This is a genomic window from Natrinema sp. H-ect1, from assembly GCF_041821105.1.
In the GTDB taxonomy this organism is placed as follows: domain Archaea; phylum Halobacteriota; class Halobacteria; order Halobacteriales; family Natrialbaceae; genus Natrinema; species Natrinema thermotolerans.
Map to the genome: position 1 here is coordinate 1 of NZ_JBGUBA010000007.1, position 55,245 is coordinate 55,245.

Sequence of the window (55,245 nt, forward strand, 5' to 3'; positions counted from 1 at the left end):
AAGGAGGAGTGTCCTCGTGAGTGAAAACGAACGAGGGCTCGGAAGACGCAAAGCGTCTTCCGGCGCTTTTCATCGAAGTTTTCCCGAGGGTGCGCCGAAGGCGCACCCGCAGAGGAAAAGTTCGGTTCTATTGAATATGGCCTTCGTCGCGAAGCTGGTCGGCTTCGCTTTTCTCGTAGCGCCAGGTGATGTCGGCTTTCTCGTCCTGCCAGTCCCAGGGTTCGACGAGGACGACGTCGTCCTCACGGATCCAGATGCGTTTTTGCATCTTCCCGGGAATCCGCGCGGTGCGTTCGGTGCCGTCGGCACAGCGTACCTTGACTCGATTCGCCCCGAGCATGTTCGTGACGGTCGCGAAGACCTCGTCGTCCTCGGGCATCCGGAGGTTCTTCCGACCGCCCTCGCCGTCGTCGCTCATGGCCCCAGATTGGCGGTCGAGGGGTTTAACCCTTTACTGATTGCGTGGACGGAATCGCTAGCCGTCGCGGTTACGGCCCGATCGCTCGGCCCCCGAAACCACGCCGCTTATTTCGCTTGGCTCTGCAACCCAGCGTATGCTCCGTAATCTCGGCGCGCTCGGTCTCGCCGGTATCGTCCTCTTGCTCGCGGGAATCGGCCTCATCGCGTACGCGAACTGGATCGTCGCCGTCGGGATGGCGCTGGTACTGGCCGGGCTCGGGCTCGTGGTCAAATCCCTGATCTCCGGCATGCTCCAGAATTTCGGCATGTTCTGACGGTCTCGAGCCCGTTCCGTCCCCTGCTGTGTTTTGGTCTCCCTCTCGTCGGTTCCGGTATGGGGCCGTCGCTTCACTACTCCGACCTCGTGTTGCTCGCCATCGCGGCGAGTCTCGGGACCGGTGCCCTCGTGGGGGACGCGACGCCGGTCCCGTCACCGATGGCGATCCTCGCCCTCGGCGTCGTCGCGGTTGCCTTCATCGGACACGCGCTGTTTATCAACGGCCCGGTCGACGATACCGAGGATCTCGGCGTAGAACTCGATCTCGAGGAGGTGCCGCAGGTGCTGTCGCCGACCGAGTCGGCCGACTGACTCACACTTCGTTGTCGCCGGCCCGGTGTTCGCTGATCACCTGATCGACCATCGAGGCCTTGCGCTGTTTCCGTCGTTCGCGGGCCCGGTCGTGCCAGTCGTCGATGACGGCTTCGACGTCGTCCTCGCGGGCGACGGCGAGTTCGTCGACTTCCTGCATCGCCACGTCGTCGGCGGGGCCGACCGGAACCTCGGCCTCGAAGAGGATCTCGTCGGCGATCTCCGAGAGGCCGCCCTCTTTGAGGATCACACGGGGGTCGAACTCCGCCATGAGCTGGGCCGTCGAGCGACCCGCGCCGCTGGCATCCCGGATGTAGACTACGTCGCCGCCGGCGATCCCGTATTGCTCGTCGGCCTCGCGGATCGCACCCTTGGTGAACTTCTCGACGACCTTGACCGGAACCAGCCCCTCCTTCTTCGCCGAGACGTCGCTGAAGTTCGAGTGATCGAGCTTCCAGAGCGCCTTCATTCGCTCGACTTTCTGCTCGAGCGTCTCGACCGTCTCCCGGGCCTCGTCGCGCTCGCGTTCCAGACGGGTGGCCTTTCGCTCCAGTCGGTTCACCTCGCGGTCCTTGCGAACCTGTGTGCGTTCCTCGCGCCGGGCCAGCGAGAGTTCGGACTCGAGTTCGTCGATGCGGTCGTCCCGGTCCTCGAGGCGGCCCTCGAGGGTTTCGACGTGTGATTGCAGCCGTTCGACCTGTCGCTCCAAGTCCTTGATCCGCCGTTCCTCCTCGGTGAGTTCGCGGGGTTCGTGTTCGGTGGTTTCGTCGTCCTCGCCGCCGTTGTCGTCGGTCAGATCCGTCAGGACGGCCTCGACGCTCTCCTCGCCGGCGACGACGCGGGCGGTGACTTTCCCGCGGTCGATCCCCGGCGGCAGCTTGTCGGCGATCCGCTCGAACTGATCCGCGTGGGCGTCGATCGCGTAGAGGGCGGCGGCCATCGCGTCGCGTTGGTGGTCGTTGTCGTAGGGCTGTTCGCGAGTGCGGTGTTGCTTCTCGTCGACCGGGAGGTCGCTGTCGGGCGTCCAGCCGGCGGCGTCGAAGCTCCGGCGGAACTTCTCGACGGTCTCGGGCATCGGCGTCACGTCCGCGGCGACGATGACCGGCCGGCCGCGCTCGACGATCCACTCGATCACGTCGGCGGTGTCGCTGGTCCGTGAACTCCAGACGTCTAACACCTCGCCCTCGAGGGAGACGATGGCGACGGCGGTCGTCGTCCCGGGGTCGATGCCGACGACGACGTGATCGCGCCGTTTCGCGAGCGGGCGGAACTCGATGCCGTCCCGGCGCTCCCGTTCGATCTCGACGCGGACGTCGCCCGAGCGGTTGCGCGAGACGGGGATGTCCTGTGGGCGCGCTTCGACGGTGAACACGGCGTTTGCGAAGCCGCCGTAGGCCTCCCGGACCTCGCGTTCGTAGGCGAGATTCGCGTCCTCGAGTTCGGACTCGACCTCGCGGGCCCGTTTCTTGACGGAGCCGTGGATGCGGCGGGTGTAGCGGTCCTCGCTCCAGCCGCCGCTGCCGGTCGAGCGACCCCGCGAAACCTTCACTTCGGTCGTGTCGGTAAATGCCGACACCTCGTGGCCGACGTTGTGGGCGGCCAGTCGGGCCGCGGCCTCGGCTTCCTGCATGGGGTCTTTCCCGTAGGGGACGCCGTGGCGTTTCGCGACCCGCGAGAGGGGTTCGGGTTGCTCGGCACCCGTCACCTGAACGAGCATGGTGTCGGCGGGCAGCGATCCCAGGAAGTGGATGAGCTGGTCCTTGTCGGCGGCCAGCTCGTACATGTTGTCGGTCGCGACGATCGCCGGCTCCTCGTCGTCGATCAGTCGCCGGAGTTTCCGGTGGGTGACGACGTCACGTGTGACGCCGTCGCCGTCGTAGACGGCCAGTGCGTACGATGGCGCGTCGCCGCGTACGTCACCGCTCTGGATGTCGACACCGAAGACGACTGCATCGAGCGCACTCGTTCGGGTACTCACAGGGGGTCGTAGGGACGAGACGGCTATAAATCCGACGCGGGGTCGCACCTGCTTCGACTGCGGGCCGGCATCGAGCGTGGCACACACTCGACCGGTTCGCCGTCGATCACGTCTCGTCGCCGTCGGGGTACGGAATCTCGAGAGCGTCCCCGTCGTCGGGGACGAACACGGCGTCGGGGTCGCCCGCGAAGACCTCCCGGGCTTGCTCCTCGTGATCGGCGGTGTAGCCGGCGTAGCGCGAGGACAGATGCAGCAGTGCGAGCCGGTCCGCACCCGCCCGGTTCGCGATCTCGGCGGCCTGTCTTGCGGTGGCGTGGGCGGTCTCGGCCGCGCGGTCGGCGCGGTCGTCGGCGAAGGTGGCGTCGTGGATCAGGAGGTCGGGGTCGTCGGCGACCTCGATCGTCGCCTCGGTCGGGCGGGTGTCGCCGGTGTAGACGATCGACCGGCCGGGGCGGGAGTCACCGACGACCTGTTCGGGGTCGACGACGGTGCCGTCCTCGAGTTCGACCGACTCGCCCTCGTGGAGCCGCGAGAACTTCGGGCCGACGGGGACACCGAGTTCCTCGGCGCGCTCGCGATCGAACCGGCCCTTGCGGTCGTCCTCGAGGAGCGCGTAGCCGACCGAGCGGGTGTCGTGATCGGTTCCGAACGCGCGGACCTCGTACTCGTCGGTGCGGTAGGCGACGTCGCCGTCCCCGACTTCGTTGATCCGCACGGGAAACGAGGGGCGGTTTCCGAGCGCGTTGATCAGGCCCTTGATCTGCCCGCGCGTCCCGTGGGGGGTGTGGATCGCCAGCGGCTCCTCGCGGTCGTTGAACGCCATCGTCTGGAGCAGCCCCGGGATCCCGAGGACGTGATCGCCGTGACAGTGCGTGACGAATAGCTGCGAGACGGAAAATCCCGTACCGAAGCGCATCATCTGGCGCTGTGTCCCCTCGCCGGCGTCGAACAGCAGCTCCTCGCCCTCGCGGGCGACGAAGACGCTGCTCGGATTCCGGTCGGTCGTCGGGATCGCCCCGGCCGTCCCCAGAAACGTCACGCGCAGTGGCATCGCCCAAGACTCGGCGGGCCGCGACTAAACCGGCTTCGGATCGCTCGAGGGCGGCGTTCGACACCGCCGTGCGATAGTAGGCGGTGACAAACGCCGTAGCGGGGGCGCGTGCCGGTCGAGTTTCGGGTCGGCGTCCGAACGGACAGCCTCCGTGAACTGTGGTAAGCGGAGACTATTCGGGGAAACCGATTCGAACCGATTCGCCGTCCTGCGAACGGACGACGCGTTTTACCACCGTCGGCCCGAATGGGGGAACGACGACCCCCAGATGAGCCCGCAACTGACGTTCGGCACGGTAAAGCGGATCGGCGCAATCCTGCTCGCGATCGCGATCGTCCTCGCCGCCGGGATCGTGGTCGGGCAGGCCCCCGCCATCTTCGGCGTCGAGGAGGACCCCGAGGCCTCGGTCACGTTCGAGGACCAGCAGGGCAACGGTACCGCGGTCACGATCCGCGAGGTCTCACTCTCCGAGGGCGGCTACGTCGTCGTCACCGACGGCGGCGACGAGCCGCTCGCGGTGTCGAACCGGCTCGAGGCCGGCACTCACGAGGACGTCACCGTCGAACGCGCCGACGACGCGACCCGCGAACTCGTCGGCCAGCTGACGGCGACGGTCCACCGGGATACCTCGGACCAGGAGGGCTACGCCTACGGCGAGACCGACGGCGAGGAGGACCAGCCCTACCTCGAGGCCGGGTTCCCGGTCAGCGACACCGCGACGGTGACGACGAGCGAGGAAGACGCACTGAGCGATTCCTTCGCCGTCGAATCGATCGACGCGCCGGCGTCGGCGACGACCAACGAGACGATCCGGGTGAACGCGACGATCCGCAACCCGACCGAGTTCCAGACCCAACAGCCCGTCGAGGTCCGCATCGACGGCGCGGTCTTCGAACGGCAGATCCTGGAACTCGAGGGTGGCGAGTCCCGAACCGTCACCTTCGAGACCGATACGAGCGGCGCGCCGCCGGGCGAGCGGACGATCGGGATCTACACCGACGCCGACGGTGCGGTCTCGACGATCGACCTCGAGTTCCACACTGAGCCGAGCGTCTCGGTCACCGATGCGAGCAACGGGAGCGTGACGGTGGCCGCCGCCACGCCTGAGGAGGGGTTCGTGGCCGTCGAAGACAACGGGTCGGTGGTCGGTACGAGTGACCAGCTCGAGCCGGGCGAACACGAGAACGTGACGATCGCTCTCTCGGACGACGCGTCGATCGATGAAGACGACGATCTGACGGCCGCCCTCTACGCGGGGAGCCCGGCCGACGCCGACGCGGCGTCGCCGATCGAGTTCGAGGGCGAGCCGGTCGAAACGACGTTCACGATCGCGGACGTGGGAGATGGCGCGGACGACGGCGGCGGAAACGAGTCCGACGGCGGGTAGCGACCCGCCCCGGCCGACGACTAACCGACCGATTCTTACCCGCCTGTCCCCTATCGGCTGGCGATGGACGCGCCGCTGTGGACCGAAACCCACGCCCCGGAGCTGGCCGAGTTGCCACAGGACGACGCTCGCGAGTACTTGGAGCGAGCCGTCGAGGAGCCGATCAACCTCCTCCTGCAGGGCCCGCCCGGGAGCGGGAAGACCGCCGCGGCGCGCGCACTGGCCCGCGAGGCCCACGCGGACCCGGACAACGACTTCGTCGAGATCAACGTCGCCGACTTCTTCGGCCGGACCAAGACCGAGATCAAGAACGATCCGCGATTCGAACACTTCCTCGTCGGGCGCTCGTCGCTGTCCAAACGGGACATGATCAACCACGTCCTCAAGGAGTCCGCGAGCTACGCGCCCGTTTCGGGCGGGTACACCACCATTTTGCTGGACAACGCCGAGGACGTCCGCGAGGACTTCCAGCAGGCCCTGCGCCGGATCATGGAGCAACACCATCGGACGACGCAGTTTATCATCGGGACGCGCCAGCCCACCAAGCTCATCCCGCCGATCCGCTCGCGGTGTTTCCCCGTCTCCTTCCCCGCGCCGACCAGCGAGGCGATCGTCACCGTCCTCGAGCGAATCGTCGAGCGCGAGGGTGTCGACTACGACGACGACGGCCTCGAGTTCGTCGCCGGCTACGCCGACGGCAACCTCCGGCAGGCAATTCTCGCGGCGCAGACGACCGTCGAGGACGCGGGCGAACTCACGATGAGCGCGGCCTACGAGACCATCGGCGAGGTCGGCCTCGAGGACGAGATCGAGTCGATGCTCGACGACGCCGAGGCCGGCGACTTTACCGACGCCCGGTCGACGCTGGATGACCTGCTCGTCGACGAGGGGTTGGACGGCAACGAGGTCCTCGAGAGTATCCTCAGGATCGCTCGCAAGCGATATCAGGGCGAGCAGCTCGCCGAGATCCACCGGCTGGCGGCCGACGTCGACTTCGAGATGCACGAAGGGACCAGCGACCGGCTCCACGTCTCGGGGCTGCTGGCGGAACTGGGTCGGGACGCCTGACTGCCGGCGAGGCGATCCGCCTCGGATCCCCCTGTCCCGAGCCCCGATCAGTCGGTTTCGGTTTCGAGTTCTGCCAGCGAGTCCGGTCTGACCACGTACGCGAGGCCGATCACGAGACAGATTCCACCGGTGACGATCGTCTCGAACGCGCCGCCGATTCCGGTACCGTAGCCGGTCAGCCCGAGTCCGACGATGCCGGCACCCGCGACCGAGACGAGGACGCCGAACGCGCGACTCGAGAGGGAGACGTACCGCGAGAGAACCAACGCGAGCGCGAAGGGGATCGCCGCGGCGAAGGTGATCGCCAACTCGCGGTCCAGCCATTGCCCGTCGGCGGCCGTCAGCAGGGAAAGCACCGTGGCGGTAATCGCCAGACAGCCGAGTAACGCCAGCCCGGCCCGGGCGTTGCGATCGCGCCAGCGGGTCCGCGAGACGTAGCCGTAGCCGAGCCACAGGCAGAGTAGCCCGACACCGCCGAGTCCCCGGACCGCGTCCCGTACCGACCCCGCGTCCACGAGGGTCCGATACGTGAGTCCGACGACGATCACAGCAACGAGCCCGAGACCGAGGAGGCGGGCCCACCGCGGCGGCTCCCGGGCTGGGGTCTCTCGACTCATGGGATTTCCTACGAGTTCGGTGCGAAAAAACGTCTCCTCTCTCACACGTGGGGGTCGTTTTCTTCAGGTCGTCGTGCGAACGTCTCCGTATGCCAACGCTTCTCGAGACCCACATCAAGAATCGCTTTCGCGTCCAGCCCAATCACGCGAACAACAACGACACGCTCCACGGCGGCAACCTGATGAAGTGGCTCGACGAAGTGAGCGCGATGTCGGCGATGCGCTTTGCCGGCGAGACCTGCGTCACCGCCCGCGTGAACGAACTCGACTTCGAGCGCCCGATCCGGATCGGCGATACGGCCCTTGTCGAGGCCTACGTCTACGACGCCGGCCGGACGAGCGTCCACGTCGCACTGCGCGCGTGGCGCGAGGAACCCCGCAGCGGCGAGACCGAGAAGACCACCGAGTCGACGTTTACGTTCGTCGCGATCGACGAGAACGGCGAGACGGTCCCGGTCCCGGACCTCTCTGTCGAGACCGAGAAAGGGGAACGGCTTCGGGATCGCGTCCACGAGATTGAGAACTGAACGGGATCGCTGCGGTGGCGCGCGCCGGGGCGCGGTTCGTCACCGACGAACCGCGACGTAACGCTGCGCGTGGTCGTCGCGAGCGGAACGAGCGACTGCTCGGAAGACGCGAAGCGTCTTCCGTTGGATGAGTGAGCGACCGTCGGGAGCGAACGAATCGGTTGGGGAGGGCGTGGTGACTCCGTGTTGCCACGGTAGCAGCAAACCCGTTTCCCCGTCGTTCTGTATCCGTTAGACGGATTTAGCTACCATAACCGACAGACGTTATGAAGAGTCTCGCTCGAGGACCAGCACGTACCGCGTCAGCGACCGATGCACCCGGCGTTCGAAGGCCGAATCGACCTCCCAGCCCGCGGCCCGTGCCTCGCCGGCCCACGAGCGATCGGCGATCATGACCGCTCGCGGCGCGACCCGGTGGGCTTCCGCGAGCGCGCCCGCGACGAGGTCCTCGAGCCGGTGGGTATCGATCTTCGACTGGCGGCCGTAGGGCGCGTCGAAGACGACGCCGTCGACCGCGTCGTCGGCGAGCGGGAGCCGGGTTCCGTCGCTACGGGCGACGTGCCAGTCCCCGCGTGCGACGCCGGTCGGCGACGGGCGCTCGGGCTCGAGGAAGTGAGTCAGGTTCTCGCGCGCACCCCGGACCATCTTCGCCTGCGCGTCGGTACCGATCACGTCCGCGCCGACGAGGCCGGCCTCGACGAGGCCGCCACCGGTCCCACACATCGGGTCGAGGATCGTCGCTCCCGCTCGAGCGCCCGCGACGTTTGCGACCGCCCGCGCGAGCAGGGGGTCCATGCTGCCGGGCTGGAAGAACGGTTTGTCCGTCGGTGCGCGCGTGCCGAAATCGCGGACGCTCTCGGCCGCGAGCCAGCCAAGCGCACAGACCGAGGCCGGGTCGCCGTCGGTTCCGGCCCCGACACTCGTCTCGTCGCCGGCCGACTCGAGGACGTCACCGCTGCCCGCGAGCGCCCCCTCCGAAAAGACGACCCGCAGGCAGTGATCGGGGTCCTCGAGGTCGACCGAAAACCCCCGGTCGACCAACACCGCGCCCAGCTCGCGTTCGGCCCGTTCGGTACTCACGCCCGTCGAGCCGTGGACGTCCGTCGCGCGCACGGCGACCGACCCCTCGCGGTCGATCGCGGCGGCCTCGAGGATCGCGCGGGCGCTCGCGAGGTCGGCGTCGCCCCGCCCGACCAGTTCGCTCGCGCGGTGGGTGTAGGCGAGGCCGCGGACCCGCTCGGGGACGACCGCGTCGGCGACGGCCAGCCCGGGCGCGATCCTTTCGACGCCGACCGCGGCGCTTTCGGCCTCTCGGGCCGCGAAGGCGTCGTCTTCGCCGCCCAATTCGAGCAGATACACGCCCGATGGTCGCGGCGGCGCGGCCATGAGCCTACCGCTTTCCGCGAACCGGATACTGTGATCGAATACCACGGCCTGAAACCGCAAGCAGCCCGGAATCGGCGTCTCGGCCGCTTCGGCACGGAGGGTATATACCGGATATATCAGGTGGCGGTACCAACCTTTATAAACCTTAAATACGTCTTTTTAAGCGACTAATGACGGATCCGAAGGACACCATCAACATCGAAAACGTGGTGGCGTCGACCGGCATCGGACAGGAACTCGACCTCCAGAGCGTCGCGATGGACCTCGAGGGGGCCGACTACGATCCCGAGCAGTTCCCCGGTCTCGTCTACCGCACCCAGAATCCCAAGTCCGCCGCGCTGATCTTCCGGTCGGGGAAGATCGTCTGTACCGGCGCGAAAAGCACCGACGACGTTCACGAGAGTCTTCGAATCGTCTTCGACAAGCTCCGTGAACTCCAGATCCAGGTCAACGAGGACCCCGAGATCGTCGTCCAGAACATCGTCACCAGCGCCGACCTCGGTCGGAACCTCAACCTGAACGCGATCGCGATCGGGCTGGGGCTGGAGAACATCGAGTACGAGCCCGAGCAGTTCCCCGGGCTCGTCTATCGACTCGACGACCCCGAGGTCGTCGCCCTCTTGTTCGGCTCCGGGAAGCTCGTCATCACTGGCGGCAAGAAGCCCGAGGACGCCGAACACGCCGTCGACAAGATCGTCTCCCGGCTCGAGGACCTCGGCCTGCTCGAGTAACGGCGTCCGTTTTCGTGCCGCGTCACCCGCGGCCGACGCTACCACCTCTTCAGTCGCGGACACGCCGGTCGATGCCGGCGCATCCGACGGCACTGTTTCCTTCCTCTCGTGTGGACTGTTGTCCGTCGTTTTCGGCACAACCGCGATCGTCCTGCGGTCGCGCCGTGAAATCGGTACAACGGTTCCAGCAACAGCGGATCCAGCAGTGACTCGCCGCGAGCAGCGATGGCGGTATCGTCCACCGGTAATCCCGATTTACTCGCCTTCAGTGTCGTCCGTTCCGTTCGGCCCGCATCGCTCGCTTCGATAGTCGCCTGTTCAATCGTCTCTTTCACCGAATTATCGACTGTTCAATTCCCGCCCAGCGTGTCCCACTCGCCTGAATCGAGTCGGACTCGTCGAAACGACCGCTCGCGTTTATCCGGGTCTCCGTCCCTGACTCTCACGTGCCCATGACGATCCACCCAGACCGCTCGACGGTCGTTTCGGACCGGTCGCGGCTCGGCAACGACGGCGGGATCGGTCGCCGACCGCCCTCGCGGGAGACGATCCGTCAGGCCGTCGACAGCGACCGGCGGCGCGAGGTCATCCGCTGTGTCCTCGTCGCCGACGGCCCCGTCCCATTGCGGACGTTGGTCGGCCGACTCGCAGACGCCGAACACGATCCGACCGTCGGGACGACGATCCACCGACTGCGCCAGCGGATCCACACCTCGCTGTGTCGAACCCACCTGCCGCTGCTAGAGGATCACGATATCGTCACCTGGGACCGCACCCGGAGCCTCGTCGGCCCGGCCGCCAACTGCGGAGCGTTCGAATCCGTCCTCGAGATCGACTCGCTCGAGCGGCCGATTTCCGCTCGCTTGGAGTAAGGAGTACCGCCCGCGGCTACTCGACGAGTCGCTCGATCTCCGTGACCAAAATATCGCTTGCGCCGGCCTCCTTGACCGCCGTGATCGTTTCGAAGACGTCGCTCTCGTCGACGACCGCGTGGACGGCCACCTTCTCGCCGTCCTCGTCGTCGGCGATGTCCATGACCGTCGGCCCGCCCAGTCCCGGAATGACGTCACGGACCGCCTCGAGTCGGTCCTGCGGGACGTTCATCATCAGGTAGCGTTTGCCTTCGGCCTGCTTGACGGAGCCCAGGGCGGTCCGGACCTCGTCGACTTTCGGGTCGTCGAGGACGTCCTCGCGACCGAACAGCCGGACCGAACTGGCAAGGACCTCCTCGACGACCGCCAGCCGGTTCATCTTCAGCGTGGTCCCGGTACTCGTGATGTCGACGATGGCGTCGGCCATCTCGACGTGGGGCGTGAGTTCGGTCGCGCCCGACACCTCGACGATGTCGGGGTCGATGCCGGTTTCGGCGAAGAAGTCCGCCGTGATGTTCGGGAACTCGGTCGCGACCGTCTTGCCCGCCAGATCATCGACACCATCGATACCGCCGTCCTCGGGTGCCGCGAGGACGAGCCGGCAGCGCCCGAACTCGAGATCCAGTAGCTCCGAGACGTTGTCAACGCGTGCTTCCTGCACTTGGTCGAAGCCCGTAATGCCCAGATCGGCCGCGCCGTCGGCGACGTACTCCGGGATGTCCGCAGCGCGGGCGAACAGCACCGTCACGTCGGGGTCGACGGTGTCCGCGTAGAGCTTTCGGTCCGCTCCGTTCTCGAGGTGCAGCCCCGCCCGCTCTAAGAGATCGATCGTCGGCTCGTGCAGGCGGCCCTTGTTGGGAACGGCGATTCGCATATGCACGTCCTTGGACGGCGGCGGGGAACTGTCTTTTCATCCGAGCGGTCGCTCGAGGGACCGCGATTCGTGCGTCAGGTAAACGGGCCCATTGAGGGGACGCCGGTACCCTGGCTGCGCGGTATCGGGTCCGATGACGTGGGGGCCGCGCTGGGACGACTTCCCGGCACGGGCTCGGTCGAAACGCTCGAGGAGTAGATCGGCACGGTCCGTCACGATCCCTGCAGCCGTCGATACCCCTCGTAGAGTGCGGGCAGCCCCAGGGGAAGCGACAGCGTTCCGAACCCGACGATGGCGATCGGTGCGAGCCCATGACGTCGAATCGCAAGCGCCGCCGCTCCGAGCCCGAGCAGCGCCACGGCGTAGGCGGCGTTGCTCCAGAGCGGGTCGTAGGACGAACAGTACAGCCAACAGACCAGCGTGTACGACGGCGCGTTCCACGTCGCGGGCTCGAGTTTCGGCCAAAAGAACCGACAGTAGGTCGTCAGGCTGAGCATCGAAAGCGCCGGGAGGCCGACGAGCCACAGCTCGGCCCCGCGTCGGACCCGCGATCCCCACCGCCGGTAGCCGGCCAGAAACAGCGACGGGAAACAACCGACCCACAGCCAGATCCCGACCGTGTAGCTGATCGGCCAGTGTTCGATGCGGGGCTGTTCGATCGGGAGCCGGAGCGACGGCGGCAGCGTCAGCCACGGAAACGACGGGTCGGGGACCGGGTTCGTCACGAGCGCCGCAAGACAGAGCCCCGTCCCGACGACGAGCCCGACGAGTCCGACCGTCGTATACTGCTCGAGCCACCGGGAGACCGCGTGCCGATCGGGGCCGACGACCGCCGTGCTAGTGTCGGGCATCGGTCTCCGCTTACTCGTCCCGCTCGAGCGCGTCTCGGCGCTGTTCGTACTCCTCGTCGCTCAGTTCGCCGCGAGCGTACGCCAGCCGCAGTTCCTCGAGCGCGCGGTCGGTGTCGTCTCCGCCGGCGATCGCCCGGTAGACGAGGTAGCCGCCGCCGACGACGGCGGCGACGAACAGGAGCTGCATCAGGACGGCGACGAGCGGCAGCCAGCCGGGTGTCGTTCCGCCGTCCCACATCCCGTGGCCCCACATGCCGCCCATCATGGGTCCGAATCCCATCATTCCAACCCCCATGAACGCCATTGGCAGTACCACGAGGGCACCGATGGCGATGAGGACGATCGTGGCGAGTCGCGTGTCGCGTGTGTCGGTTGCCATGAGATCTCACCGGCGACGGAACGGTCCGTCTCCGGCTAGGGATACGGGGTTGTGACTCAATGCGGTTCTCCTTTGGAATGCAATGTCTGAAAATGCCCTCACTTCGACTTTCACAGTTCTACCGTCGGCCACTGACGCGATCGAACCGTGATCCCTCGCTGTCACAGTGAGGCGGTTCCCGTCCCATCGGGAGTTCGACGCGAGACGGCCACGAGGAGACGGTGCTTGTAACCCGGAGATCACCGTGTAGTCTTCCTGCACCGGTTTCTGGTGCTTCTGGGCGGTCGGTCCGTACCACTACGGCGTGTGGTTCGCCGACCGCTTTCGACCCCGTCGTTCCGGACGGGCGATGACATCGGTTTCCCAAGGGAAATCGCAATAGTCGATTCCCACGACCACCTACACATGGACGTATCACTCGTCGAGGGAGTCCTCGAGTCGCTCCGGATCGGCGTCGGATTCCTCTGGACGGCAGCGTGGGCGATCATCATGGGACTGACGATCACCAGCCTCGTGCAGGTCTACGTCTCGAAAGAGCGGATGGCGGGCGTTCTCGGGGAGAGCGACCTCTCGAGTCTCGCGACGGCGACGGTGTTCGGCGCGGCCAGCAGCGGCTGTAGTTTCGGTGCCGTCGCCATCGGGAAGGGGCTGTTCGCGAAGGGCGCGCACGCGGTGAACGTCCTCGCGTTCATGTTCGCCTCGACGAATCTCATCGTCGAACTCGGCCTGATGATCCTGCTCCTGCTCGGCTGGGAGTTCCTCGTCGCGGAACTGCTCGGCGGTCTCGTCCTCATCGCGGTCATGGCAGTCATCGTCCGGCTGACGCTCCCGGAGCCGCTGTTCGACGAGGTCCGTGCGGAACTCGAGCGCGAGGACCGCGAGAGCGGCGGAATGACGGACCCGACCTGCGGCATGGAGGGGTCGGACGAACACGCCATCGTGACCGACGGCGGTGAGACGCTCCGATTCTGCTCCGAGGGCTGTCTCGAGACCTATCGGCAACAGACCGCCAGCAACGGCGCGTGGACCGACGAACTCCGGTCGTGGGGCGGCTGGTACAAGATCGCGAACCAGTACCGGAAGGAGTGGTCGATGCTCTGGACGGACGTCGTCGCGGGGTTTCTCGTCTCGGGCTTCGTCATCGTGTTCGTCCCCCAGTCGGTCTGGAACGCGCTGTTTCTCGGGGGCGACGGCCTGCTCGTGACCGCCGAGAACGCAGTGATGGGCGTCGTGATCGCCGTCATCAGCTTCGTCGGGAGCATGGGCAACGTCCCGTTCGCGGTCGCCCTCTGGGGTGGCGGGATCAGCTTCGCCGGCGTCATCGCGTTCGTCTACGCCGACCTCATCACGGTGCCGGTGTTGAACGTCTACCGGAAGTACTACGGCTGGTCCGTCATGCTGTACATCCTCGGCGTCTTCTTCGTGACGATGGCGTTTACCGGCTTTCTCATGGAACTGCTGTTCGACGCGCTCGGCATCGTCCCGAACCTGGCCGGCGGCGAGACGGCGACCGAGCAGCGGTACTTCGAACTGAACTATACCTTCTATCTCAACCTCGTCGCCTTCGCCGTCTCCGGGTTCCTCCTGTTCGTGTACCGTCGCGGGCTCGGTGCCCCCGGGCAGTACCGCGACCCGGTCTGTGGGATGCGAACCGACGACGACGGCCCGAGCGCGACACACGACGGCGAGACCTACTACTTCTGTTCGACCACCTGCAAGCGGGCGTTCGAGGACGCGCCGGCCGACTTCGCGGCGCACCCGCCGCGGGTGTCGGACGACGGGTCGTCGCACGACCACCACTGACGCCGTCAGTCGTTGAAAAAACGGGTTAGGCCGACGCGTCGTAGCCGGCCTCGTCGACCGCACTGACGAGCGCTTGCGGGTCCGCATCCCCCTCGACGGTGGCCTGTTCGGTCTCCCGGTCGACGGCTACCGATTCGACGCCGTCGACGCCCTCGAGGGCGTCCTCGACGGTCTGTTCGCAGTGTTCACACGACATTCCTTCGACGGTGATCGTCTGACTCATACGAGAACGTAGGGACGCCGCTTCTTTGTGTGTTACTGCTTTCGATGCTAACGCTCGGATGGATCTGACTTCGACTTCGAAAACTATCGCCGCCACTCTCTTTGGCAGTCGGATCGAACGACGGGTATGCGCGACCTCGACGAGACCGACATGGAAATCCTGCGACTGCTGGGCGAGAACGCCCGGCGGCCGTTCAGCGAGATCGCCGACGAAGTCGACCTCTCCGGGCCCGCCGTCTCCGACCGCGTCGACCGCCTCGAGGAGGCCGGGATCATCAACCGGTTTACGATCGACGTAGACCAGTCACAGCTCCGGGCGGGGGTGCCGGTGTTCGTGCAGGTCACGGCCCCGCCGGGCACAGTCGAGGACTGCCGAACGGCGGCCGCCGAGGCCGACGCCGTCGAACACGTGTTCGTCACCGCCGACGGCGGGGTCTGGTTCTACGCCCGCGCACAGGTCCAGCGGGTCCGCGAGTGGCTCGAGGGACTGCTCCCCGACGCTGCGGGCATCGCCTACGACGTGACGCTGATGGACGACGCCGAGTGGACGCCGTCGCTCGATGGGACGCAGTTCGCCTTGACCTGCGCGGAGTGTGGCAACACCGTCGACAGCGAAGGGGAATCGAGCCGGATCGACGGCGACGTCTATCACTTCTGCTGTTCGTCCTGTCAGGGTCGGTTCGAGGACCGCTACGACCGGCTCGAGGAGGGTGCCTGACTTTCGACTCGAAAGTAAATACCTCGCTGTCCTTTGGATTCTGGTCAGTAAAGGGGGTAAGACGGGATCCCCTACTAGCTGGTAATGAGTACTGAGACCACACACTTGGACATCCGGGGCATGAGCTGTGCGAACTGCTCACAGACTATCAGTGACGCCCTGGAATCCCGTGACGGCGTGGCGCAAGCGACCGTCAACTTCGCGACCGACGACGGCACTGTCGAATACGATCCCGAGACGATCACGCTGGCCGAGATCTACGAGACGATCGACGAGGCCGGCTACGAGGCCGACCGTGCGAGCCGCTCGATCGGGATCACCGACATGAGCTGTGCGAACTGCGCTGAGACCAACGAGACGGCTCTCGAGTCCGTGCCCGGCGTCATCGACGCGGAGGTCAACTACGCGACCGACGAGGCGACCGTCACGTACAACCCGGCCGATGTCTCGCTTGAGGCCCTCTACGAGGCCGTCGAGGACGCCGGCTACACGCCCGTTCGAGACGGGGACGGGGGCGACGAAGCGTCCGATCAGGACCGCCGTGACGCGGCCCGTCAGGCGGAAATCCGCAAACAGCTCCGGCTGACGATCCTCGGCGCGGTGCTGTCGGCCCCGTTCCTGTTCTTCCTCGCCGACAAGTTCCTGCTCGGCGGGACGTACGTTCCCGAGACGGTCTTCGGGGTCTCCTTCGGCTGGGTCGAGTTCCTGCTCGCGACGCCGGTCTACGTCCTGCTGGGGCGGGAGTTCCTCGTCAATTCCTACACGGCGCTGGTACGCAACCGGACCGCCAACATGGACGTGTTGATCGCGCTGGGCTCGTCGACGGCGTATATTTACAGTCTCGTGGTCCTGCTCGACCTGCTCGCGGGCAATCTCTACTTCGACACCGCCGCGATGATCCTCGTGTTCATCACGCTGGGCAACTACCTCGAGGCCCGTTCGAAGGGCCAGGCCGGCGAGGCCCTGCGGAAGCTCCTCGAGATGGAAGCCGAGACGGCCACGCTGGTCGACGACGGGGGGACCGAGGAGGAAGTGCCGCTCGAGGACGTCGCGGTCGGCGACCGGATGAAGGTCCGGCCCGGCGAGAAGGTGCCGACCGACGGCGTCGTCGTGGACGGGCAGTCGGCGGTCGACGAGTCGATGGTCACCGGCGAGTCCGTCCCGGTGGAAAAGGGCGAGGGCGACGAGGTAATCGGCTCGACGATCAACGAGAACGGCGTGTTAGTCGTCGAGGCGACCAAGGTCGGCTCGGACACGGCCCTCCAGGGGATCGTCCAGACGGTCAAGGAGGCCCAATCCCGGCAGCCGGAGATTCAGAACCTCGCGGACCGGATCTCGGCGTACTTCGTCCCCGCGGTCATCCTGAACGCGATGTTTTGGGGCCTGGTCTGGTTCCTCTTTCCCGAGGCGCTGGCCGGCGTCGTCGGGTCGCTGCCGCTGTGGGGGCTGGTCGGTGGCGGTCCGGCGACCCTCTCGGCGTTCGAGTTCGCGATCGTCGTCTTCGCTTCTTCCGTGTTGATCGCCTGTCCCTGCGCGCTCGGGCTGGCGACCCCCGCCGCGACGATGGTCGGCTCCACGTTGGGTGCCCAAAACGGCGTCCTGTTCAAGGGTGGTGACATCCTGGAGCGCGCCCGCGACGTCGACACCGTCGTCTTCGACAAGACCGGGACGCTGACCACCGGCGAGATGACGCTGACCGACGTGGTCGCACTCGAGGGTGAGGCGACTGCAGCGGACGGCGGCGAGACGGCGGCCGACGGCGGGGCGGTAGTGACCCGCGACTCGCTCGACGAGGACGCCGTCCTCCGTCTGGCCGCCAGCGCCGAGCGCAACAGCGAACACCCGCTCGCGCAGGCCATCGTCGAGGGCGCTGAAGAGCGGGGCCTCGAGCTAGCCGACCCCGAGGAGTTCGAGAACGTCCCCGGACAGGGCGTCCGGACGACCGTCGAGGGCCGCGAGGTGCTGGTCGGCAACCGGCGGCTGCTCGAGGGCGCGGGCGTCGATCCCGCGCCGGCTGCCGACGAGATGGAGCGGTTAGAGCGCGAGGGCAAGACGGCGATGCTGGTCGCGGTCGACGGCGCGGTCGCGGGCGTGGTCGCGGACGCCGACACCGTCAAGGACAGTTCCGCGGACGCGGTCGCGGCCCTGCGCGAGCGCGGCCTCGACGTCATGCTGATCACCGGCGACAACGAGCGGACGGCCCGCGCCGTCGCCGAGCGCGTGGGGATCGACCCCGACAACGTCCGCGCGGGGGTCCTCCCCGAGGACAAGGCCGACGCCCTCGAGGACATCCAGTCGACGGGTCGCAAGGCGATGATGGTCGGCGACGGGGTCAACGACGCGCCCGCGCTGGCGGTCGCCCACGTCGGCTGTGCCATCGGCTCCGGGACTGACGTGGCCATCGAGGCCGCCGATGTGACCCTGATGCGCGACGACCCGCTCGACGTGGTGAAGGCGATCCGGATCTCCGAGGCCACGCTGGCGAAGATCAAGCAAAACCTCGTCTGGGCGCTGGGGTACAACACCGCGATGATCCCGCTTGCCTCGCTCGGACTGCTCCAGCCCGTCCTCGCGGCCGGCGCGATGGCGCTGTCGTCGGTGTCGGTCCTCTCGAACAGCCTGCTGTTCCGCCGGTACACGCCGGATCGGGACTACGAACTGCTCGGCCGACTCCGGCGCTGATCGGCGCTCGAGCGGCCGTCGATCCGGTTTAGAAGGAGTCAGCCGCGTCGCACCCCGAGCGTGCCGTACTCGAGGAGTCAGTACGGTGCGGTCGACCGATCAGTCGTCGGCGTTCGCTTCGGGCGCACCGTTTCCGTTCCCGCCGTTTCCACCGCCGTTGCCGCGTTTCTCCTCGTCTTCTTTCTTGTCGTCCTTGTCGATATCACGGATCTCGACGTCGTCGCCGGTGCCGCTCTGGCTGATCACCGGCTTGAGGATGTACTTCCCGCTCCCGCCCGCTTTGTGGGGCGCGATGTCGTAGACGAAGTCGACCGATTCGTTGTTGCCGATGGTGAACTTCTTGTTCAGCTGAAGTTTGTTGCTGGGGAGTTTCACTCGCGTCGTACTCCCGTCGGTCAGGACGCCGTTGGTGTCGCTGACGTAGATGAAGACCTTCTCGTAGTCGCCGGCGGGGAGTTCGAACTCGTCGATCATGGACGCGTTCGCGCCCTTCAGCTCGGTGAGATCGACCGTCCGTTCGTCGACGTCGTACTCGACCCAGTCGTCGCCGCCGTCTTTTTCGTCACCATCGCCCTCCTCCTCTTTTTGGTCACCGTCTTTCTCGCTGTCGCCTTCCTCCTCTTTTTCGTCGCCGTCTTTCTCGTCGTCCTCTCCGTCCCCGTCGCCTTCCCCGTCGTCTTCCGTCTGCTCCTCCCAGTCGGCGTCAGTCTCGTTGGCCGCGCCGTCGTCGTCGCTTTCGCTTTCTTCACCGCCAGTTTCGTCGTCCGTCTCGTTCCCGTCGTCCGTTTCGTCACCGCTCTCGTTTCCGTCGTCCGCGTCGGACGACCCGCCGGCCTTCTTGAAGCCGACCTTCGTGATCGTCACGTTGAGGTGTTCGAAGTCGTCGATCACGTTCGGTTCGTCGCTGACGTAGAAGGCGGCCGTCCCCATGCCGCCGTCGCTCGAGTCGTCCGCGCTCGAGGGATCGTCGCCCGCCGAGTCGGTCGCCGGTTGTCCGCCCATGCCGCCGGCACAGCCGGCGACGGCCACGAGGGCCGCGACGACTACCAGTTGGATCGTGCGTCTGTCCATAGCCACTGACAGTCAGTGTGCCTGTAAAAAGGGGCGCGACGATTGGCTCCGTTCAGGACCGTTTATCCCGGCTGAACTGGCCGAAACCGTCGGGTCCTACGGTGTCCCCGTCCCCCCGAATCGCTCGGCGAACAGCGCCTCGAGCAGGGCGGGCGTGACGAATGCCTCGACGAACGCGGCGACGACCAGCAGGAGCCAGCCGGCGAGGACGAGGAGGCCGGTCCGGTAGAGGTACCGCTTCGTGAGGATCGCGTCGCGGCTGCCCCGAAGCCGTTGTCCGACCCGGTATAGCAACCGGAAGCCGACGCCGGCGGCGATAAACAGGGCGGGCAGTTCGAAGATCCCGTGGGGGAGCAGGCCGACGAGGATGAAGCCCGGCCCCACGTCGGCGGCGATGGCGGCACCGACGTTGCCGACGATGATCCCGTTAAACACCATCGCCCACGCGGTCAGGAGCCCCAGCGATAGCGCGCCGACGATCGAGAGCAGGAACGCCCGGCTGTTGTTCACGAGCAGGAACCGCGCCAGTTCGAGCCCGGAGAAGTCGGCGATCTCCTCTGGGAAGAGACCCTCGCCGAGCAGGTCGGCGATGATCTCGAGGAGGTTGTGGCCGGCCGCCAGCAGGAGGACGCCGACGACGACGCCGATAGCGAACAGGCCGGCCGCGAAGCCGACGAACCGACTGTGTTCGTCCCAGGCGTCGGCCAGTGCCGCTCTCGGCGGGTAGCCGGCGACGAACGCGCTGACTCCGTTCCGTCGGGGTGGGTCGTCCATACCGGATGTTCCGTCACCGAACTGTTAAACCCGCCGACTGGTCCGGTCGGGCTCGAGCCGTCGATCCTCGCCGAAACCGAACTCGGTACGCCAGATCGACAGTATAAGGCCACCCGGCGAGAACCCTCGAGCAATGACGACGCTTGCGATCACCGGCGGGCGGGTCCTCCGACCCGATCTGACGGTGACGACCGCGGACGTACTGATCGATGGGGATGCCGGCGAGGTTCTCGAGGTCGGTCCCGACCTCGGCGGCGCGGCCGACGAGACCCTCGACGCCGACGGATCGCTAGTCACCCCGGGGTTCGTCAATGGCCACTGCCACGTCGCGATGACGCTGCTGCGGGGGTATGCCGACGACAAACCGCTGGATGCCTGGCTCCAAGAGGACATCTGGCCGGCCGAGGCCGAACTGAACGCCGAGACCGTCCGCGCGGGGACCGAACTCGGCGTTCTCGAGATGATCAAATCCGGCGTCACCGCCTTCGCGGACATGTACTTCTTCGTACCGACGATCGCCGAGACGGTCGCCGACGCCGGCCTGCGGGCCCGACTCGGCCACGGCGTGATCTCGGTGGGCAAGGACGACGAGGCGGCCCGCGAGGACGCCCGCGAGGGGCTCGCGGTCGCCGAGGAGATCGACGGACTGGCCGACGGCCGGATCTCGTCGGCCTTTATGCCCCACTCGCTGACGACCGTCGACGGCGAGTACCTGTCGGAGTTCGTGCCACAGGCCCGCGACCTCGACGTTCCGATCCACTACCACGCCAACGAGACCGCCGAGGAGGTCGCGCCGATCGTCGACGAACACGGCGAGCGCCCCCTCGAGTACGCCGCGGAACGGGGGATGCTCGAGTCCGAGGACTTCATCGCCCACGGCGTCCACGTCGACGAGCGTGAGATCGAACTGCTGGCCGAGGCCGGGACCGGCGTGATCCACTGTCCGGCCTCGAACATGAAACTCGCCAGCGGGATGGCACCCGTCCAGCGGCTGCGCGAGGCCGGCGTCACCGTCGGGCTCGGCACCGACGGCGCGGCCTCGAACAACGACCTCTCGATGCTCGACGAGGCACGTGACGCTGCCATGCTAGGCAAGCTCGCGGCCGACGACGCGAGCGCGGTGCCCGCCGAGGCGGTCGTCGAGATGATGACTCGAGGGAGCGCCGACGCGATCGGCCTCGAGTCGGGCCGGCTCGAGGCGGGCGCGCCGGCCGACCTCGCGGTGATCGACCTCGAGACGCCACATCTGACGCCGCGTCACGACCTCGTGAGCCACCTCGCGTACGCGGCCGCAGCGGCCGACGTGCGCCACACCGTCTGTGACGGCCGGGTACTCATGCGCGACCACGAGGTCCTGACCCTCGACGAGGCGGCGGTCCGGGACCGAGCGCTCGAGTCCGCCGAGTCGTTGGTGGCTCGCGCCAGCGAGTGAACCAGTGAGACACCCCACCGACTCACTCGAGATAAACGCTCAAAACGCTCCATAAACGCTTAAACCTCGTTTGGATCCGTTTTAACACGAAGCAAACGCCGAGAACTGCCGGCGGGGTTTATCTAATAAACCGGGAAAGTCAGGAGCGGATGAAGAACAAACTGCTCACGATGACGCTGGTCGCCGTTATGGTCACGTCCGTGTTCGCCTCGGCGGGCGCGGCCGCGGCCACCGTCGACGGTGACCTCGACGTGTCCGTCGACGACGGCGAGGACGTCGTCGTCGGCGTCACGGCAAACGACACTGCGGTCGCGAACGCGACCGTCGACGTATCGACAACTGACGAGAACGCGACCTACGAGGGGACCGGGACGTACACGACGGACAACGACGGGACGGTCGAACTTCCCGACCCCGTCGAAAACGTCACCGTCTCGGTGACCGCGACGGCCGACAATCGGACGGCCTCGACCACGGCGACGCTGACCGCAGCGAGCAACGAGACGCTGGACGGCAACGAGACGCTGGACGGCAACGAGACCGTGGATGGGAACGAGACCGACAACGAGTCGGCCAACGAGACGAGCTTCGGTTCGCTCGTCTCCGATTTCGTTGAGACCCAGCAAAACGAGTCCAACGAGTCGACCGGTATCGCCGTCGCGAACTTCGTCGTCGCCAACAACCCCGGCAACGCGCCGAGCCACGCCGGTCCGCCGAGCCACGCCGGCCCGCCGGACGCGGATGACGACGACGAGGACGACGAGGATGAAGACGATGACGACAAACGCGGTCCGCCGGAACACGCCGGCCCGCCGGCTGACGGCGACGACGAGGACGAAGGCGACGACGAGCAGGTCAACGACGATGACGACGAACAAGGTACGCCGGAACACGCCGGTCCACCGGCTGACGGCGGCGACGATTCGGACGAGACGGACGACGATTCGGACGAGACGGACGACGAGACCGCTGACAGCGAACAGTAGCGCCCTCGAAACCGATACCTGACGTCGGACGACGATCGAGCGGGTCGGCGTCGCCGGCGTCGGGCCCCGGTCGCGGCCGTCTCCGGATCGCCGCGATCGTGCGGGCACGTAGTGCGGCCGATCCACCCACCACTTTCGTTACGCCTTTTTCACAGTCGCCGAGTCGGTACGCGGCCGCCTCGAGTCCCGGAAACCGTTCGGAGCCGAACCGGGTTCGGTAGCGTTTTGGCCACGGTCCCACTCTGTCGAGCCATGACCGACACCGAGTATCCCCCGATCAGCGAGCAACTCGACGACCTCGAGTCCGCTCGCGAGGAGGGCCGTCGGAAGATGGACTGGGCCGCCCAACACATGCCGATCTGCGAGTCCGTCCGCGAGGAGTTCGTCGCCGACCAGCCCTTCGCGGGCGAGCGTATCGGGATGGCGATGCACGTCGAGGCCAAGACGGCGATCCTCGTCGAGACGCTCGCGGAGGGCGGCGCGGAGGTCGCCGTCACGGGCTGTAATCCGCTCTCGACCCACGACGACGTCTCGGCGGCGCTCGACACCCACGAGAACATCACCAGCTACGCCAAACGCGGCGTCGACGACGACGAGTATTACGCCGCGATCGAGGCCGTCATCGCCCACGAGCCGACGATCACGGTCGACGACGGGATGGACCTCGTGGCCGCGATCCACGAGGACTACCCCGAACTGATCGACGGCATCGTCGGCGGCGCGGAGGAGACCACCACCGGCGTCCACCGCCTGCGCGCGATGGACGACGACGGGGCCCTGGAGTACCCCGTCTTCGCCGTCAACGACACGCCGATGAAGCGGCTCTTCGACAACGTCCACGGCACCGGCGAGTCCTCGCTGGCCTCGATCGCCATGACCACGAACCTCTCGTGGGCCGGCAAGAACGTCGTCGTCGCCGGCTACGGCTACTGCGGGAAAGGCGTCGCCCAGAAGGCCGCCGGCCAGAACGCCAACGTCATCGTCACCGAGGTCGAGCCCCGGCGCGCGCTCGAGGCCCACATGGAGGGCTACGAGGTCATGCCGATGGCCGAAGCGGCCGAAGTCGGCGACGTCTTCCTAACGACGACGGGTAACCGCGACGTCATCGTCGAGGACCACTTCGAGAAGATGCAGGACGGCGTCTTGCTCGCGAACGCGGGCCACTTCGACATCGAAATCGACCTCGAGGCCTTGGACGATCTCGCGGTCGAGCGCTACGAGGCCCGCGACGGCGTCGAGGCCTACGAGATGGACGACGGCCGCAAACTGAACGTCATCGCCGAGGGACGACTCGTGAACCTCGCCGCGCCCGTCTCGCTGGGCCATCCCGTCGAGGTCATGGACCAGTCGTTCGGGATTCAGGCCGTCTGTGTCCGAGAAATGCTCGAAAACGGTGACGCATACGACGCTGGGGTCCACGATGTCCCCGACGAACTCGACAAGGAGATCGCCGAGATCAAACTCGAGGCCGAGGGCGTCGACTTCGACTCGCTGACCGACACCCAACACGAGTATATGGACAGCTGGGACCACGGGACATAGCGGTCAGCGCTCCGGTCCGTCGTCGCCACTCTCGACCACGAACACCAGACTCCCGTCCGCGAGCCCGCCCAGTCGCAACTGGACGGGGAACGTCTCTCCGTCCCGCCGCATCGCCGTACAGCCGCCGGTCCACCGCCAGTCGTCGGCGACCGTCGGGATCGCCGTCGACTCGAGTCGGTCGACGGTCGCGTCGGGAAACAGCGCCCGCCAGTCGGTCCCCGAGAGCGTCTCGAGGTCGTAGCCGAACCGCACCGCGAGCGAGCGGCTCGCGAACTGGATCTCGCCGTCGGGAGTGACGATCGCGATCGATTCTCCGACCAACTCGACGCTCGCCAGCGAGCGCCGCGACAGCGCGGCCAGCCGCCGCCGCTCGACGAGGTCCCACGCCCGCGCCGGCAGCCGCTCGAGGGTGTCCCGCTCGAGGACGTCGGTCAGCCGCCGCTCGTGACGGGGGGCCGTGACGGTATCGGAGCCATCGGTGACGACGATCATCGGTTCGTCGAACGCGACCGTTCCGTCTCCCCCGTGGCAGTCGGCATCCTCGGTCGTCCGTTCGTCGCCACCGAGCGCCGCCGCCGGAACGACGAGACAGTCGGCGTCGCTGCCGGCTTCCTGCGCGGCCGAAAGCGACGGCACCGTCTCGAGGGCGTAGTCATCGCGCTCGCCGCAGGCAGTGGCGACCGCCTCACGGAGGTCGTCGCCGACGACACAGAGTTGCAGCTCGGTCGGTCGTACTCGAATTCCGTCATCGGCTGCGTCGGTGAGCGGACTCAGCATCGTCGATCACCGGCGTCGGGTCGTGATCGGCGGTCGGTTTCGGTGTGGTCGAACCGTCCCGACCTATCTACTCCCATGGACCGTCCCGTTGACCGTGACGGTGCCGTCGCCTCGGACTTCGACGGGCATGCCGTGATACTCGAACTCGACGCGGACGGCTGCCCCCGAACCCGACTGGAAGAGCTGGTCGAGCGCCTCGGGATCGACCACGTCGTACAGCGGCTCGAGGTCGCTGGCGTCGGTGTTCGTCGCGTCCGCAAGCGCGTCGATTACTTGCAGACTGACGGAGTCAGTGTGGTAGTCGAGAGTAGCGCCGGTCATTGTAGACTCACCAATGCGTCCCGGTGGTATCGGGCTGGCCGTTATACACGTAATCTCCTCGCGACCCCGACACTATGTGTATAGCGTCGTCCCGACGATGGGACGGTCGGGGCAGACCGACTGGGTGGATATCGTCGCGCCGTCCCCGGAACCGCCGCTCGAGCCGCCGACCGATCGGAGTCCGTGACGGTACTATTTGGACGACACACAGGGCGTGAAAGTAACCGCTCGTATCATTGTGTGTGGTTTCGTAGGGAACGTATGATCGCTGCCGTGGCTCCTCTCGAGGCGCTCGCGGGACGGCGGGGACGGCTCACGGTCGTTGGGACGATTGCCGTTCTCGTCGCGCTCGTCCTCGGGACGATGCCCGCCGTCTCGCTCCCGGCCGAGCAGATTCCCGGACTCGTCGTCTTCGGGCTCGCCGCCCGTCGGGACGCCGACCGCCCGACCGATATCGAACGACTCACGGACGAACTCCGGGGGTTCGTCTCGCGGCTCGAGGACGCCGATCCGACCGCCGACGACGGCTCCCTCCCGGCCGAGCCGGATCTGGCCGAGTGCGGGCGCGACCGAGACGACGAGATCGGCCGGCTCTCCGCGGCCGTCGACGACCTGGCGACGGCGGTCCGGGACCGCGAACGGCAACGGGCCGAGAGCGAGCGCTACCGGCGGGAAATCGCCCGGATCACGTCCGAATCGGGGCTGGGGACCGAGACGAAGATCCGCCGGCTGCTCGAGTTGGGCTGTGAGCGGCTCGGTCTCGAGACGGGACTCGTCTCGCACGTCGACGAACCGGCCGACCGGTACGAGATCGAGGCGGCCGTCGGAGCCGAGGCCGACCTCGAGGGAGCGGTACTGGACCTTTCGGAGACCCATTGCCGGAACACCGTTACGTCGGACGACGTGGTCGGGATCTCGGAGACGCCGGCGGCCGACGTCGACGTGGGTGCGGCCGTCGAATCCGTCGTCGGCTGTTACATCGGCGGGAAGATACGCGTCGACGGGGACCTCTACGGCACGGTCTGTTTCGTGAGCGACGATCCGCGAGACCGGCCGTTCTCGCCGGCGGAACGGTCGTTCGTCGATCTGCTCGCCCGGTGGGTCAGCGGGGCGTTCGAACGCCGCGAGTACGTCGCGGCCATCGAAGAACGGGAGCGTCGCCTCGAGCGGACACAGGCGTTTACCGACGACATGTTAGACGCCGTCGACGACGTTGTCTACCTGCTCGAGGAAGACGGCGACCTCAGGCGGTGGAACGAGACGCTGGTCGACGTGACGGGCTATTCGGACGCGGAGATCGCGGAGATGAACGCGCTCGACTTCTTCGACGCCGAGAACGAGGGGGCGATTCGGGAGTCGATGCAGGAGGCGTTCGAGACCGGCGAGACCCTCGTCGAGGCCGAACTCCGGACGAAATCGGGGGAGCGGATCCCCTACGAGTTCATCGCGTCGGTACTCGAGGATCCGAACGGGAACCCGGTCGAGGTCGGGATCGGCCGCGACATCAGCGACCGCAAGGAACGCGAGCGCCGCCTCGAACGGACGACGTCCCTGCTCGAGCAGTCCCAGCGGCTGGCCGACGTCGGCGCGTGGGAACTGGACGTCTCCACGGAGCCGTACGACCTCCAGTGGACCGCCGAGATCCGCCGCATTCTCGGCGTTTCACCGGACGAACCGATCGACCTCGAGAGTGCGTTCGAGTTCTACCACCCCGAGGACCGTCCCCGCATTCGCGAGGCGGTCGAGCGTGCGATCACCGACGGGGAGCCCTACGACATAGAGCTTCGCATGTGGACGGCCGACGGCGATCGGCGGTGGGTGCGGACGATCGGCGAACCGGTCCGCGAGGACGGCGAGATCGTCACGCTCCGTGGCTCGTTCCAGGACGTTACGGAGCGGAAAGAGCGCGAACGCGATCTCGAGCGCGCCGAGACGGTCCTCCAGGCGCTGGACGAACTCGTCTACACGATCGACGCGGACGGGGAGTTTACCTACCTGAACGACGCCCTCGAGGGGATCACCGGCTACGAGCCCGACGACCTGATCGGCGACCACGTCTCGACGATGATGGACGACGACGACCTCGAGACGGCCCGGGACCGGATCCGTGACCTCCGCAGTGCCGGCGAGCCCACTCGAACCTTCGAGATGGACCTCGAGACCGCCGATGGCGACGTGATCGACGTCGAAAATCACATGGCGCTGTTGCCCAGCGACGACGGCGAGTTCGCCGGGACCGCGGGGGTCCTTCGCGATATCACCGATCGCAAGGAACGGGAACGCGACCTAGAGCGGTTCGAGGCGATCGTGCAGGCGCTGGACGAACTGGTCTACACGCTCGACGAAGAGGGACGATTCACCTATTTGAACGACGCTGCCAAGCCGATCCTCGGCTACGAGCCCGAGGAACTGATCGGCAAACCCGCGGCGACAGTGATCCCGGCGGCGGACGTCGAGCGGGCACAGGACCGGATCCGCGAACTCCTTCGGTCGGACGTTCCCTCCCAGACGGTCGAGATCGTCCTCGAGACCGCCGACGACGAGGTGATCGACGTCGAAAACCACATCGCGTTGTTGCCAAGCGACGACGGCGAGTTCGTGGGGTCCGCGGGGGTCGTCCGCGACATCACGGCGCGTAAGGAGCGCGAACGCGACTTGGAGCGGACGACCGAACTCCTCAAACAGGCCGAGCGCCTCGCCGGCATCGGCGGCTGGGAACTCGACCTCAGCGGCGAGACGCGGGACGTGACATTTACCGACGGCTTGCATCGTCTCTACGACCTCCCGCTGGACGCAACGGTCGACTCGGAGCTGGCGACCTCGTTCCCCCATCCCGAGGACCGGGAACGCGTCCTCGAGATCGTCGATCGCACGATCGAAGCGGGCGAGGGATACGACATCGAACACCGAATGCGGACCATGACGGGGGACGAACGGTGGGTCCGTTCGACCGGCGAGCCGATCCGTGCGGACGGTGCCGATGACGCCGGCATCGTCGGCGTCCGCGGGACGATTCAGGACATCACCGACCGCAAGGAGCGCGAACTGACCCTCGAGTCGCTACACGACGCGGCCAGGGACCTGCTCGGCACCGACACCGAAGCGGAGGTATCGGCGCTGGTCGTCGAGACCGCCGCGGACATCCTCGAGGCGTCGGGCGCGGCCGTGTACCGGCTCGATCCGGCGGTCAATCGACTCGTCCCCGCCGCCTCGACCGAGGCGTTCGACCGCCTCTGTAACGGGGCTCCGTCGGTCGCCATCGGCGACGGCGAGTCCGCCCTCTGGAGTACCTACGTGACCGGGACGGGGACCGTCATCGACGATCCGTCGTCGGTCGATCGGTCGCAGGTCTTCGGTCCGGCCGTCGAGAGCGGGGTCATCGTCCCGATCGGCGACTACGGCGTCTTCACGGTCGCGACCGACGCGGAGCCGATCGACGCCGAGGCGAGGCGGCTGATCGAGACGCTCGTCGCGACGACCGAGGCCGCGTTCGACCGCCTCGAGAGCGAGGCTAGCCTCCGCGAGCGGGAGGCACAACTCGAGGCCCGAAACGAGCGGCTCAACAGACAGATCGAGACGACGGAACTGATCAGGCGGATCGATCAGGTCCTCATCGGGGCCGAGAGCCGCGGGGAGATCGAGCGGACCGTTCCCGAGCGACTACTGGAGGCCGACTCGGTCGCGTTCGCCTGGATCGGCGACCGCGACCCGAGCGGGACCCGTCTCGAGCCCCGTGCCTGGGCCGGCGACGGGGAGGCGTATCTCGACGACGTCTCGCTCGCGGACGACGCCGCCGAGCCGGCCGTCCGAACCGCCATCGACGGGACGCCGACGGTCGTCTCCAACGTCGTCGAGGGGCTGCAGGGCGATCCCTGGCGGCGTCGGGCGGTCGACCGGGGGTTCCAGTCGGTCATCAGCGTCCCGCTGTCCCACGCGGAGTACTCCTACGGCGTCCTGACGATCTACGCCGACGAACCCGACGCCTTCGGCGACCTCGAGCGGACGGTCCTGACGGAACTGGGTGAAGGGATCGCCAACTCGATCACCGCGATGAAAACCCGGGAGGCGCTCCACGCCGAACGGTTGCTCGAACTCACGCTCCGGATCGACGGCGACGAGGACCCCCTCTCGCGGCTCGCGGCGAAGACAGGGGCCGACGTCGAGTACGCGGGCATGGGGTCACACTCGAGCGACGAGACGCTGCTGTTCGTCGAGACCGACGGCGTTGCGCCCGACGACGTTCGATCGGCGCTCGCGGAGCTGGTGTCGGTCACCGACTCCCGGCTGATCAGCGAAGCCGACGGGACGTGTCGGTTCGAGGCGACCGTCTCCGGCGACCCACTGGCCGCCCGGCTGGTCCGTCACGGCGGCAGTCCGCGCTCGATACGGGCCGACGGCGAGGGGCTCGAGGTCGTCGTCGACGTCCCGACCGGGACCGACGTCCGCGAGTTCGTCGAGACGCTCGGGGAGGGACACGGTGGCGTCGAGTTGCGGGCGCGTCGCCACGTCGAGCGGTCGATGGGGACGCGCAGCGAACTCGTGACGTCGCTGTTCGACGCCCTGACCGACCGCCAGCTCGAGGTTCTCCGGACCGCCTACTTCGCCGGCTTCTTCGAGTGGCCCCGCGAGAGTACCGGCGAGGAGATCGCCGAGATGCTCGCGGTAACGCAGCCGACGGTCAACCGTCACCTGCGGCTCGCGCAGGGCCGACTGCTGGCACAGCTGTTCGAGGATCAGATCCCGCTCGACTCGAACTGAGTTCGAGCCGGCTCGAGCGACCGTCTCCATGGCCGGGAGTGAAACGCCCAAGGGTCCGGTGGCCGTACGACCGGTCATGGCAACATCAACGCGCCGTCGGACCGACGGGCCGCTTCGCTCGACGCTCGTCGCTGCCGCGCTCGCGATCGTCGGCCTGGCATCGCAGCAAGTGACGACGATCCCCGCGTTCCTGCTGGATCCACAGTTGCTCGAGGGGCCGACCGAGGCGTCGATCGCCAGCCGAACGCTGTTGTTGATCCTGAGTTTCCTCGGGTTCGTCCTCGTCGGCGCGCTCTATCTCGCCGTCACCGACCGCGGCTGGTCGTACGTCGACCTTCGGACGCCGACGCTGCGAGATCTGGGATACGCCCTCGCGGGCGTCGTCGGCGGCTTCGCGTTCTTCGTCCTCGTCAGCTTACTCGTCCAACTGTTCTCGTTGCCGACCGCGGACAACTCCGTCACGACGTACATCGGCGACGACCAGACGATGGTCCTCGTCATGATCGGTATTGTCTTCTTTTTCAACGCACCGGCCGAGGAGTTCCTGTATCGAAATATCGTCCAAAAACGCCTCTACGACGCCTTCTCTCGGCCTCGAGCGGTCGCCATTGCCAGTCTGATATTCGGACTGATCCACTTCCCCGTCTACGCCGTCCTCTCGGAGTCGCTGCTGGCGACGATGGTGCCGGTCGTCGTCGTCGTCGGCGGTGCCGCGATCTTCGGCTTCCTCTACGCGAAGACGGACAACCTGCTGGTCCCGATCGCGGCCCATGCCGCGTTCAACGCCGTCCAGTTCGGCCTGCTGTATCTCGCCCTCGAGTACGACCTCGAGACCGCGGAGCCGACGACCTCGCTCCTCGTCGCGGCCGCTGGGACCCTCCCGCTGTAACCGGCTGTCACCCATCGAGCCGCCGGTCGCGTTCGCCGCGCCGTCCGGTCCTTTATTATCGCCCGCCGGTGAGAGTGTGGTATGTCTCAGGCGAAGGGCGACCGCCGCGAGCGGGAACTCGTCAACGCGCTCGACGAGGCCGGCTTCGCGGTGATGCGAGCGCCCGCCAGCGGCTCCGCGACCGAGCGGGAACTCCCCGACGTGCTGGCCGGCGACGGCGAGCGCTTCTACGCGATCGAGGCCAAATCGAGTTCGGGCGACCCGATCTATCTCACCGGCGAGGAGGTCGAGGCGCTGACCTTCTTCGCGCGGAACTTCGGCGCGAAACCCCGGATCGGCGTCCGCTTCGACCGCGAGGACTGGTACTTCTTCCACCCCGGCGATCTCTACGTCACCGACGGGGGCAACTACCGCGTCAAGAAGGAAACGGCGCTGGCGGAGGGCACGGACTTCCCCGAATTCACTGGGCAGTCCGAGAAGGTCACCCTCGAGGAGGCCGCCGGCGAGAGCGACGACGGCCCCGACGAGGACCTGCGGCGCGTCCTCAACGCCGTCAAGCAGGGTGTGATGGACGTCGACGAGGCCGCCGACGCCCTCGAGTGAGCGCCGTTCGTCGCCTCGACGACCCGACGTCGCTCGAGGGAGAGTACCGCTGAACGGGTGCTGGACCCGTTACTCGTTCAGCACCACGAGCAGCCCCGTCCCGGTACAAACGAACAGCAGCGGCAGCCAGTTCCCGGTCGCGCCGGTGTAGTACGCGGCGGCGATCGACAGCGCGAGTCCCGCGAGCAGCGCGGTCGCTTCGACGCGCTCGTCGACGTCGAGTGTCGCGTTCGTCATCGAACTGTCATTCGAGAGACGGTCACTAAAATATGACTGAACGAACGTTGCCTCGCGATCGGACTGGGCTCGAGCCCGGCCGTCCCGTCACCGGTCCGGACCCGCCTCGAGGCGGGTCCGCGGGAAGACGTACACTTTCAGCGACGAGGGGACGACACCGTTCGCGGCGACGGTTGCGTGGGGGTAGACCGCGCCGACGACCGGGACGTCGGGTTCGTAGTCCTCGTTGGACCCGTACTCGGCGACGGTACAGTCGGCAGCCCCGATCTCGACGGCGTCGGAACGGAGTTCGGAGACGTCGACGACAGTGAGCCGGTCGCCGGTCTCGCGATCGACGACGGTGTCGCCCGGCGAGATCGCGTGGTCGTCGCAGTAACACGGCGCGGGGTCGTCGTCCGCGACGAAACACGTCTCGCCGCAGTCGTGACACGCGACGGCGATCTCGCCCGGCGGCGGGGTCCGTCCCTCCGTGATCTCGATCGCGACCCGGCGAACGTGCTTACAGCGGGCCTCGCGGAAGACGTGATCCGGGCAGGTACACCTGCCGGCCTCGAGATCGACGAGATAGGTGTGGTCGCTCGCGGACTCGACCTCGTAGAGGCCGTCGCCCAGCGCCAGCACCGACATCGGTTCGGTGCGGGCGCGGCGCGATCGCTCGGTGAGGTGATCCGCGGACGGTACTGGCAGCGGCGCTTTCGGTGACGCTGTTGTTTTCATGGATGCGTCAAGGGGTGAACTCGGTTGTCGGCTGGCGATTCGAGCGCGCTAGGGGGCCGATGGGGATAACGAACTCGCCTGAACTCGCAAGGTCGGCGTTTAAAGGAGCAAGCGAGACGGCTCCCGTCCGACCACCGCCGAGGTCCCCTTCGAAGCGCTTTTCACCGGGCCGACGAAACCGATCCGACAATGCTCGATCGCGAACAGCTCATCGAAATCGTTTCGGCGGTCGGTGCGGTCCTCCTATTGCTTGCGACGATGATCGCCATCGGCTCTTCCTACACTGCCGACAACGGGAGTCTCTCCTCCGAAGGGGCACAGCTGCTCGTTGTGGCTATTACTGGCTTTATCCTCCTGGTGACGGCGGTCGGTATCGGGCTGGCCTACACCCTGAAAGACGAGGAGGACCTCGACGCGACGGCCGACGAGACGGAAACGAACGGAACGTTCTGAGGCGGTATTCGGTCACCGTTTTCGGTTCGTCCCGGCCGATACTGCTCGAGGACCGACCGTACAGTACCCCCTTCTCTGGGCGAACGAACGCCGTCAGTCGCCGCTCGCGGCGCTGCCGTCGCTCCCGTCGCCGTTCTCCCGCCAGTCCTCTAACTCCTCGTCGTCGGCGTCGTCGATCCGCTGCTCGTAGTAGGCCATCGGGTGGGGGATCCGCTCGCAGAGGTCGTCCTTGTTCACGCAGTCGCCGTAGGACTGCATCGTGGCACACGAGGGCGGCGAGTATTCCGTCGGCGAGGTGTCCCCGCGGATGTGGTCGGTCTGGTAGCGGGTCATCTCCTCGCCGAACGACGAGTTGACCCGATAGAGGTCGACGATCTCGTCGGTGTCCATCCCGATGCTCGTCAGGAAGGCCGTGATCGCAAACCGGGAGTGATGTGGCAGATGCTCGCCCTTCTGGATCTGATCGAGCAGCGCCTTCATACACGGCGGGAAGAGGTCGGGAACGACGGTGTCGATGTCCTGTGTCAGGTCCATCTCCGCGAGCACCTCGCGGATCTCGTCGGCCTCGTCCTCGAGGGCGGTCGCGATGGACTCGGGCACCTCGAAGGGGAGCCCGTCGTCGATCCGGCCCCGGATCGCCTCGCGGACCAGCGTCAGGAGTTCGTCCTCGCCGACGGGCACCTCGCCGGCCGCGAGGGGCTGGTTGACGAGCCGCCAGCCGTCGTCCCAGAGGTCCTCGGCCAGCGGCAGGTAGGTCCCGACGTCGATCCGGTACTCCCCGTCGGCCCCTTCGCGGACCGCGTCCCGCAGGTCGAACTCGGCGAGGAGGTCCGAGAGGTCCAGTCCCGTCGACTCGACGCTTTTCAGTTCGGTCGTGTCGGTCATGTCCTCGGTGAACCGGTCGTAGGCCGTCGCGGCCTCGGCGCGGGCGTACTTGCGTACGAGGACGCGTTCGTCGACCATCGAGACCAGTACCCGCGCGACCGGATACGAGAGCAACTCGATCCGAGTATCGCGGTGTGGCTCCCCCGTCTCTCCCGACTCGATCGCGGTAATAACCCGTTGACGCGCCCGGTCGACGACCGCTTCGTCCCCCTCGACGACGGTCGCCAGATCGACCGCTTCCGTGGCGACGGTCTCGCGAGCGGCCTCGAGGAACGGATACCGGGCGTGGAGTCGCTGCATCGGTAATTACGTTTTACTCCGGCGGGATAAACACCCTGATTGCGATAATCGTCTTTTATATGTGGCAGTCGGGCTCGCCGATCCGAGACGGGCGACCGGCCGCCGAGATCTCGCCCCCACTCGGCCCTTGCAGCGACGGTATACCCGTATTACCCGACGCCATCGGGCGATCGCCGATCGGTCCCGGCCGGCGGTCGTCGTCCCGCCCAGCCTCGAGGATCGATTTCAAGGGCGTTCGACACGTCGGTTCGGCCATGCCACAGGCGACGAGAGACGGCGTGTCGATCTATTACGAGTACGAGCGAAGCGACGGCGACGGTCGGTCGCCCGTCGTCTTCGTGCAGGGGCTCGGGTTCGGACGGTGGATGTGGCGCTGGCAGCGGGAAGCCGTCGCCGACGAGTACGACGTGATCGCCCCTGACAACCGGGGGACGGGTCGCTCCGACGTCGGCCTCCCGCCGCTCGTCGCGCGGCTGCCCGGCACGCTTCGGGGGCTCGTGTTGCTCAAACTCGCCGGCTACTCGATCGGCGGGCTGGCAGCCGACCTCGAGGCGGTCCTCGACGACGCGGGGGTCTACGACGCCCACATCGTCGGGGCGAGCATGGGCGGGATGATCGCCCAGCGCTACGCCCTCGAGTACTCCCGGGCGACGTCGCTGACGCTGTTTTGTACGAGCCACGGCGGCCCCGACGCCGCGCCGGTCCCCGACGAGACGCAGGAACACATGTTCGATACGCCGGACGGCGCAACCGAACGCCAGGTGTTGCGCCACCGCATGCGGCCGGCGTTCAACGACCGGTTCACCAACCGCAACCCCCACCTCATCGACCGGATCCTCGAGTGGCGACTCGAACAGGACGCCGACGACCCCGCACGCGAGGCACAGGCCGCCGCAGTCCAGAACTTCGACGTCAGCGACCGCCTCGAGCGACTCCGCGTACCGACACTGGTCTGTCACGGGACGAACGACGAGGTGGTCCCCGTTACGAACGCGCGGCTGCTCGAGGAGAAGATCCGGGACAGTCGACTCGAACTCGTCGAGGGCGGTTCTCACCTGTTTTTCATCGAGGAAGCCGACACCGTCACCGACTTGCTGCGGTCGTTTCTGGACGAGCAGGACTGACGGACGACCCCGCGTCCCGCTCCGAGACGGTTCGAAACCGCCTCAGTCGGCCGTCACGGTCGCGTCCCGGAGCCGAACCTCGCCGTCGGTGCGAACGGCGACATCGAACCCCTCGTAGGTGAACCAGACCTGATGGCTGCCCGCGGTGCCGACCCGGTCGGCGTGGCCGACCAGCGAATCGAGCGCGTCCGGATCGACGACCGCGTGTAGCGGCTCGAGCGCGGCCGGTTTCGAGCCACGGACCGCAGCGACGGCGGTGACGACGGCTTCGCTGGCCGGCTCACCGTCGGGGTCGAACGTCGTCACGAACTCGAACTCGTCCGCGGCCGGCTCGCCGGTCGTATCGTCGGTGGAGGGCATACCCGACCGTCGTCGGGCGGTCGGGTAGCCGCTCCCCTTCGCATATCGCACGTTTAAGTGGAATTAGGCGCTAAGTCCCCTTCTTCAAGGAGCAACGCAGGGAGCGAAGCGACCAAGTAGCGCAGTAGGAGGGGATACAGCGTCCCCAGAAATATTCGATTTATGGTGTGCGAACGAGACGCTTTGCGTCTCGTCAACGCCACACGGTTATCAAACACGTTCACCGTTTGGCCCACAGCTACCTTTATGTCTATCCCTGGTATATACACAGATGATGGATAGGTTTGAAATCGAAGGCGAAGAAGTCCTCGACGGAACAGCAAAACCGTCGGGAAATAGCGCCCACGTCATCGTTCCCAAACGCTGGCGTGGAGCCGACGTGAAAGTCGTCCGTGTCTCCGAACCCGACTCAGTCGAATAGCCCATGCACTACAACTACAAGTATCGACTCGACCCACCAGAAGCCCTCACCGAGACGCTTCTGCATCACATCGATACTTGTAGACAACTGTACAACCACGTCCTCTACCTGCTCAACGAGGCAGACGTCATTCCCGCCCGCTACGAGGTGCAGGGACGGCTTCCCGACTTCAAAACGTGGTGGGACGACCTGAACAACATTCACTCGAAAGTCCTCCAAATGGTCGTCAAGCGCGTCTACGACAACCTCTCCACGCTCAAAGCGCAAAAGGAGAACGGACGTGCCGTGGGGATGCTCAAATGGAAACCGCCTCGGGAGTACCGGTCGCTCACCTACAACCAGTCCGGCTTCGAACTCAAGAATACGAGTGGCCGGCCTGTCTTGTGGTTGAGCAAAATCGGTGAGATTCCGATTCACCTCCACCGAGACATTCCCGAGAATGCGACAATCAAACAGGTCACAGTCAAACGAGAACCCACGGGCGAGTGGTACGCCACGTTCGGCATCGACGTGGACGAAGCTACGCCTGAAAAACCAGAGACGCCCGAGAAGGTCGGTGGTATCGACGTGGGGATTCTCAAGTACGCCCACGACACCGATGGGTACGCCATCGAAAGTCCCGACTTCAGCGACGAGCGCGAACGACTCGAACGCGCACAACGCGACCTCTCACGGAAGGAACACGGGTCTTCGAATTGGGAGAAACAACGGCAGGTCGTAGCCAAACGACACGCCGACCTCAAGCGAAAGCGACGAGACTTCCTTCACAAACTCTCGAACTACTACGCGAGAGAATACGACCTTGTGGCCGTGGAGGGCTTGGACGTGAAGAGGCTGGTCGAACTACCGGGCAACTCTCGTAACCGGGCGGGAGCGGCGTGGGGAACGTTCTTCCGGATGCTCGAATACAAGTGCGAGCGCGAGGGGACACACTTCGTCGCGGTTGACCCGAAAGATACGACGAAGGAATGCGCGGCCTGTGGCGTCAAGGTAGACAAGCCGCTGTGGGTGCGCGAACACTCGTGTCCGTCGTGTGGGTTTGAGGCGGACAGGGACGCGAACGCGGCGTGGAATATTCTTTCTCGCGGTCTTGAAGACGTAGGAGTGGGACACTCCGAACTAACGCCTGTGAAGACTGCGCTCCCTACGGACACCGATTCGGTGTCTGCAAAGCGCGTCGTGGAAGCAGGAAGCCCCGCCCTCAAGGAGCGAACGGCGAAAGCCGTGAGCGAGTAGGGTGGGGTAGTTCACGTGATCGCGAGAACGGTCCGGTCAGTCGCTCTGGATGCGCGGCGCGAGCATGTAGGTGACCTGGCCCTGCCCCTCGGCGAAGCCGAAGTAGATCTTGACGGGGAACTCCTCGCCCAGCGCCAGCGTGACCTCGGTGTCACCGGGGATCGCCTTGTTCATGTCCTTGAGATAGTCCAGCGAGAACAGCGAGTGGGCGGGCCCGAGCTGGAGGTCGATCAGATCTTCCTGGGTCAGCTCGAGGTGGACGTCGTCGGTGTCGCCCGCGGCGTCGACGTAGAAGTACTCCTCGCCCTCGTCGACGCCCAGGGCGATGTGGTCGGAGACCATGTCGGCGGCGGTCACCGAGCGGTTGACGTCTTTCCCCTCGAGGACGACCTCGGCGGGGAGGTCGAGATCCGGGATGTCGGGCTCCTGTCGGATGGAGTCGGGGTCGATGAGCGCGAGCGTGTACTCGAGCCCGTCGATCTGGATGTGGAGCTTGCGGGTCTCCTCGTCGAGTTCGAGCTGGATGAGCTGGCCGGCGTCGGCCATGCCCGCGATGTCTTCGAGCCGCGAGAGATCGACACCGATCAGCCCGCCGTCGGCCTCGTAGGACTCGAACGCAGACGCATCGAGCGAGAGGTCGACCATCCCGACGTTGGCCGGATCGACGGCCCGGATCTCCAGCCCGTCTTCCTCGAGGTGGATTTTGCACTCGTCGACCAGCACGCTGATCGAATCGAGCGCGCTGGTGAGCGTTTCGGCGCTCACGATGGCCTTGAACATATAGATCGGGGTACGGACGGTCGGCATAAAAAGGCACCCTTTACGCGCGGGCGGGAGGGTGGAGCGTCCTCGAGCCGAAGCGGGGCCGACGCGACTGCCGATCTCGAGGCCGGACTCGAGCCTTCCTCGGACCTCGACCATCGACGCGGCTCGGCCGGCCCGAGCGAGCAGCGCGCGCGGCCCGCTCTCGCCACACCTATCCGTCCCGGCCGCTTAGCCCGTTCAAGAACGATATATGGCTCGCGACCACTACTACAACAAGGCCAAACAGGAGGGGTATCGCTCCCGAGCGGCCTACAAGCTCAAACAACTGGACCGACTCGAGGACGTCATCGACCGCGGCGACACCGTCGTCGACCTCGGGGCCGCGCCCGGCGGCTGGCTCGAGGTCGCCGCCGAGGAGGTCGGCCCGGAGGGGAAGGTCATCGGCGTCGACTTCCAGCGGATCGACGACTTCGCGGACCATGACAACGTCGAGACGCTCCGCGGGGACATGACCGAAGAGAAGACCCGCAAGCGGGTCGTCGACGCCGCCGACGGCACCGTCGATGCGGTTATCTCGGACATGGCACCCAACATGTCCGGCGAGTACTCGCTGGATCAGGCCCGGTCGCTGCATCTCGCGCGCCAGGCCTTCGAGACCGCGTGCGAACTGCTCGAGGCCGGCGGCGACTTCGTCGTGAAGGTCTTCGAAGGCCCCGACGTCGACGACTTCCGGGCCGACGTCGAGGAGGAGTTCCAGTACGTCCGCGCGACCTCGCCCGACGCGAGCCGCGACGAGTCCTCCGAGGTCTACTTCATCGGGAAGGGGCGGCTCACCGCACCCGTGCGGCCCGGCGACGAACTCGAGGTCGAGATCACCGACGTCGGCAGCGAGGGCGACGGCATCGCCTCGGTCGACGGCTACCGGCTGTTCGTGTCCGGAGCCGAGGACGGCGAGACGGTCGCAGTCCGCGTCGAGGACGTCAAACCGACGTTCGGGTTCGCCCAGCGCGTCGACCGGGAGTAGTCACTCCCCGTCGCTCTCGAGGCGGTCGTGGCGTTCGTCGATCTCGTCTAAGATATCGAGATTCTTTCTGATCGAGGACCGGATCGCGTCGCTGCGGTTGACGAACTTGCCGTCGTCGCCGACGTGGTCGTCGAGATCATCGAGGAGTTCCTGCGGGATTTCGACGCTGATCTTTGGCATCAGTCGGTCGATCGTTCACAAGTCGCGGCCTTAAGCGTAGCTGGTCGGCGACGTTCGTCTCGCTCGGGGGAGAACTGCGCTTCTCGGTCGCTCGAGCGGCGATCCGCTATCGTGGCACGGGGGACGGTTCGAAAGTGCGTCGTCTCGTCGGTCGGTCCTCACTCCGGGGCCGCGCCTGTCTCGTCGGGTTCGGCGGTCGATCCGCCGCCACCACCGCCGAACAGCCGGCCACCGCCGGTCAGGACGTAGAGGATCCCCAGCCCGAGCAGGTAGGTGAGCGCGATCGGGATCGAGAAGATGAGCATCATCAGCACGCCCTTCGGGCTGAAGAAGGCCGCGAGGACGAAGATGCCGACGACGACCGGCCGCCAGCGCTCGAGCATCGCGCGGTAGCTGACGACCCCGCCGACGTGGAACAGCGCCATCGTGACGATGATGTTCAGCAGGAAGCCGATCCCGACGGTCGTGAAGATCACGAGCCAGAAGAAGCTCTTGATCCGATAGGAGACGACCATCTGATTGGCAAGCGCGTCGGAGACCAGATACGAGATGACCGACGGCGCGATCCAGAAGAACCCGAGGTAGGTTCCGAGGGCGAAGCCGGCCAGCAGACCGCCACCCCAGACGACGAACGTGCGTCGGTCGCCGTAGACCAGTCCGCGCTCCTTGGCGGCCGGCCAGGCGTAGTACAGGATCAGCGGGAGGACGGCGACGATGCCGGCGAGCGCGCTCACCTTCGCCTCGAAGATGAGGACCTCGACGGGATGGAGCGCGACGACGATATCCATCGCTTCGATGAGTTCGTCGAGGCTCATCTGGCTGGGATCGATATCGTTGCGGGCCGCGACCTCGTCGAGGACGTGTTGGGGGACCCGATCGAGGAAGAGCCGCAACACGTCGCCGAGGCCGCCGGAGTACAGCCAGAAGAAGGTCCCGCCCATGACGACCATGAAGAGGCCGACGATGCGGAACACCTTCGAGGTGAGGCTGTTGAGGATGAAGGCGATGTCGTAGGCGTAGCCACCGATATCGTCCTCGGTTGTCTCGTCCTCCGTGAACGGATCGAGCATCCCGGCGGCGGTACTCGCGAAGAGTCCCTCGTCGTCGGCTTCGCCGGCACCGGCTGCCGCCCCTGAACCCCCAGAAGCGGCACTCCCGCCGCCGGAGTCCGCCGACTCCTGAATCGAATCGAAGCGATCGAGGATCGCCTGGGCTTTCTCCCGGTCGTCGTCGTACATCGCCTGCCGGGAGTACTCCAGGGCCTGGTCCTCGCTCATCGTCCGGAAGACCTGTGCCGACACGTCCCCGATGTCCTCGGTCGAGAGCGTCTCGAAGTCGACGTCCTCGTGCGTATCGGCCCGCCGGATGTCGTCCGGCCGCGGATAGACCGGCTGTTGCAGCACGTAGATCGTGTACCCGAGCAGGACGACGAAGCCGCCGGCGGCGGCGACGACGAGCCCGACCGCGACGTCGCCGGCGAGCCCGTTGGCCGTCGCCATCGTCTCGAGGGGACCCGCACCGTCGGGGCGGATCCAGGAGGGGAAGGCTGGGTAGACCGATTCGTGGAGGTATCCGAACGCGCCCTGGTTGACGGCGACACCGGTTGCGACTGCGACGGCCGCGAGGATCCCGCCGAACTGGAGGAGTCGCCCTTTCACGTGGCCGGTTCCGGAGCCGGCCGATTTCGCCGCGCCGCGTCGCCGGACGTTCGTGAGGACCTTGGCCAGCCCGAGGCTGAAGACGTAGAGGACGATCATCGGCATCGCCCACATGACCTGTGTGAACGGGTCCGGTGGCGAGAACAGGGCACCGAAGATCACGATTCCGACGACGGCGAATCGCCACTTGTCACGGAACGTCTCGTAGGGGATGATCTCGGTGTACGACAGCGCTCCCATCAACAGCGGGAGCTGGGCGGCGAGCCCGAACGAGAGCGTCAACAGCGCCATGAACTCGGTGAATTCGGTGATCCCGTAACTCGGTTTGACGCCGGCGCTGACGGCGTTTTTCGCGAGGAAGCCGAACGCGTACGGGAAGAAGATGGAGTAGGCGTAGACGACGCCGGTCACGAACAGCGACAGCGCCAGCAGGACGAACCCGGCGATATACCCCTTCGAGATCGGGACGGCACTGGTATAGCCTCGACGGCGAAGCGCCTTCCGCGAGAAAAAGAGAAGCGCAGGAATCGCGACGATGATTCCGGTTATCATCCCGATCTTGGCCTGTAACAGGATCACCTCGAACGGCGTCCGGGTGATGATGTCGGTCGATCCGGCGACCCCCTCGGTCATCCGAGCCTTGGCGGTCGCCTCGAGGAAGTCCCAGACGACGATCCGAAGCGCGTAGAAGGAGCCGAGGAACCCGAGCAGAAAGACGACGAACACCTTCTTGAGGTGTTGCTGGGCGCCCGAGAGTAGTGCGCCGATCGTCTCCCGGCCGGTATTTATGGCCTGGGCGGTGTCCTCGTCGACGGCAGAACTCATTGGGTAGGTGGTAACTGACATCCAGTTATCAACCTTTCGTGTGGATACGGGCGAGTCAGCGGGCTTCTCACTCTCTCGGGGTCACCGTAAGAAAAAGGCCTATAACCGGTGGCCTATCAATATCCCGTAGATGTCGGACGAGCCGGTGGACGGACGGGACGCCGAGGCGCCCGAAGAGCCGCGGGAAGACGCCGCCTCGGAACTGCCAGACGAGTCCGAACTCGACGGGCCGGCGTCCGACCCCGCCGCGGAGCGGCCCGACCTCGAGACGGACGGCGAAGGCGTCGTCGGCGATCGACACGATCCGACGCCGACTTATCCCGACGCCGACGAGGAGATCGGCGGAATCGAGACGCCGCCGGACGACGAGGAGATGCCGCTGGCCGACCACATCGAGGAGATGGTCCTCCGGCTGGCGGTCGTGTTGCTGTTCGGTGCCGGCGGGACGGCGATCGGCCTGCTGTGGGCCTCCGACGCGATCCAGTACGTCTGGTTCAACGTCTTCCCCTATGCCGAGGGAGAGGTGCCGCCGCCGCATCTCTACAACCCGCTCGAGCTGTGGCTGACCCGGATCAAGATCTCCTCGCTGCTGGGGATCATGGTCGCGCTGCCGGCGTTCGTCTACGAGTGTTACCTGTTTATGCGACCGGGGCTGTACCCCCACGAACGGAAGTATTACCTCGCGGCCGTGCCGACGAGCGTCGTCCTCGGCGCGCTCGGGATGCTGTTCTCGTACGTGCTGGTGTTGCCGATCCTCTTTCGATACTTCACCTACTACGCCGAGGGCAGCGCCGACGTCGCCTATGCGCTGGGCGATACGTTCAACCTGATCATCACGCTGACGGGCTTTCTGGCGATCGTCTTCCAGATTCCGCTGTTTATCATGCTGGCGATCATGATGGGCGTGACGACCCGCCGCTGGCTGGCCCAGAAGCGGCTGTACTTCTGGGCGGCCTTCGCGGGGCTGTCGTTCATGTTCACCCTCGACCCGACGGGGATGGCGCCCATCCTGGTCGCGGTCACGATGATCCTGCTGTTCGAGGGGACGCTGTTCGTCCTCAAGTGGGTCGGGACGGAGTAGCCGTCCCGCGTTACTGCCGTTCGTCGCTGTCCCTGTTCGGCCACAATCAGTCGAGTTGCTCGAATGCCGTGACCGAACGTCCGATTTGACCCGACGACACTCGATATATAATTCCCTTATACTCCTCCTATTCGTTCACATATTGGCTGGTTCGGCTCCTTCTCGGAGGGAAAGCAATAGTCTGTAAACGAACATCGTTTAGTGGCTCCAAATGTTTGGCTAATCCGTGAACATCTGAATGATGGTGGGAAAACACTCTGTCAATGGGTGTGATTGTAAACCACACGTGTCGGCGCGCTTCGGTCCACAGAGGTGGCTCCCGTGACCGACCTCGTTCCGACGACGTGTATGCGGTGTGCGGTCGGCTGCGGACACGTCCAGCAGGCCCCCGACCGCGGGTACGGTCTCGACACCGTCCGGGGCGACGCCGGCCACCCGGTCAATCAGGGACTGGCGTGTCAACGCGGCGTCAGCGAAACCGCCAACCCGGACGGGGAGTGGCTGACCCGGCCGCTCGTCCGCGAGGACGGCGACCTCGTACCGACGACCTGGGAGTCGGCCGTAGAGCGCGCCGCGGAGGGACTCGAGGCCGCGCTCGAGGGTGGCGACGACGGCGTCGCGGTCCTCGGGAGCGGCCAGCAGACCAACGAGGCCGCCTACGCGCTGGGCAAACTCGCTCGTGGCGGCTTCGGGGCGCCCTACTACGACGCCAACACGACGCTGTGTATGGCGTCGGCCGTCACCGCGTACTACGACGCCTTCGGCAGCGACGCGCCGCCGCCGACCTACGACGACATCCCCGAGGCCGAGAGCCACGTCGTCTGGGGAGCGAACCCGGCGGCCGCCCACCCGGTCATGTTCCGCTGGATCCGGCAATCCGCCGACGCGGACGACTCGGAACTGATCGTTGTCGATCCCGTCCACAGCGAGACCGCCGAGGCCGCCGACCACCACGTCCCGCTCGAGCCGGGCGCGGACCTCGCGCTGGCTCGAGCCGTTCTGTCTCGAGTCGTCGAGACCGGCCGTGTCGACCGCGAGTTCGTCGACGAGGCCACCGTCGGCTTCGAGGCCTGCAGCGATGAACTCCCCGACGCGGCCGAAGCCGCCGAGATGGCCGGCGTCTCGCTGGCCGACGTCGATAAACTGGCCGAGGCGCTTTCCGACCCGACCCTGCTGTACTGGGGAATGGGAATCAATCAGAGCGTCAACGGCACCGCGGCCGCGGGCGCGCTGATCGATCTGTGTCTGGCGACCGGCAACCTCCGACCCGGCTCCGGCCCGTTCTCGCTGACCGGACAGGCCAACTCGATGGGGACTCGCGTCTGCTCCTCGAAGGGGTCCTGGCCCGGCCACCGTCCGTTCGGCGATCCGGCCCACCGCCGCGAGGTCGCCGAGACCTGGGACGTTCCCGTCTCGCGGTTTCCCGACGACCCCGGCCCGGGCCCGGTCGGTATCGTCGACGCCGTCGGCGACGACGTCGAGGCCGTCTATGCGGTCGCGACTAACCCCGTCGCGGGCATGCCCGACGCGACCCGCGTCCGTGAGACGTTCGAGGACGCGTTCCTCGTCGTGCAGGACGCCTTCCGCAGCGAGACCGTCGAGTACGCCGATGTCGTTCTCCCCGCGGCGACGTGGGGCGAGTCCGAGGGGACGACGACCAACATGGAACGGACCGTCTCCCGCGTGCGGGCCGCGACCGAGACGCCTCCGGGGGTCAAGACCGATCTCGAACTGATCGGCCTGCTCGCCGACCGGCTCGTGCCCGACCTGTTCGACGACCCGCTCGAGCCCGCGTCGGTCTTCGCGGAGTTCGTCGGGCTGACCGAGGGCACCCCCGCGGACCTTTCGGGGATCAGCTACGACCGCCTCGAGGAGGAGACCGCGGTCCGCTGGCCGGCCCCGGAGCCGGACGTCTCGGGCGGTTACCGATACTACGAGGGGCCCGACGCCGACGAGCGGGACGGCGCTGCCGACGACCTCGACGAGTCGTGGTCGTTCTACACGCCCTCGGGCCGCGCCGAGTTCTCGACGGGCGAGGCCCGCCCGCTGCCGGAGCCGACCGACGAGTCCTATCCGTTCACCCTGACGACTGCCCGCCGGCCGGACGCGTACAACACCGGCGTGCGGACCCGCGAGGACGAGCCGCCGACGGCCCGGGTCAGCCCGGCGACCGCGGCCGCGTTCGCCGACGAATTCGAGAGTCGGGTCGAGACCGCCGACGAGGGCGACGAACGGTACGCCCGCGTCGTCTCCCGGCGATCGTCGGTGATGGCTCGTGTCGAGGTCGACGAGGCGATCCCCGACGGCGTCGTCTGGCTGTCGATCCACCACCCCGCCGTCAACGACCTCACGCTGCCCGCCGTCGATCCCCGCTCGAACGAACCGAACTTCAAGCAGTGTGCGGTCCGTCTCGAGCCCCCGCGGGACCGAGACGTCGCGGCGGTCGCGGAAGCGAGCGCCTGATCGCCGACGCTAACGACGCTGTTGTCTTCCTCGGCCTCGCGGTCTTCTCGGTCGTCCTTCCCGGCAGACTGTATCGGACCCGCGTCGCGCCGTCGCCGGACGGGCCGAGGCCGACCGGCGGGTGAACCCATCCACGCGTTGAGGCTCAAACTGTTTGTTCGTCGAAGGCTCCACCGGTTCGTCGCTGTTGTGTTCTCACGACCGGCATTTTTGTCCCGTCCGGCGGCGGACGCGTCTCGAGTCGGTCGCGTCGTCCGTCCCCGCGAATCAGGATCAGTCGCGCCCATCGCGGTTGACATTCCCCAGTCTCTGCTCGCGTGTCTCGCGACATACGTCCTTATACAGACTATATTCCATTGGAGATACGACGCCCACCACTGAAACTGGGGGTAAATCAATTGAATGTGAACGATTACTGTTATATGCTTCAGTACCATGCCAACAAAACGTGAATTACGACATGTTTGGCGAGGAAACTCGCGATTTCGAGTCCGATCGTCAGGTCAGTGAGGTGGTCGTCGATGGCGCATAAGAAAGAGGAGCGCAAGGAGGACTGTTACGGCGACGAGGTCCGCGAACACATCCTCGAGTTCGCGGACAACGGCGGCTACGAGGCCATCCCCGAGGACGAACGCGAGACGTGGTTCACCCGCTTCAAGTTCTGGGGGCTGTTCCACCAGCGCGACGGGCAGGAGTCGTATTTCATGATGCGGCTGACCAACGCCAGCGGCATCTTAGAGCCCGACCAGCTCCGGACGATCGGCGAGGTCGCCCGCGAGTACGCGAAGGGGCCAGTCGCAAATCCCGAGTTCGGCAACGGCTGGATCGACCTGACGACCCGCCAGTCGGTGCAACTACACTGGCTCAAACTCGAGGACGTCCCCGAGATCTGGGAGCAACTCGAGGCCGCGGGCGTCCACTCCCGCTCGGCGGGCGGGGACACGATGCGCAACATCTCGGGCTGTCCGCTCCACGGCAAGGCCGAGGAGTTCGTCGAGGCCGGCCCGCTGCTCGAGCGCTTCGAGGAGGAGCTTCGCACGGACGACTCGCTGGCGAACATGCCCCGGAAGTTCAACATCAGTGCCTCGGGCTGTACGGTCGGCTGCGCCCAGGACTCGCTCAACGACATCGGGTTCGAGCCGGCGACCAAGCAGATCGGGGGCGAGGAGGTCCGCGGGTTCAACGTCCGGATCGGCGGCGGCCTCGGCGGCCGACAGCCCCGTGCCGCGACGCCGCTGGATGTCTTCGTCCGCCCGGAGAACGCCTACGAGGTCGGCCGTGGCTTCGTCGAGTTGTACCACGACTACGGCGACCGCCAGAACCGCTCGAAGAACCGCGCCCGGTTCTTCGCCGAGGACTGGGGAATGGAGAAAATTCGGGACACGCTCCAGGCGGAGTACGTCGACTTCGAGATGCACACCGCGGGCGAGGACTTCCGCGAGGAGTACACCTACAACGCCGGCCGCCCGGTCGAGGACGGCCAGCACGACCACGTCGGCGTCGGCGACCAGAAAGACGGGGGGAACTACGTCGGCCTGAGCGTGCCCGTCGGTCGCCTCCCCGCCGAGGACGCCATCGAACTGGCCGATCTGGCCGACGAGTACGGCTCCGGCGAGGTCAGACTGACCCGCCGCCAGAACCCCGTCATCGTCGACGTCGCCGACGAGGACCTCGCGGCCCTGCTCGCGGAGCCGCTCCTCGAGACGTACCCCGCCGAACCGAGCCCCTTCGAGCGTGGCGCGATGGCCTGTACGGGTACCGAGTTCTGTTCGATTGCGTTGACCGAGACGAAAGCGCGGATGGCCCGCATGCTGCGCTGGTTCAACGAGAACGTCGAGTTGCCCGACGACGTCGGCAAGATCAAGATGCACTACTCCGGCTGTACCGCGGACTGCGGGCAGGCGATGACCGCCGACATCGGCCTGCAGGGGATGCGCGCCCGCAAGAACGGCGAGATGGTCGAGGCCTTCGACATCGGCGTCGGCGGCGGCGTCGGCGAGGACCCCTCGTTCATCGACTGGGTCCAGCAGCGCGTGCCCGCCGACGAGGCGCCCGGCGCGATCCGGAACCTGCTCGAGGCCTACGCGGCCCACCGTGTCGACGGGCAGTCGTTTCGTGAGTGGGTCGACGCCACTGCCGAGGAACAGCTCGTCGAGTTCTGCGAGCCCGAGGAGACGGACTTCGAGGCCCCCTATATGGCCGACGCCAAGCAGTCGTGGTACCCCTTCGCCGAGAGCGAGTCCGCGGCCGCCGCCGGCGAGGGGTCCGCGGTTCCCTCGGACGACTGAGACACCGGCGATGCCACGGGCTCGGTGAGTCGCTTCTTCGAGCGTGTGTTTATCAGTTCACGGACCGTACTGTCACCCATGCCCGAAGAAGTACTCTTCAAATCGGAAACCGAACAGAGCCGAGCGGAGATCGCGTCGATGCTGCGTCGCGTCGCCGACAACTTGGACGACGGGAAATCGATCACGCTCACGGCCGGTGCCGACTCCGTGACGATGGAGCCGCCCGCCCGGCCCACCTTCGAGGTCAAGGCCGAGCGCGAGGGACCGGCCGACGGTCCGGGCGAACTGAGCATCGAATTCGAACTCGAGTGGGACGAGGACAACGGTGGAGACGGTGGGAGCGGGGAGTTGGAGATCGAGTGAACACACCCGCCGACCGATCGCCCGAGACCCCCGTCGGCATCCGACTGGCCCCGGACTGCGCCGTCAGCGGTGTTCGCGTGTTCGCTCGTGGGCGTAGTCCAGCGCCTCCTCGAGCGAGCCCGGGCCGTCGTAGCTGGCCGAAAACAGGTCCATGAAATCGCTGGCGACCCGGTTACAGCGTTCGAACGTCAGAACGGTTCTGACCCGGATGGTCTCCGAGAGATCGAGCCCGGGATAGCTCGTGGCCGTCAGCGCGTAGCCGGGGTGGTCCTCGCCCTCCAGCGAGGCCGGCGCGACCTTCAGCCGCAGGTCTCCCGATTCGTGGAGATACGTCCGATACTGCATCTCTCGGTCCGTATCGGCCGGGGTATACGTCCGAGACTCTTCGGTGGTCCACTCGAGCGGCACGTCGGCTTCCATCGGTCACTGATACCGACCCGAGTGCCACGTTCGTATCGCAATGTGCAATATTATCGGACGGTAGTCCAGGTATTCGAGAGATGGGGAATTTCCTGCCGAGAATTGGATTATATTCTGACTGTGCGTGTTCGTATCCGTGGTCTATTCGGACGATCGGTGAACTCCCGGAAATCGACGGCGGGGTTTGATATCCGGTCGGTCGCCACCGGTCGGTTCCGACGGCGCGCACCCGGGGCGGTCAGTCGTCCCGTATGACGGTCTGTTCGCCACCGGACGCCTCGTCGGGGCTGACGCTGCCGGTCCGGTAGCCGTGTAGATCGAGCGTGACGTGGTCGAACCCCAGCTCCGAGAGTTCCGCCCGGACCGTCTCGACGAACTCCCGTTCCAGCGCTCGCTCGAGTTCGTCGGGGGCGACTTCGATGCGGGCCAGCCCGTCGTGGTCACGGACCCGGAACTGGTCGAACCCCCATTGTCGGAGCAGGGCCTCGGCCCGCTCGATCCGGGTCAGCCGATCCTCGGTGACCTCGAGTCCGGTCGGGATCCGCGAGGAGAGACAGGCCATCGAGGGTTTGTCCGCGACCGAGAGATCGTAGCGGTCGGCGATCTCGCGGACCTCGTCCTTCGAGATGTCGTGAGCCAGCAGCGGCGAGTGGACGTCCAGTTCCTCGACGGCCTGCAGCCCGGGCCGGTGGCCAGCGCCCGGATCGTCCGCGTTCGTCCCGTCACAGACCGTCCCGACGCCGAGTTCCCGGGCGGTCTCGAGCATCTCGCCCAGCCGCATCGTCCGGCAGTGATAGCAGCGATCGTCGTCGTTTTCGACGAACGCGTCGCTTTCCAGTTCGGAGAAGGAAACGATCTCGTGGCGGATCCCGATCTCGTCGGCTACCCGGCGGGCGTCCGCGAGTTCGGCCTCGGGGAGGGTCTCGCTTTTGGCGGTGCAGGCGATCGCGTCCTCGCCGAGCGCGTCGTGGGCGATCGCGGCCACGGCGCTCGAGTCGACGCCGCCGGAGAAGGCCACGACGACCCCGTCACGTGCGGCGAGATCCGCGCGGGCGGCCTCGAGTTTCGCCTCGAGCGTTGTCATGGCCCGGCGTTTGGTCCCGACGGGCAAAAGCACGTTGTCGTCGGTCCGACGGCCGTAATCCGCGTGCCGAGCCGTTAAGACGCCGTCGGTGGTAGGGCGCGTGTTCAGACCATCATGGCTGTCTCAGACCACCTGCGACGGTTGCGGTCGATCACCGACACGGAGGGACACACCAGCGATGTCGACGCCCACTCCCGCGAGGAACACCTCGCCGACGCGGTGGCCCGCGGGCTCCAGGGCGGAGTCGTCGCGACGCTGCTTATGACTGCCTTCAGACTTCCACTCTTGCGATCGCTGCCGCCGTCGGCGAACTTCTGGTCACAGTACGTCGCCGGCGGCGATCCCGACGATCACCCCATTCCCGGAATCGCACTGCACCTGCTCTACGGGGTGAGTTCGGGCGCGCTCTTCGGCGGGCTGTTCTCGCTGTACACCGCCGGCCGGTCCATCGAGCCCGAACAGCGCGGGCTCGTCTGGGGCTCGATCTACGGCATGGTCCTCTCGGCGGTCGGCGTGCAGGTCGTATTGCAGGGACTGCTGGACATCCGCCTCGAGGCCGACGAACTCGCCCTGTTCCACGCCGGCCACCTCGTCTACGGCCTGTCGCTGGGGGCCTGGGTCGGCTCCCGAACCGAGGGCGTCGAGGACCCCGACCGGGAGTACGAGTACGACGACGGCAACTGACCGCGGCTCCGATCACGCGGCTTCGGTGGCCCGCTCGGTTACTCCGGATCGAAGCCGCCGACGAGTCGCTCGAGCGCGAACAACGCGATCGCACCGACGGCGGCCCACGCGGCGGTCAGTGCGATCGTCTCGGTCGTCCAGGCGTGGGTTTCACCGATGTTGTGTAGGGGTGCGGGGACGGAGCCGGCGATGAGACCGACCAGGAAGAGCAGTGTTACCCCGCGATTGCGCGTCAGCGCGGCACGGACGACGCGGGCGATCGTGACGAGGCCGACGACGCCACCGGTGACGAACAGTGCGACGGTCGTCCCCGGATCGACGACGGCCGAGAGCGAGCCGCCGCCGAGCAGGTCCAACGCGGCGCGGACGAACGCGCTCAGCTCGCCCGAGAGGTAGACGTACTGGCCCAGCAGGATCAGGATGAGCGAACCGGAGATGCCGGGGAGGATCATCGCGCTGATCGCGACCGCGCCGGCGACGAGGATCACCACGGGGCCGCTCCCGGGCAGTTGGACGACATCGGCGGCGACCAGCAGGGCCAGCGTCGTCCCCCCGATCCCAGCGGCGACGTGGGTCGGCGAGGCGAACTCGAGGCTGCGCCCGAGCGTGATCGCCGAGGCGGCGATCAGCCCGGTGAAAAAGCCGAAGATCGCGACCGGGTGGGATTCGGCCAGCGACGAGACGAGATCGGCGATGAGGACGACGGCGGTGACCATTCCGACGCCCAACGGGAGCAGGAAGTCGAGATCCAACTCGAGGAGCGCCTCCCGCGCCCGGGCCCGGCGATCGGGATGGTAGCCACGCAGGATGGCGAGCGCCCGGCCCGGCGTGAACGCGGTGACGGCGGCGATCAACCGGCCGTAAAAGCCCAGCAGGAGCGCGACGGTGCCGCCCGAGACGCCCGGCAGGGCGTCGGCGGTCCCCATACAAAGCCCGTAGCCGTAGGTCCGAAGCAACTCGAGGCGGTCGCCGACGGCCTCGGATCGGTCATACTCCATGGGTTCGGTTCCGTCGTTCCGGTCCTGTAGTGGGGGTCGGTCGCGATCGCCGGTTCGACTGCATGTCCGGTAGGTTCCCGTCCACTCGTATAAATGGTCGACAACGCTGTCAGCCCGTGTGTCGCGGGGACGACACGTGAGCCTGATCGTGCGCCTGCCGACGTGGGCGGGAACTTTTTCTCGCTCCGGTTTGATACGCCGGTCGAGACTATGGACCTCGAGTCGATTCCGGGCGTCGGCGAGAAGACGGCCCGAGCGCTGGCCGAACTCGACGATCCCGAGCGCGCGCTGCGGGCCGGCGACGTGGCCGCGATCGCGGCCGCGCCGGGGATTTCACAGGGGCGGGCCGCCCGCATCGCGCGGGGGGCAATCCGTCGCGATCACGACGACCCTGGCGGGTTCCTCGCGACCGACCGCGCCCGGGAGATCTACCGCGAGGTCCTCGCGTTGCTCGAGGAGCGTACCGTGACCGACTACGCCGCCCAGCGCCTCGAGACGATCTACCCGAGTCCGACGCGCTCGCGCATCGAGGAGGTGCGGGCGTTCGCGGCCGAGGCCCTCGAGCGCGAGCCCGATCCCGCCGTCCTCGAGGCCCTCGAGGGGCTCGAGCCGCTCCGGGAGCCGGGCGACGTGCGGGTCCGCGAGCGGTGTCTGGCGACGACCGACGCCGAGCGCTACTCGGCGGCCCGCGAGGCGATTCCGGAACTCTCCGTCGAGGTCGTCGAGGACGCACAGGGGCTGGCCGAACTCGCGCGGGGGTACTCGACGGTGATCGCCCTCGACGAGTCCTTCGCCGGGGTCACCATCGAGGGCGACGTGCAGGTCCGGCCCGACGCCCTCGAGAACCCGGCCGAAGTCGTTCCCGAGCGTCCCCTCGCGTTCTTCGCGCGGAACCGCGATCGGTTGGGGGCCGCCGTCGCGGTCCACCGGGCCGCCGACATGGACGCGGCCTGTGACCTCGCGGCCTTGGAGAACGGCCTCTCGCGGCTGGCAGAGGACGGCACGGTCGCGGGCGACGACGAACTCGACCGCCTGACGACGGCGGTCGACGATCTGGACGCGGCGGCAAGCGCGGCCGAGAGCGTCGCCAACGACCGCCTACGGGAGGCGATCCGTGAGCAGGACGTCACGATCGAGGGCTCGGACCTGCTATCGCTGGTCGAGCGCGGGGCCGGCGTCGACTCCTTGCTCTCGCGGGAGCTGGCCGACGAGTACGCCGCGGCCGTCGAGGCCGCCCGCGACCACCTCGTGGACGCGCTCGATCTCGATCAGGGCGAGAGCGAGATCGCCCGCCGCGCGTTCGGCGACGAGCCCACGTTTCCCGTCGAGCGCGACGAGGACGCGATCGGCCGGCTTCGCGAGGAGCTGACCGCGGCCAAGGAGCGCCGCGCCGGCCGACTGAAACGCGAGCTCGCTGCCGACCTCGCCGACCAGCGCGAGGGAGCCCGCCAACTGGTCCGGGACGCCCTCGAGCTGGACGTGGAGCTGGCGATCGCCCGCTTCGCGCGGGATTTCGGGTGTACGATGCCCGAGTTCGTCCCGGCGGGCGAGGCGAGAGGGACCGGCTTCGCGATCGAGGGCGGCCGGTCGCCGCTGCTCGACGAACCCCTCGAGGCGATCGACCCCGTCGACTACGCGGTCTCGGGCGTCGCCTTGCTGTCGGGGGTCAACAGCGGTGGGAAGACGTCCACGCTGGACCTGGTGGCAAGCGTCGTCGTGCTGGCCCACATGGGGCTGCCGGTCCCCGCCGAGAACGTGCGCCTGCGGCGGTTCGATGACTTGCACTACCACGCCAAGACCCAGGGGACGCTGGACGCGGGGGCCTTCGAGTCGACGGTGCGGGAGTTCGCCGACCTCGCCCAGGGCGGCGAGGGGTCGCTGGTGCTGGTCGACGAACTCGAGAGCATCACCGAGCCCGGCGCCTCGGCGAAGATCATCGCGGGCATCTTGGAGGCACTGTCGGAAAACGGCGCGACCGCGGTGTTCGTCTCCCATCTGGCGGGCGAGATCCGCGAGATGGCCGGCTTCGACGTGACCGTCGACGGCATCGAGGCGGTGGGTCTCGTCGATGGCGAACTCGAGGTCAACCGCTCGCCGGTCAAAGACCACCTGGCGCGGTCGACGCCGGAGTTGATCGTCGAGAAGTTGGCCGACGAGGCCCGGGACGAGGCGGTCGCAGCGAACGGCGGCGCTCCGAACGACGGCGACCCCGAGCCGGTCTTCTACGATCGCCTGCTCGAGAAGTTCGACTAGTACAGCGGGACGAACCGGCGACGTGAGCAGTCGGTCACCCGGCTCACCCTACTTCTGTGGGCTCCCGCCGTGCCACTCGAGGATGTTCTTGTGCCCCCACTTCTCGCCGTCATCCCCGTCGTCGGTCAGCGCCGCGAGCGACTCGGCGTCGTTCATCTCGAGGAACTCGGCGAGGTCGTCGACGTAGGCGGCGACGGCGGCGACCGTCTCGTCGTCCTGGAGTGCGAACGCCTCCTTCACCGAGTCGGGCATCCCGTCGGGTGCGATGTACGTCTCCGAGCGGGCGTACTCGCCGATTCCCCGTAGGGTCTCGGGCGAGCAGTCCTCGAACTGCTCGAGCAGGAAGTCGGGGATCGCCTCGGGTGGGTCCGGTCCGATCATATCCATGATACCCATCCATATGGTGAATATTAACAATTATGTATTGTTACACAGAGGCATGATTGGTATCGACCGAGCGTGTGAGCCGGTCACCAACCCTTAAGACGCTGCGGAAGCAGGGTGAAAGTGATGGGTGACGACCCCGAAGAGGGGATGTTGTCGTGGGACGAATCCGTGTTCAGGGACGAACACGTCTTCGAGATCGACTACGTCCCCGAGACGTTCAAGCACCGCGAGGGCCAGACCGAGAGCCTGACCTATGCCTTGCGCCCGGCGGTGCGGGGGTCGCGCCCGCTGAACGTCGTCGTCCGCGGCCCGCCCGGGACGGGCAAGACGACGGCGATCCAGAAGCTGTTCGACGAGGTCGGGGCCCAGACGAGCGACGCGCGGACGATCCGGGTCAACTGTCAGGTCAACGCGACCCGCTACTCCGTGTTCTCGCGGCTCTTCGAGGGTACCTTCGACTACGAACCGCCCTCCTCGGGCATCTCCTTTAAGAAGCTGTTCGGCCAGATCGCCGAGAAACTCGTCGAGGAGGACAAGGTCCTCGTGGTCGCCTTGGACGACGTTAACTACCTCTTCTACGAGAACGAGGCGAGCGATACGCTCTATTCGCTGTTGCGCGCCCACGAGGAGTACCCCGGCGCGAAGATCGGCGTCGTCGTCGTCTCCTCCGATCCCGCACTCGACGTGATCGACGAACTCGACTCGCGGGTCCAGAGCGTCTTCCGCCCCGAAGACGTCTACTTCCCGGTCTACGATCAGCCGGAGATCGTCGACATCCTCGCCGAACGGGTCACACGCGGCTTCCACGAGGGCGTCATCGACCGCGATACCCTCGAGTACGTCGCCGAACTCACCGCCGAGAGCGGCGATCTGCGGGTCGGGATCGACCTGCTGCGCCGGGCCGGACTCAACGCCGAGATGCGGGCCAGCCGTACCGTCGAGCGCGAGGACGTCGAGACGGCCTACGAGAAGTCCAAATACATCAACCTCTCGCGGTCGCTGTCGGGGCTGACCGACACCGAGCAGGCGCTGCTCGAGGTCATCGCCCACAACGACGGCGAGCAGGCCGGCGCGGTCTACGAGGCCTTCCACGAGCGGACCGATTTGGGCTACACGCGCTACTCCGAGATCGTCAACAAGCTCGACCAGCTCGGGCTGATCGACGCGGACTACGCCGACGTCGAGGGGCGGGGCCGCTCCCGGTCGCTCTCGCTGTCCTACGAGAAAGACGCGGTACTGGAACGACTCGAGTAGCTCCTGTCCGCGGTCGATACCGCCAGCTCAGACCTGGTCGATGGTCCTGCGGTAGTCCTCGGCCGCCTCGATGGCCGACTCGAGTTTCGCCTCCGTGTCGCCGTCGGCCCGCTCGCGGGCCTGCCGGAGGGCGTTGAGCCGCTCGTCGAGGACGGCGTGGTCGGGTTTCGTGTCGCTCATCGCGTAGTCGGCGAACGCGTCGGTCGTCTCGCGGATGTCCTCGCGGACCTCGTCGCTCTCGGCCGACTTCGCGGCCGCCTCGAGGGCGTCTCGGGCCTGCTGGAGTTGCTCCGTCATGGGCGGACCGACGGCGACTCGAGCCATAACGATTGGGCGGGCAATCGCCACGTGGGGGCAAACGAGCGCCCGGTCGAGGTGAGACTGCGAGTGCTGTAGCCGTCCGCTACGGACTGGCGCGTCTCGAATACGAGGGCCCTA

At 66.8% G+C, this 55,245-nt stretch carries 53 protein-coding genes; 28 read left to right on the plus strand and 25 right to left on the minus strand.

The genetic code is table 11. The features are described from left to right. Positions 1 to 127 precede the first annotated feature (127 nt). A complete protein-coding gene (gene eif1A, locus ACERIM_RS14325; protein WP_006183204.1) occupies positions 128 to 418 on the minus strand; it encodes a translation initiation factor eIF-1A in 291 nt (96 codons plus the stop codon). Positions 419 to 554: 136 nt separating this feature from the next. On the opposite strand from eif1A, the gene ACERIM_RS14330 reads away from it, so the two are divergent. Both ACERIM_RS14330 and ACERIM_RS14335 read left to right on the plus strand, forming a co-directional pair. Further along, on the plus strand, positions 555 to 734 hold the full coding sequence (locus tag ACERIM_RS14330; RefSeq protein WP_006648556.1) for a hypothetical protein: 180 nt from the start codon (positions 555 to 557) through the stop codon (positions 732 to 734). Between the two features lie 59 nt (positions 735 to 793). Next, on the plus strand, positions 794 to 1,048 hold the full coding sequence (locus ACERIM_RS14335; RefSeq protein ID WP_373633227.1) for a hypothetical protein: 255 nt from the start codon (positions 794 to 796) through the stop codon (positions 1,046 to 1,048). 1 nt (position 1,049) lies between these two features. On the opposite strand, the gene ACERIM_RS14340 is transcribed toward ACERIM_RS14335, so the two are convergent. After that, positions 1,050 to 3,026 carry a DUF460 domain-containing protein gene (locus tag ACERIM_RS14340; protein WP_373633228.1) on the minus strand — a complete coding sequence of 659 codons (1,977 nt, stop codon included), beginning with the start codon at positions 3,024 to 3,026 and terminating at the stop codon, positions 1,050 to 1,052. 106 nt (positions 3,027 to 3,132) lie between these two features. Then, positions 3,133 to 4,077, minus strand: a complete 945-nt coding sequence (gene rnz, locus ACERIM_RS14345; protein WP_373633229.1) for a ribonuclease Z — start codon at positions 4,075 to 4,077, stop codon at positions 3,133 to 3,135. Between the two features lie 268 nt (positions 4,078 to 4,345). On the opposite strand from rnz, the gene ACERIM_RS14350 reads away from it, so the two are divergent. Then, complete coding sequence (locus ACERIM_RS14350; protein WP_373633230.1) at positions 4,346 to 5,464, plus strand: CARDB domain-containing protein; 1,119 nt, start codon at positions 4,346 to 4,348, stop codon at positions 5,462 to 5,464. Positions 5,465 to 5,527: 63 nt separating this feature from the next. After that, positions 5,528 to 6,532 carry an AAA family ATPase gene (locus tag ACERIM_RS14355; protein WP_373633231.1) on the plus strand — a complete coding sequence of 335 codons (1,005 nt, stop codon included), beginning with the start codon at positions 5,528 to 5,530 and terminating at the stop codon, positions 6,530 to 6,532. 47 nt (positions 6,533 to 6,579) lie between these two features. Here the strand turns inward: ACERIM_RS14355 and ACERIM_RS14360 are convergent, their stop codons facing one another. Further along, positions 6,580 to 7,149 carry a hypothetical protein gene (locus ACERIM_RS14360; RefSeq protein ID WP_373633232.1) on the minus strand — a complete coding sequence of 190 codons (570 nt, stop codon included), beginning with the start codon at positions 7,147 to 7,149 and terminating at the stop codon, positions 6,580 to 6,582. Positions 7,150 to 7,238: 89 nt separating this feature from the next. Here ACERIM_RS14360 and ACERIM_RS14365 point away from each other — a divergent pair, with 89 nt between their 5' ends. Next, positions 7,239 to 7,676, plus strand: coding sequence for an acyl-CoA thioesterase (locus tag ACERIM_RS14365; protein WP_373633233.1), 438 nt, complete (start codon positions 7,239 to 7,241; stop codon positions 7,674 to 7,676). 264 nt (positions 7,677 to 7,940) lie between these two features. Here the strand turns inward: ACERIM_RS14365 and ACERIM_RS14370 are convergent, their stop codons facing one another. Next, positions 7,941 to 9,062: a TIGR01177 family methyltransferase gene (locus tag ACERIM_RS14370; protein ID WP_373633234.1), complete on the minus strand. Its 1,122-nt coding sequence runs from the start codon at positions 9,060 to 9,062 to the stop codon at positions 7,941 to 7,943. A gap of 170 nt (positions 9,063 to 9,232) precedes the next feature. Between ACERIM_RS14370 and ACERIM_RS14375 the strand changes: the two genes are divergently transcribed. Together ACERIM_RS14375 and ACERIM_RS14380 are read left to right on the plus strand one after the other, a co-directional pair. Next, positions 9,233 to 9,793 carry a TATA-box-binding protein gene (locus tag ACERIM_RS14375; RefSeq protein WP_004267580.1) on the plus strand — a complete coding sequence of 187 codons (561 nt, stop codon included), beginning with the start codon at positions 9,233 to 9,235 and terminating at the stop codon, positions 9,791 to 9,793. A gap of 452 nt (positions 9,794 to 10,245) precedes the next feature. Next, on the plus strand, positions 10,246 to 10,665 hold the full coding sequence (locus ACERIM_RS14380; RefSeq protein WP_006648564.1) for a hypothetical protein: 420 nt from the start codon (positions 10,246 to 10,248) through the stop codon (positions 10,663 to 10,665). 16 nt (positions 10,666 to 10,681) lie between these two features. On the opposite strand, the gene hisG is transcribed toward ACERIM_RS14380, so the two are convergent. The 3 genes from hisG to ACERIM_RS14395 all read right to left on the minus strand — a co-directional run bounded on the left by hisG (position 10,682) and on the right by ACERIM_RS14395 (position 12,769). Continuing rightward, on the minus strand, positions 10,682 to 11,539 hold the full coding sequence (gene hisG / locus ACERIM_RS14385; RefSeq protein WP_006648565.1) for an ATP phosphoribosyltransferase: 858 nt from the start codon (positions 11,537 to 11,539) through the stop codon (positions 10,682 to 10,684). A gap of 212 nt (positions 11,540 to 11,751) precedes the next feature. Beyond that, positions 11,752 to 12,390 carry a hypothetical protein gene (locus ACERIM_RS14390; RefSeq protein ID WP_006648566.1) on the minus strand — a complete coding sequence of 213 codons (639 nt, stop codon included), beginning with the start codon at positions 12,388 to 12,390 and terminating at the stop codon, positions 11,752 to 11,754. 10 nt (positions 12,391 to 12,400) lie between these two features. After that, complete coding sequence (locus ACERIM_RS14395) at positions 12,401 to 12,769, minus strand: SHOCT domain-containing protein (protein WP_373633235.1); 369 nt, start codon at positions 12,767 to 12,769, stop codon at positions 12,401 to 12,403. Between the two features lie 405 nt (positions 12,770 to 13,174). Here ACERIM_RS14395 and ACERIM_RS14400 point away from each other — a divergent pair, with 405 nt between their 5' ends. Continuing rightward, positions 13,175 to 14,572, plus strand: a complete 1,398-nt coding sequence (locus tag ACERIM_RS14400) for a permease (RefSeq protein WP_373633236.1) — start codon at positions 13,175 to 13,177, stop codon at positions 14,570 to 14,572. Positions 14,573 to 14,597: 25 nt separating this feature from the next. Here ACERIM_RS14400 and ACERIM_RS14405 read toward each other — a convergent pair whose 3' ends face one another. After that, complete coding sequence (locus ACERIM_RS14405) at positions 14,598 to 14,795, minus strand: heavy-metal-associated domain-containing protein (RefSeq protein WP_006183217.1); 198 nt, start codon at positions 14,793 to 14,795, stop codon at positions 14,598 to 14,600. A 126-nt stretch (positions 14,796 to 14,921) separates the two neighbouring features. Here ACERIM_RS14405 and ACERIM_RS14410 point away from each other — a divergent pair, with 126 nt between their 5' ends. Together ACERIM_RS14410 and ACERIM_RS14415 are read left to right on the plus strand one after the other, a co-directional pair. Beyond that, positions 14,922 to 15,512 (plus strand): AsnC family transcriptional regulator, encoded by a 591-nt coding sequence (locus tag ACERIM_RS14410; protein WP_006183218.1) that lies wholly within the window; start codon positions 14,922 to 14,924, stop codon positions 15,510 to 15,512. A gap of 84 nt (positions 15,513 to 15,596) precedes the next feature. Next, a complete protein-coding gene (locus tag ACERIM_RS14415) occupies positions 15,597 to 18,194 on the plus strand; it encodes a heavy metal translocating P-type ATPase (protein ID WP_373633237.1) in 2,598 nt (865 codons plus the stop codon). Positions 18,195 to 18,293: 99 nt separating this feature from the next. On the opposite strand, the gene ACERIM_RS14420 is transcribed toward ACERIM_RS14415, so the two are convergent. Together ACERIM_RS14420 and ACERIM_RS14425 are read right to left on the minus strand one after the other, a co-directional pair. Continuing rightward, entirely contained in the window at positions 18,294 to 19,265 is a 972-nt protein-coding gene (locus ACERIM_RS14420; protein ID WP_373633238.1) for a DUF4382 domain-containing protein, read from the minus strand. A 96-nt stretch (positions 19,266 to 19,361) separates the two neighbouring features. Next, on the minus strand, positions 19,362 to 20,039 hold the full coding sequence (locus ACERIM_RS14425; RefSeq protein ID WP_373633239.1) for a stage II sporulation protein M: 678 nt from the start codon (positions 20,037 to 20,039) through the stop codon (positions 19,362 to 19,364). Between the two features lie 133 nt (positions 20,040 to 20,172). Here ACERIM_RS14425 and ACERIM_RS14430 point away from each other — a divergent pair, with 133 nt between their 5' ends. The 3 genes from ACERIM_RS14430 (at position 20,173) to ACERIM_RS14440 (ending at position 23,999) form a co-directional block, all read left to right on the plus strand. Continuing rightward, positions 20,173 to 21,471 (plus strand): amidohydrolase, encoded by a 1,299-nt coding sequence (locus tag ACERIM_RS14430; RefSeq protein WP_373633240.1) that lies wholly within the window; start codon positions 20,173 to 20,175, stop codon positions 21,469 to 21,471. A gap of 149 nt (positions 21,472 to 21,620) precedes the next feature. After that, positions 21,621 to 22,457, plus strand: a complete 837-nt coding sequence (locus ACERIM_RS14435) for a hypothetical protein (protein WP_373633241.1) — start codon at positions 21,621 to 21,623, stop codon at positions 22,455 to 22,457. Between the two features lie 252 nt (positions 22,458 to 22,709). Beyond that, positions 22,710 to 23,999 (plus strand): adenosylhomocysteinase, encoded by a 1,290-nt coding sequence (locus tag ACERIM_RS14440; RefSeq protein WP_006648574.1) that lies wholly within the window; start codon positions 22,710 to 22,712, stop codon positions 23,997 to 23,999. 3 nt (positions 24,000 to 24,002) lie between these two features. On the opposite strand, the gene ACERIM_RS14445 is transcribed toward ACERIM_RS14440, so the two are convergent. Then, positions 24,003 to 24,776 carry a PAS domain-containing protein gene (locus tag ACERIM_RS14445; RefSeq protein ID WP_373633242.1) on the minus strand — a complete coding sequence of 258 codons (774 nt, stop codon included), beginning with the start codon at positions 24,774 to 24,776 and terminating at the stop codon, positions 24,003 to 24,005. Positions 24,777 to 24,839: 63 nt separating this feature from the next. Then, positions 24,840 to 25,097 carry a HalOD1 output domain-containing protein gene (locus ACERIM_RS14450; protein ID WP_006183226.1) on the minus strand — a complete coding sequence of 86 codons (258 nt, stop codon included), beginning with the start codon at positions 25,095 to 25,097 and terminating at the stop codon, positions 24,840 to 24,842. Positions 25,098 to 25,358: 261 nt separating this feature from the next. On the opposite strand from ACERIM_RS14450, the gene ACERIM_RS14455 reads away from it, so the two are divergent. The 3 genes from ACERIM_RS14455 (at position 25,359) to hjc (ending at position 31,347) form a co-directional block, all read left to right on the plus strand. Then, a complete protein-coding gene (locus tag ACERIM_RS14455; protein WP_373633243.1) occupies positions 25,359 to 29,855 on the plus strand; it encodes a PAS domain S-box protein in 4,497 nt (1,498 codons plus the stop codon). A gap of 76 nt (positions 29,856 to 29,931) precedes the next feature. Continuing rightward, positions 29,932 to 30,744, plus strand: coding sequence for a lysostaphin resistance A-like protein (locus tag ACERIM_RS14460; RefSeq protein WP_373633244.1), 813 nt, complete (start codon positions 29,932 to 29,934; stop codon positions 30,742 to 30,744). 81 nt (positions 30,745 to 30,825) lie between these two features. Continuing rightward, positions 30,826 to 31,347, plus strand: coding sequence for a Holliday junction resolvase Hjc (gene hjc / locus ACERIM_RS14465; RefSeq protein ID WP_373633245.1), 522 nt, complete (start codon positions 30,826 to 30,828; stop codon positions 31,345 to 31,347). Between the two features lie 69 nt (positions 31,348 to 31,416). Here hjc and ACERIM_RS14470 read toward each other — a convergent pair whose 3' ends face one another. Together ACERIM_RS14470 and ACERIM_RS14475 are read right to left on the minus strand one after the other, a co-directional pair. Beyond that, entirely contained in the window at positions 31,417 to 31,584 is a 168-nt protein-coding gene (locus ACERIM_RS14470; protein ID WP_373633246.1) for a hypothetical protein, read from the minus strand. 87 nt (positions 31,585 to 31,671) lie between these two features. Then, positions 31,672 to 32,301, minus strand: coding sequence for an SWIM zinc finger family protein (locus tag ACERIM_RS14475; protein WP_373633247.1), 630 nt, complete (start codon positions 32,299 to 32,301; stop codon positions 31,672 to 31,674). Positions 32,302 to 32,490: 189 nt separating this feature from the next. Here ACERIM_RS14475 and ACERIM_RS14480 point away from each other — a divergent pair, with 189 nt between their 5' ends. After that, positions 32,491 to 32,754: a hypothetical protein gene (locus ACERIM_RS14480; protein ID WP_006183232.1), complete on the plus strand. Its 264-nt coding sequence runs from the start codon at positions 32,491 to 32,493 to the stop codon at positions 32,752 to 32,754. A 93-nt stretch (positions 32,755 to 32,847) separates the two neighbouring features. On the opposite strand, the gene priL is transcribed toward ACERIM_RS14480, so the two are convergent. Then, positions 32,848 to 33,939 (minus strand): DNA primase regulatory subunit PriL, encoded by a 1,092-nt coding sequence (gene priL / locus ACERIM_RS14485; protein WP_373633248.1) that lies wholly within the window; start codon positions 33,937 to 33,939, stop codon positions 32,848 to 32,850. 254 nt (positions 33,940 to 34,193) lie between these two features. Here priL and ACERIM_RS14490 point away from each other — a divergent pair, with 254 nt between their 5' ends. Continuing rightward, positions 34,194 to 35,063, plus strand: coding sequence for an alpha/beta fold hydrolase (locus ACERIM_RS14490; RefSeq protein ID WP_373633249.1), 870 nt, complete (start codon positions 34,194 to 34,196; stop codon positions 35,061 to 35,063). Positions 35,064 to 35,105: 42 nt separating this feature from the next. Here the strand turns inward: ACERIM_RS14490 and ACERIM_RS14495 are convergent, their stop codons facing one another. After that, positions 35,106 to 35,423 carry a HalOD1 output domain-containing protein gene (locus tag ACERIM_RS14495; RefSeq protein ID WP_373633250.1) on the minus strand — a complete coding sequence of 106 codons (318 nt, stop codon included), beginning with the start codon at positions 35,421 to 35,423 and terminating at the stop codon, positions 35,106 to 35,108. Positions 35,424 to 35,697: 274 nt separating this feature from the next. Here ACERIM_RS14495 and ACERIM_RS14500 point away from each other — a divergent pair, with 274 nt between their 5' ends. Further along, positions 35,698 to 35,844 carry a DUF2080 family transposase-associated protein gene (locus tag ACERIM_RS14500; RefSeq protein WP_373633251.1) on the plus strand — a complete coding sequence of 49 codons (147 nt, stop codon included), beginning with the start codon at positions 35,698 to 35,700 and terminating at the stop codon, positions 35,842 to 35,844. A 3-nt stretch (positions 35,845 to 35,847) separates the two neighbouring features. Then, a complete protein-coding gene (locus ACERIM_RS14505; RefSeq protein ID WP_373633252.1) occupies positions 35,848 to 37,080 on the plus strand; it encodes an RNA-guided endonuclease InsQ/TnpB family protein in 1,233 nt (410 codons plus the stop codon). A 36-nt stretch (positions 37,081 to 37,116) separates the two neighbouring features. Here the strand turns inward: ACERIM_RS14505 and ACERIM_RS14510 are convergent, their stop codons facing one another. Beyond that, a complete protein-coding gene (locus ACERIM_RS14510) occupies positions 37,117 to 37,860 on the minus strand; it encodes a DNA polymerase sliding clamp (RefSeq protein ID WP_006183237.1) in 744 nt (247 codons plus the stop codon). 235 nt (positions 37,861 to 38,095) lie between these two features. Here ACERIM_RS14510 and ACERIM_RS14515 point away from each other — a divergent pair, with 235 nt between their 5' ends. Then, entirely contained in the window at positions 38,096 to 38,869 is a 774-nt protein-coding gene (locus ACERIM_RS14515; RefSeq protein WP_006648585.1) for a 23S rRNA (uridine(2552)-2'-O)-methyltransferase, read from the plus strand. On the opposite strand, the gene ACERIM_RS14520 is transcribed toward ACERIM_RS14515, so the two are convergent. Further along, positions 38,870 to 39,049: a hypothetical protein gene (locus ACERIM_RS14520; RefSeq protein ID WP_006648586.1), complete on the minus strand. Its 180-nt coding sequence runs from the start codon at positions 39,047 to 39,049 to the stop codon at positions 38,870 to 38,872. A 158-nt stretch (positions 39,050 to 39,207) separates the two neighbouring features. Next, the gene (locus tag ACERIM_RS14525) at positions 39,208 to 41,532 is read right to left on the minus strand and encodes a twin-arginine translocase subunit TatC (RefSeq protein WP_373633253.1); all 2,325 of its coding nucleotides are present in this window, start codon (positions 41,530 to 41,532) and stop codon (positions 39,208 to 39,210) included. A 130-nt stretch (positions 41,533 to 41,662) separates the two neighbouring features. On the opposite strand from ACERIM_RS14525, the gene ACERIM_RS14530 reads away from it, so the two are divergent. The 4 genes from ACERIM_RS14530 to ACERIM_RS14545 all read left to right on the plus strand — a co-directional run bounded on the left by ACERIM_RS14530 (position 41,663) and on the right by ACERIM_RS14545 (position 47,727). Beyond that, positions 41,663 to 42,613: a twin-arginine translocase subunit TatC gene (locus ACERIM_RS14530; protein WP_373633254.1), complete on the plus strand. Its 951-nt coding sequence runs from the start codon at positions 41,663 to 41,665 to the stop codon at positions 42,611 to 42,613. Positions 42,614 to 42,934: 321 nt separating this feature from the next. After that, complete coding sequence (gene nasA, locus ACERIM_RS14535) at positions 42,935 to 45,076, plus strand: assimilatory nitrate reductase NasA (protein ID WP_373633255.1); 2,142 nt, start codon at positions 42,935 to 42,937, stop codon at positions 45,074 to 45,076. A 521-nt stretch (positions 45,077 to 45,597) separates the two neighbouring features. Next, entirely contained in the window at positions 45,598 to 47,364 is a 1,767-nt protein-coding gene (locus tag ACERIM_RS14540) for a nitrite/sulfite reductase (RefSeq protein WP_373633256.1), read from the plus strand. A 78-nt stretch (positions 47,365 to 47,442) separates the two neighbouring features. Further along, positions 47,443 to 47,727, plus strand: coding sequence for an amphi-Trp domain-containing protein (locus tag ACERIM_RS14545; RefSeq protein ID WP_006648591.1), 285 nt, complete (start codon positions 47,443 to 47,445; stop codon positions 47,725 to 47,727). A 63-nt stretch (positions 47,728 to 47,790) separates the two neighbouring features. On the opposite strand, the gene ACERIM_RS14550 is transcribed toward ACERIM_RS14545, so the two are convergent. Both ACERIM_RS14550 and larE read right to left on the minus strand, forming a co-directional pair. Beyond that, positions 47,791 to 48,147 (minus strand): hypothetical protein, encoded by a 357-nt coding sequence (locus ACERIM_RS14550; RefSeq protein ID WP_373633257.1) that lies wholly within the window; start codon positions 48,145 to 48,147, stop codon positions 47,791 to 47,793. Positions 48,148 to 48,385: 238 nt separating this feature from the next. Continuing rightward, complete coding sequence (gene larE, locus ACERIM_RS14555; RefSeq protein ID WP_006648592.1) at positions 48,386 to 49,231, minus strand: ATP-dependent sacrificial sulfur transferase LarE; 846 nt, start codon at positions 49,229 to 49,231, stop codon at positions 48,386 to 48,388. Positions 49,232 to 49,345: 114 nt separating this feature from the next. Here larE and ACERIM_RS14560 point away from each other — a divergent pair, with 114 nt between their 5' ends. Then, entirely contained in the window at positions 49,346 to 49,915 is a 570-nt protein-coding gene (locus ACERIM_RS14560; protein WP_006648593.1) for a DUF6789 family protein, read from the plus strand. A 38-nt stretch (positions 49,916 to 49,953) separates the two neighbouring features. Here ACERIM_RS14560 and ACERIM_RS14565 read toward each other — a convergent pair whose 3' ends face one another. Then, positions 49,954 to 50,913: a DUF368 domain-containing protein gene (locus ACERIM_RS14565; RefSeq protein WP_373633259.1), complete on the minus strand. Its 960-nt coding sequence runs from the start codon at positions 50,911 to 50,913 to the stop codon at positions 49,954 to 49,956. A gap of 210 nt (positions 50,914 to 51,123) precedes the next feature. Here ACERIM_RS14565 and ACERIM_RS14570 point away from each other — a divergent pair, with 210 nt between their 5' ends. Beyond that, complete coding sequence (locus ACERIM_RS14570) at positions 51,124 to 53,166, plus strand: helix-hairpin-helix domain-containing protein (RefSeq protein WP_049965407.1); 2,043 nt, start codon at positions 51,124 to 51,126, stop codon at positions 53,164 to 53,166. 48 nt (positions 53,167 to 53,214) lie between these two features. Here ACERIM_RS14570 and ACERIM_RS14575 read toward each other — a convergent pair whose 3' ends face one another. Next, positions 53,215 to 53,553, minus strand: coding sequence for a hypothetical protein (locus tag ACERIM_RS14575; protein ID WP_373633260.1), 339 nt, complete (start codon positions 53,551 to 53,553; stop codon positions 53,215 to 53,217). A 123-nt stretch (positions 53,554 to 53,676) separates the two neighbouring features. On the opposite strand from ACERIM_RS14575, the gene ACERIM_RS14580 reads away from it, so the two are divergent. Further along, positions 53,677 to 54,807, plus strand: a complete 1,131-nt coding sequence (locus ACERIM_RS14580; protein WP_049965149.1) for an ORC1-type DNA replication protein — start codon at positions 53,677 to 53,679, stop codon at positions 54,805 to 54,807. A 27-nt stretch (positions 54,808 to 54,834) separates the two neighbouring features. Here ACERIM_RS14580 and ACERIM_RS14585 read toward each other — a convergent pair whose 3' ends face one another. Continuing rightward, positions 54,835 to 55,104: a hypothetical protein gene (locus tag ACERIM_RS14585; protein ID WP_006648598.1), complete on the minus strand. Its 270-nt coding sequence runs from the start codon at positions 55,102 to 55,104 to the stop codon at positions 54,835 to 54,837. Positions 55,105 to 55,245: the final 141 nt, after the last annotated feature.

Excerpts from the sequence above, each read along its gene's own strand:
- eif1A (WP_006183204.1), bottom strand. The coding sequence starts at position 418 with ATGAGCGACGACGGCGAGGGCGGTCGGAAGAACCTCCGGATGCCCGAG.
- ACERIM_RS14330 (WP_006648556.1), top strand. The coding sequence starts at position 555 with ATGCTCCGTAATCTCGGCGCGCTCGGTCTCGCCGGTATCGTCCTCTTG.
- ACERIM_RS14335 (WP_373633227.1), top strand. The coding sequence starts at position 794 with ATGGGGCCGTCGCTTCACTACTCCGACCTCGTGTTGCTCGCCATCGCG.
- rnz (WP_373633229.1), bottom strand. The coding sequence starts at position 4,077 with ATGCCACTGCGCGTGACGTTTCTGGGGACGGCCGGGGCGATCCCGACG.
- ACERIM_RS14350 (WP_373633230.1), top strand. The coding sequence starts at position 4,346 with ATGAGCCCGCAACTGACGTTCGGCACGGTAAAGCGGATCGGCGCAATC.
- ACERIM_RS14355 (WP_373633231.1), top strand. The coding sequence starts at position 5,528 with ATGGACGCGCCGCTGTGGACCGAAACCCACGCCCCGGAGCTGGCCGAG.
- ACERIM_RS14360 (WP_373633232.1), bottom strand. The coding sequence starts at position 7,149 with ATGAGTCGAGAGACCCCAGCCCGGGAGCCGCCGCGGTGGGCCCGCCTC.
- ACERIM_RS14365 (WP_373633233.1), top strand. The coding sequence starts at position 7,239 with ATGCCAACGCTTCTCGAGACCCACATCAAGAATCGCTTTCGCGTCCAG.
- ACERIM_RS14370 (WP_373633234.1), bottom strand. The coding sequence starts at position 9,062 with ATGGCCGCGCCGCCGCGACCATCGGGCGTGTATCTGCTCGAATTGGGC.
- ACERIM_RS14375 (WP_004267580.1), top strand. The coding sequence starts at position 9,233 with ATGACGGATCCGAAGGACACCATCAACATCGAAAACGTGGTGGCGTCG.
- ACERIM_RS14380 (WP_006648564.1), top strand. The coding sequence starts at position 10,246 with ATGACGATCCACCCAGACCGCTCGACGGTCGTTTCGGACCGGTCGCGG.
- hisG (WP_006648565.1), bottom strand. The coding sequence starts at position 11,539 with ATGCGAATCGCCGTTCCCAACAAGGGCCGCCTGCACGAGCCGACGATC.
- ACERIM_RS14390 (WP_006648566.1), bottom strand. The coding sequence starts at position 12,390 with ATGCCCGACACTAGCACGGCGGTCGTCGGCCCCGATCGGCACGCGGTC.
- ACERIM_RS14395 (WP_373633235.1), bottom strand. The coding sequence starts at position 12,769 with ATGGCAACCGACACACGCGACACGCGACTCGCCACGATCGTCCTCATC.
- ACERIM_RS14400 (WP_373633236.1), top strand. The coding sequence starts at position 13,175 with ATGGACGTATCACTCGTCGAGGGAGTCCTCGAGTCGCTCCGGATCGGC.
- ACERIM_RS14405 (WP_006183217.1), bottom strand. The coding sequence starts at position 14,795 with ATGAGTCAGACGATCACCGTCGAAGGAATGTCGTGTGAACACTGCGAA.
- ACERIM_RS14410 (WP_006183218.1), top strand. The coding sequence starts at position 14,922 with ATGCGCGACCTCGACGAGACCGACATGGAAATCCTGCGACTGCTGGGC.
- ACERIM_RS14415 (WP_373633237.1), top strand. The coding sequence starts at position 15,597 with ATGAGTACTGAGACCACACACTTGGACATCCGGGGCATGAGCTGTGCG.
- ACERIM_RS14420 (WP_373633238.1), bottom strand. The coding sequence starts at position 19,265 with ATGGACAGACGCACGATCCAACTGGTAGTCGTCGCGGCCCTCGTGGCC.
- ACERIM_RS14425 (WP_373633239.1), bottom strand. The coding sequence starts at position 20,039 with ATGGACGACCCACCCCGACGGAACGGAGTCAGCGCGTTCGTCGCCGGC.
- ACERIM_RS14430 (WP_373633240.1), top strand. The coding sequence starts at position 20,173 with ATGACGACGCTTGCGATCACCGGCGGGCGGGTCCTCCGACCCGATCTG.
- ACERIM_RS14435 (WP_373633241.1), top strand. The coding sequence starts at position 21,621 with ATGAAGAACAAACTGCTCACGATGACGCTGGTCGCCGTTATGGTCACG.
- ACERIM_RS14440 (WP_006648574.1), top strand. The coding sequence starts at position 22,710 with ATGACCGACACCGAGTATCCCCCGATCAGCGAGCAACTCGACGACCTC.
- ACERIM_RS14445 (WP_373633242.1), bottom strand. The coding sequence starts at position 24,776 with ATGCTGAGTCCGCTCACCGACGCAGCCGATGACGGAATTCGAGTACGA.
- ACERIM_RS14450 (WP_006183226.1), bottom strand. The coding sequence starts at position 25,097 with ATGACCGGCGCTACTCTCGACTACCACACTGACTCCGTCAGTCTGCAA.
- ACERIM_RS14455 (WP_373633243.1), top strand. The coding sequence starts at position 25,359 with ATGATCGCTGCCGTGGCTCCTCTCGAGGCGCTCGCGGGACGGCGGGGA.
- ACERIM_RS14460 (WP_373633244.1), top strand. The coding sequence starts at position 29,932 with ATGGCAACATCAACGCGCCGTCGGACCGACGGGCCGCTTCGCTCGACG.
- hjc (WP_373633245.1), top strand. The coding sequence starts at position 30,826 with ATGTCTCAGGCGAAGGGCGACCGCCGCGAGCGGGAACTCGTCAACGCG.
- ACERIM_RS14470 (WP_373633246.1), bottom strand. The coding sequence starts at position 31,584 with ATGACGAACGCGACACTCGACGTCGACGAGCGCGTCGAAGCGACCGCG.
- ACERIM_RS14475 (WP_373633247.1), bottom strand. The coding sequence starts at position 32,301 with ATGAAAACAACAGCGTCACCGAAAGCGCCGCTGCCAGTACCGTCCGCG.
- ACERIM_RS14480 (WP_006183232.1), top strand. The coding sequence starts at position 32,491 with ATGCTCGATCGCGAACAGCTCATCGAAATCGTTTCGGCGGTCGGTGCG.
- priL (WP_373633248.1), bottom strand. The coding sequence starts at position 33,939 with ATGCAGCGACTCCACGCCCGGTATCCGTTCCTCGAGGCCGCTCGCGAG.
- ACERIM_RS14490 (WP_373633249.1), top strand. The coding sequence starts at position 34,194 with ATGCCACAGGCGACGAGAGACGGCGTGTCGATCTATTACGAGTACGAG.
- ACERIM_RS14495 (WP_373633250.1), bottom strand. The coding sequence starts at position 35,423 with ATGCCCTCCACCGACGATACGACCGGCGAGCCGGCCGCGGACGAGTTC.
- ACERIM_RS14500 (WP_373633251.1), top strand. The coding sequence starts at position 35,698 with ATGGATAGGTTTGAAATCGAAGGCGAAGAAGTCCTCGACGGAACAGCA.
- ACERIM_RS14505 (WP_373633252.1), top strand. The coding sequence starts at position 35,848 with ATGCACTACAACTACAAGTATCGACTCGACCCACCAGAAGCCCTCACC.
- ACERIM_RS14510 (WP_006183237.1), bottom strand. The coding sequence starts at position 37,860 with ATGTTCAAGGCCATCGTGAGCGCCGAAACGCTCACCAGCGCGCTCGAT.
- ACERIM_RS14515 (WP_006648585.1), top strand. The coding sequence starts at position 38,096 with ATGGCTCGCGACCACTACTACAACAAGGCCAAACAGGAGGGGTATCGC.
- ACERIM_RS14520 (WP_006648586.1), bottom strand. The coding sequence starts at position 39,049 with ATGCCAAAGATCAGCGTCGAAATCCCGCAGGAACTCCTCGATGATCTC.
- ACERIM_RS14525 (WP_373633253.1), bottom strand. The coding sequence starts at position 41,532 with ATGAGTTCTGCCGTCGACGAGGACACCGCCCAGGCCATAAATACCGGC.
- ACERIM_RS14530 (WP_373633254.1), top strand. The coding sequence starts at position 41,663 with ATGTCGGACGAGCCGGTGGACGGACGGGACGCCGAGGCGCCCGAAGAG.
- ACERIM_RS14540 (WP_373633256.1), top strand. The coding sequence starts at position 45,598 with ATGGCGCATAAGAAAGAGGAGCGCAAGGAGGACTGTTACGGCGACGAG.
- ACERIM_RS14545 (WP_006648591.1), top strand. The coding sequence starts at position 47,443 with ATGCCCGAAGAAGTACTCTTCAAATCGGAAACCGAACAGAGCCGAGCG.
- ACERIM_RS14550 (WP_373633257.1), bottom strand. The coding sequence starts at position 48,147 with ATGGAAGCCGACGTGCCGCTCGAGTGGACCACCGAAGAGTCTCGGACG.
- larE (WP_006648592.1), bottom strand. The coding sequence starts at position 49,231 with ATGACAACGCTCGAGGCGAAACTCGAGGCCGCCCGCGCGGATCTCGCC.
- ACERIM_RS14560 (WP_006648593.1), top strand. The coding sequence starts at position 49,346 with ATGGCTGTCTCAGACCACCTGCGACGGTTGCGGTCGATCACCGACACG.
- ACERIM_RS14565 (WP_373633259.1), bottom strand. The coding sequence starts at position 50,913 with ATGGAGTATGACCGATCCGAGGCCGTCGGCGACCGCCTCGAGTTGCTT.
- ACERIM_RS14570 (WP_049965407.1), top strand. The coding sequence starts at position 51,124 with ATGGACCTCGAGTCGATTCCGGGCGTCGGCGAGAAGACGGCCCGAGCG.
- ACERIM_RS14575 (WP_373633260.1), bottom strand. The coding sequence starts at position 53,553 with ATGGATATGATCGGACCGGACCCACCCGAGGCGATCCCCGACTTCCTG.
- ACERIM_RS14580 (WP_049965149.1), top strand. The coding sequence starts at position 53,677 with ATGGGTGACGACCCCGAAGAGGGGATGTTGTCGTGGGACGAATCCGTG.
- ACERIM_RS14585 (WP_006648598.1), bottom strand. The coding sequence starts at position 55,104 with ATGACGGAGCAACTCCAGCAGGCCCGAGACGCCCTCGAGGCGGCCGCG.